The sequence below is a fragment of the Olivibacter domesticus genome, assembly GCF_900109575.1.
Taxonomy (GTDB): Bacteria; Bacteroidota; Bacteroidia; order Sphingobacteriales; family Sphingobacteriaceae; genus Olivibacter; species Olivibacter domesticus.
This window is the reverse complement of record NZ_FOAF01000010.1, coordinates 1-57,671: the sequence shown is the minus strand read 5'-3', so window position 1 is coordinate 57,671 and position 57,671 is coordinate 1. Positions and strand designations below refer to the sequence as shown.

The window sequence follows — 57,671 nt, the reverse complement described above, 5'->3', positions numbered from 1 at the left end:
CGAAAAAGTGTTATAAAAACGTTCCACTTCTTGCTGGGTTACCCCTTCGTAAAAATTATTAGATGAATGAGCCACGTGGTCTATACCTTCCCTGAGGTTCACCATTTTCGGTTCAAATGATTGATCGAAAACAGCCTGTTTCATTCGCTTAAGAAAAGATGCTACAGTTTCTCCTCTTTCTAAGGGTAAGGCCTTTTCATCACAGGCTTCTATTAAACTTGTAAAATATTCAAAAGAACATTCGGGAATGAATTTGTCGTTTGAATAATGGTGATAATTACCATTACTGAACCAAAATTGACCGCAATAGACTTTAAACTTATCCCAATCTGACCCCGATTGGGTAATTTTTGGATTATTCCATATCGTCTCTAATGTCTTCCGAATAAGCAAATTGTATTTACCTCGTTGATCGTAAATTATATCGCGTCCTGAGAGTGCTGCCTGATAAAGATAATACGCTAATGTCTTTTGTTCTAAACTTAATTGGTTCCAGCCCGAAACCTCATAGCGTAAAACCTCCAGATCTGCAAAAGAATCAACTGATACCTTAAAAGTCTCTGTTTGCTTTGATTGATTATCCGGTGATGTACAGGAGCAGATGGCACATAAAAACAGTACACCTGAGAATAAGATCATTCCATTTTTTTTATTCATAATAGATCGGTTAGTAATATTAGGTCGTAAAGGTAATTATTTTTGATAGGACGCGCTAACAAGTAGTTTAAGCCCTTAAATATTTTGCGGATAAACAACAGGTAATTTTAACTACGCTATTTCTTTCATTAAGGTGCGTTTGGCCATCGGTAAAAGGGTTTGATCAAGAGGAAATGTTATATCACTCTCTACCTGATATACAGCAGGATTAGGGAGAGACCTCCGCTGATGGATAAGATCTTTCCTGATTGATTCTGGAGTTCCGAAAATAAAATGACTATCATAGCTGGTTACAAAATCAGTATGCACGCCACGATACTTATCATCTTTACCTTCAAAAAGCGTTACTTGATATTGATATACCAATGTTCCTTTTTGGTTCCCATTTCGGAGCAGCATGTAACCGCTATAGGGGTTTAACGGCATCATACCAATTGCTTCTATTGTAAGACGGCTTTCAACAAAATCGTATATTTCTTTTCCTTCTTTCACGGCATTGCCCAATTTATTTAAAGCAAAAGCAATGATATGCTCAATCTCTACCATCATCGCATCATCATGAATGAGCTTCTCATATGTCAACTTTACCGCTTCGGTATCAGCATTAGTGAGACGTACCGGAAAAGAATCTTGCAGCGTAGTTTTATCTTTTTTAAATTTTTGAAGATTATTGTAATGAAAAACTAAATCGTTTAGATTGGGATAAAGCCTTGTGTTATTAAAATGATGGTTAATATCTGTTAAATATCCCAATAACTGATATTTTTTGTACTCAAAATCTAAAGGAATTTCGATAAACCAATCGGCATTTAGTCTTGACATAAAAACCTCCAACTTTATAGGTTTAAGTTAAGAAAAATATATTGGATCAACAAACATTCTAATTTTAATTAAGTTATTATCCATGACTACAATAAAAGAATAATTCATGGATTTGCATTCAGGGTCACCCTATTGGGCAATCAAAAACTCACTTTATCAAGGAGCTCATCCTCTTCAAGAAAACATATCAACCGATGTTACCATCATTGGAACGGGTATTACAGGGGCATTAGTAGCACATGAGCTTTGTGAAGCTGGAATAACCTGCACAATGGTCGACAAGCGTGCTATAGCAGGAGGTAGTACAGTAGCAAGTACTGCTCAGCTACAATACGAAATTGATGTGTCATTATATAAACTTTCAAACGAAATAGGAAATAAAAATGCAACTGTTGCCTACCGCGCTAGTTTAAAATCGATTAATGACCTAGAAGCATTATTCAATAAAGCGCAGATAGACGCAGAATTCGTAAGGGTTCCAACATTATTGCTAGCAAGTAATAGAGCAGGCCTCCGTAAGTTAAAAGATGAATACCAAATACGAAAGGAAAGCAAGCTTCCAGTTGATTTTCTAGAATCTATTGATCTTCAGAACAAATATCAAATTGATCGTTTGGGAGCACTTTGGAATGACACTTCGGCTCAGATAGACTGTTACAAAGCTGCAGTAGGTTTAATACAGCACCATCAGAAAAAGCATGATCTCAAAGTGTACCCATATACCGAAATTATAGGATATAAACGGGAAAGATCGCAATTTGTACTCCAAACGCTTAAAGGGCAAACCATAACATGTAAATATGTGATAATCGCTGCAGGATTTGAGGCAGGCAGATTTCTACCAAAAAAAATTATGGACCTACTTTCTACCTATGCATTAGTTTCAGAACCTATGCGTCCGGAGCAGCTATGGCCTGAACGTTGCCTAATCTGGGAAACCCGTCACCCATACTTTTACATGCGCACAACTGCAGACAACCGGATTATGATGGGTGGGGAAGACATTCCCTATAAAAATGCTAAATTAAGAGATGCGAAGCTGCTACAGAAAACGAAGGCATTAGAACGCAAATTCCACAAACTATTCAAACATATTCCAATGATTACCGATTTCTCTTGGTGTGGTACTTTTAGTTCAACCCATGATGGGTTACCTTATATAGGTGAGTATAAAGATAAAAAGAATATGTTTTTTGCGCTGGGGTACGGCGGCAATGGTATTACTTTCAGTATGATCGCCGCACAAATTATATGTAATAAGATCAAAGGAAAAAAAGATCCACGAGAAAGTGTTTTTAGTTTTGACAGATAATAAAGTCTAGGTGATAGGTTATACGTTCTAAGTACTCTTAAAACGTATAACTTAAATCTGCAATTAATCAATCCACTCAAAGCCTGTATAGGGTACTAGTACCTCAGGCACTTTAATTCCATTTTCTGCTTGATTCTCTTCTAAAATGCACGCTACTATACGCGGAAGTGCCAAGGCGCTTCCATTTAATGTGTGTACTAAATGCATCTTGCCATCCATCCCTTTAAAGCGCGTCTTTAAGCGGTTACTTTGGTAAGTTTCAAAATTAGATACGGAAGAAACTTCCAACCAACGTTTTTGAGCACCACTCCAAACCTCCATATCGTAAGTCATTGCTGATGTAAAACCCATATCTCCTCCACATAAACGTAGTACGCGATAAGGTAGTTTTAATTTCTGAAGCAACGATTGTACATAAGTACTCATCTCTTCGAGCACCTCATAGGAGTTATCTGGATGAACAATTTGAACAAGCTCAACTTTATCAAACTGATGCAACCTATTTAATCCGCGTACGTGAGCACCATAAGAACCCGCCTCTCGTCTAAAGCATGGTGTGTATGCGGTGTTTTTAATAGGAAAATCTTCTTCCTTTAAAATTTCTCCCCGGTACATATTCGTAACCGGCACTTCAGCTGTAGGTATCAAATAGAGATCATCCGCTCCTACATAATACATCTGCCCTTCTTTATCAGGTAACTGTCCTGTACCAAAACCTGACTCTCCATTAATTAAAATAGGAACCTGTACTTCTCGGTAACCATTATCGGTTGCCTGATCTAAAAAAAAGTTAATAAGCGCTCGCTGGAGTCGTGCGCCTTTACCTTTATATACAGGAAAACCTGCACCGCTTACTTTTACACCTAATTCGAAATCAATGATATCATACTTGGCTGCTAATTCCCAATGAGGCAACGCATCATCCGGAAGCATCAGTTTATGCCCGTGTTCTAATACAACCTGATTATCATCAGCCGTCCTACCTGCTGGGACATCTTTGTACGGGAGGTTAGGAAGCTGTACAATCTTCTGAAAAAATTCTTCTTCCAGTCCTCCTAATTTCTCGAGCAACAACTTTACCTCTTCTTTGTATTCGCCAGACCTGGCCTTAATCTCTTCGGCTTCCTCACGTTTACCCTGCCTCATTAAATCGCCTATCTGTTTTGCTGCAGCATTGGCCTCCGCAGAAATGGACTCAGATGCAGATTTGGTAGATCTTATTTGTTCATCAAGACCAATAATTTCATCAACCAATTCAATCTGTGTAAAGTTACGCACAGCTAAGCGCTCTATAACTTTATCCCTGTTTTCGCGGATATAACTAATTTGCAACATATATTTTTATTTTTGCAACAAAGATATTAAAATTAGAAAGTAAAACTTAAAAATTAAAAAGTCATCAAAAGCAAATCACAAATATCTTGCTACTTGATACTTATGTCTTGCTACTTAATAACACACAAATGCTTTACCTCGTTCCAACACCCGTAGGCAATCTAGAAGATATTACTTTCAGGGCTATACGTGTTCTGAAAGAAGCGGATATTATTCTCGCTGAAGATACACGTACAAGCGCACCCTTGCTGAAGCATTTCGGTATAGATAAGAAAGTGTATGCGCACCATCAACATAATGAGCATAAAGCCCTCCACGAAATAATTCGCTTTCTAAAAGAAGGCAAAACAGTGGCATTAATATCTGACGCCGGTACACCGGCAATTTCAGACCCGGGTTTCTTGTTGGTTCGAGAAGCGATAAGACAGCACCTCGAAGTTAGTTGCCTCCCAGGCCCCACAGCCTTTGTCCCAGCCTTGGTAAACTCAGGTCTACCCACAGATAGCTTTGTGTTTGAAGGCTTTTTACCTGTTAAAAAAGGACGCCAGACTAAATTAAAATCGTTATCTAACGAAAATAGAACGATGATATTCTATGAATCACCACATCGGTTAATCAAAACATTGGAAGAGTTTAGCATATATTTAGGAGCAGAAAGACAAGTTTCAATATCTCGTGAAATAAGTAAAATATATGAAGAAACTATACGGGGCAGTGTCTTAGATGTTATCGAACATTTTAAAAACAATCTAATAAAAGGAGAGTTTGTAATTTGTGTGCAGGGAAAATCGTAAATTAGCCTTGGATAGTTGTGAGTTGCCGGATGCGAGTTATGAGTGGTACAAGGAGTAGAAACAGCTTTATTTTTTACTTTTGAATTTTTACTTGAAAATGTATATCGAACAATATTTAAACGAAGAGCAAGATCCTAAAGTGGTTGAAAAGTTGGTGGGAAAGTTAAAAGATATGCTCACTTCGGGTGAGGCAATTACTTACATTGCCGTACAAAAGAAACCTGCTGTCACCTTATTTCCTGATTGTTTGGTAATTACCAATAAGCGCATTTTTTTATGTGAAGCTACCAAACTAGGGCTGACAACTAATTTCGAAATTTTCACTTGGCAAGACATTAAAGATGTGTCCTTTAAGGAAGAATTTTTTGGAGCGAAATTTACTGTAATTCCTCAGAGCGGTGAAAATCTGACAGTAGAGTATATACCGAAAGTACAAGCACGTAAACTTTACCAATTGGCCAGTGAAGCACTAGAAAAAAAACAAGAAGAGCTTCGACTGAGAGATTTAGAGCTGAAAAAGGCAAGCACCCCACCTGTGATGCTTAAGCCTCTACACGACGAACGGCATATAGACGAGCGTCCACTTAAGCCAGAGGAAGAACCGATTTTAAAACCTTCGTCAGAACCAGAAGATGAAGTAACTGTGAAGCTCAAAAAACTTAAAATCTTGTTTGAAAAGCAGCTCATAACACAATCTGAATACGAAAACAAGAAGAACGAAATCCTATCGCAATTGTAAAGTGAGAAACAATCTTAAATTGTCGTTACTAAGCGCTATCTTATTATGGATAGCATGGCCCCCCATCCCCTATACAGGTCCGATATTGCTGATCGCTTTCGTACCGTTGTTACTCTGTATAGAAAATATTCTTTTGTCATCCATAAAAAAAAAGGGTCGAAAAGTTTTTTTGTTAGCCGGGTTAACCGGCTTACTCTGGAATACGGCATCCATCTATTGGGTATATAACGCAATAAGTGCCGTCATGCCTTCCTATATTGCTATATTTATTTCCCTCATACCTTTTGCGCTAGCGGCCCTACTCATTGCAATAGTCTTTAGGCTCTATTATCAATTAAGAAAGCGGTACAGTACCATAGCTAGTTTAATAGGCTTGGTATGCTTTTGGATGGCTTATGAATACATCCATCAAAGTTGGGACCTTGCTTTTCCATGGATGACGTTGGGAAACGGCTTTGCTAGTACCCATCAATTAATTCAATGGTATGAATACACGGGTGTCTATGGAGGAACGGTGTGGATTTGGCTCTGTAATATCGCATTATTCTTGATAATTTGTAAACAAATTATTTACAAAGACCGCTCCGTTAGGCGGCAGCACGTGTTTGCATTTGTTGCATTGCTCGTAATCCCTTCCGGTATTTCACTTTTCCAATATTTTAGTTATGAAGAGAATGAAAATCCTTCTAACATCGTAGTTGTGCAACCCAATATAGATCCTTATGCAAAATGGAGTATGCCGGTAACACAACAGGTAGAAAACTTAATTCAACTATCGCGTTCGACCGCACAAACCAATACAGAATTCTTCATTTGGCCGGAATCCGCAATACCGGAAAGACCTCCAGGAGTGAACGAAGAAGAAATAAGAAGTAATAACAGTTATTTACAGATCCGAGACTTTTTAAAAGATTACAAAAATGGAAACGTACTATCGGGCATTGAATCGATGGTTATATATGATTCATTAGAGAGCCCTTCGGCGCGTAAATTTATAGATGTCGAGAAATACTACGACGTATTTAATGCAGCAGTTCTCATTGATAACTCTTCACGCGTTCAATTTTATCACAAGTCTAAATTAGTTCCTGGAGTAGAGCAGCTTCCCTTCGCTTCACTGTCTTTCTTGAAACCACTATTCGCCGCTTTTGGTGGAAGCACAGGTAGTTATGGAAAACAGGAAGAACCATCCGTATTTTATGCACAGAGTGGTATCGGAGCGGCCCCTGTAATATGTTACGAATCTATATGGGGTGACTATGTATCTAAATACGTTAGAGAAGGTGCTCAGTTTATTGCTATAGTTACAAATGATGGCTGGTGGGGAAACACTTCCGGTAAAAGTCAACATCTTGATTATGCAAAGCTCAGAGCAATTGAAACACGCCGTTGGGTAGTCCGATCAGCCAATACCGGTATCTCTGCTTTTATTAACCAACGTGGCGACATCGTGAGACAAAGCGAGTGGTGGAAACCTGCCGCATTAAAAACTGACATTAATTTAAATGATAGCATCACCTTTTACACAAATACGGGAGATTACTTAGCTTATGCCGGGTGTTTTGGTGCAATAATTTATTGTGTCTTGCTAATTGGTACATTATTGAAGCCAAAAACTCATATTGCATAGAAAAAGGGCCCTGCAATGTGCTAGCGCCCTTTTACTTACTGATTATCACTTAAATTCAAACTATTTTTGTGCCATTATAGGGTATTGCTTCATAATATTCTGAACAACCACAGGTAGATCGTTCACAGCTTTTTCTGGATTTCTTACTTCACCGCTTCCTCTTGCTTGCCAAACAACCTTATTAGTTTTGGCATCAATTGCTTCAATTATGATATGGCCGGCACGATAACGCTCTCTACCAACAGCACCTCCCATACCCATTCCCCAATAAGGATTCCAACCCCATCCCCAGCCCCAGCCACCCCAAGTTGGCGCATAGACTGTTCTACTGGTATTATTCACGATCGCCTTATATCGAAACAACAAGTCAGGATTTGATTTATCATAAGTCAATCCCTTCGCTTTTAATGCGGCGTCTGCTGTTTCATATATATTTTCCTCTGCGATAGCATTATTATAATACGACTTAGACAGTGAATCTAATCCAGGCAACCAAGCATAGGTTCTGTAATTAGAAAAATCACTGTTTTTACTCTGCGCATTATAATATCTATATGGTGAACAGGCAGCTACAATGACAATGGCAAATGCCATAAACAACCATTTCGTTTTCATATTTTTACCTCCCAATTATGATATAAATTTAACGAATTTAGTGCCAATATGCTACATATTAGAAAAATTTAATCTGTTGTAACATTATTTAACAGTTATAAGCGTTAAAAGGGGTACTTCGCAACGAGAGGCATTGACCTTCCTGCACCAAAAGCTTTCCGTGTAATGCGTAATATTGGCGGAGACTGGAACCGTTTAAACTCAGCTCCATTAACTAGTTTAATCACGCTAAATACTAGTTCCTTTTCATAGCCTTTCGATATGATTTCTGCTGCGCTCCACTCCTGCTCAATATAAAGATCTAAGATTGCATCTAATATGTCATACTCAGGCAGTGAGTCAGAATCCTTTTGGTCGGGGCGTAATTCTGCAGATGGTGCCTTGGTAATGGTATTTTCGGGTATAATAACACCATTACGATTAATAAATCTTGCTAATTCATAAACTTTCGTTTTGAAAACATCGCCGATTACGCCCAAGGCGCCCGCCATATCACCATAAAGCGTACCATACCCTACCGCCGCTTCGCTTTTATTAGAGGTATTTAGTAATATATAGCCATGCTTATTCGATATAGCCATTAGGATAATTGATCGCACCCTTGCCTGAATGTTTTCTTCTGTGATATCACTTTCTTTACCCTTAAACGCAGGGGCAAGCATGCTGTCTAACGCCTCTGTAGCCTCTTTAATAGCAATAATTTCGTGCTCACAGCCTGTGTTTTTCACCAAATCTAAGGCATCCTTCAATGAATGCTCGGACGAGTAAACAGAAGGCATCAATACCCCCATCACATTTGCCGATCCCAATGCTTCACACGCTAAAGCCGCTACTACCGCGGAGTCAATGCCACCCGAAAGCCCTAAAATTGCTTTCTTGAATCCTGATTTCTGAAAAAAGTCCCTTATTCCCAAAACAAGCGCTTGGTGAATATTCGCTATATTTGATAATTCCTCATACGAGGTAGTAACTTCCACTGAAGTAATTTCTTTATCTGTTACCTCATATAAACGCAGATCCTCTTCAAAACCCTTTAAAACATCCACAATTTTAGCATCTTTATTGTATACCAGTGATCGTCCGTCAAAAATAATGTCAGTATGAGCACCGAATGTATTCACATAAAACGCGGGTAACTTATATTTGCGTATATGAGAGGTCATAACCGCTTGCCGAGTGTTGAAATGTGTCTCTGAAAAGGGAGAAGCTGCAATATTTATCATCACATCTGGCGCATCCTGGAATAATTTAGCCATTGGATCTTCTTTATAGAGAGAAGGAAAATTTTCATTCCATAAATCTTCACAAATAGTCAGCGCAATCTTAACACCCCTATAATCTATACATTTGAACACATCATTTGGCTCAAAATAACGATATTCATCAAATACATCGTAGTCGGGCAACAGCGTTTTATGTACAACCTCCTGTACCTTTCCATCAGCTAGAAAAAGAGCTGAATTATATAGAGCCTTCGCACGCGTTAACTGTGTTCTTACAGGCGCGCCAATGATACAAGCAATCCCTTCACATGCTATAGCTATTTCGTTAATACTTGCGTCACAAGCATCTAAAAATGATTTATATCTAAACAAATCTTTGGCAAGATAACCCCCTACTGTAATTTCAGGGAATACAACTAAGTCTGCACCCCTATTTTTTGCTTTATTTAAATTATCTAGAATTTTTTTCGTGTTTTCTTCGAAATTACCGATGTGATAATTTAGCTGTACAATAGCTATAACCATATTATATTTCTAAATTTTCTTGTAGTTAAAACAAAATGCCAAAGTTAAAGGCTACATAAGAATTATTTGCACTTCCATGTTTGATGACACGGGTAAAACCGTTATTAAAACTAAGCCCGGTCATTAATCGCAAGTTATGATCCAATAGCCATTCAACACCCCCTCCAATTTGAAGCCCTAATCTTAGGAGATTTGCATCTCCCTTCATGTTGTTTGATTCCTGTACAACTACTCTATTCTCGTTTAATATCTCCTGCTTAGCACTTAATTTAACTCCCATTGTAAACCCGAACTGACCATAATAACTCCTATAATAACGCTGTGTACTTTTTAGCTTTATGCCAAATGGAATCTCTGCATATTGAAGCCGGTAATTATTCGTCAACGTATTTGTGCTTCCATCGGCTTGCGAATGATATGTTTGAGATTGTGATCTCAAATTATCGATGAATAAACCACTTGAGAAATAGTAATTCTCAGAAAAAGCGAAATCAGCTATTAATCCATAATTATAACCAACTTTAGCTGAACTGGACTTTACATCAAAGTCGCCATACCTTAACCAACTCAAATTAGGAGAAATCGCAATTCCCATACTAACTCTTTTGTTATCATAAGTAGAACTATTATAATCCTGAGCTTTTGCGGAAATAGAAAGAAAGGAAAGAATACTGATAAATAAAGATAAATTTTTAAATGGCATAGTCATTTTTTTATATGTTCTTGAGCGCTTTGTCTTTTGTTAATAGCGGGACTCAATTTTGTTCTTTTTCTAGAACGGGTAATTTATATCTAGTGTTTAAATCATTACTTTCGCAAGTATTATAACATTTAGCATGGCTCCATATACAACTAAAAACGCACAAATCTACCTCTTTTTTTTGATTATTAGTTTAGTCTCCTGTCGCCAAAAGGATCCAGATCTAAGTGCCATTCATCTACAAATTAAAATAGAACGTTTTGACAAGGCTCTAGACAGTTTAACTTTAGCTAACATCCCACCCAAACACCATTTATGGCAAAAAAAATACGGCCAATTTTATAGCGATTTTACCTCCAAAATACTTCAGGCAGGCAATGTACAAGACACAGCAGTACTTTTCAAAAATTACCAGCAAATATTACAGAATCGTGATTTTGTCGAATTAAAAAAGAGCACACTTCAAACTTATCCTGATTTAACACCATATGAGAAAGCATTAAGCATGGCCTTTAAGCATGTGAAATATTATTTCCCTAAGGCTGAAATACCTCGGTTTATATCCTTTTTCTCTGGCTTCACTGTTCAAACACCGCTTAACAACGAATATATAGGGATTGGTTTAGATATGTTTTTAGGAAAAAAATCAAAATTCTATCCGGCCTTGATAAAGAGTATTCCTTATTATATTTCAAGAAGGTTTACCCCTGAGAATATCGTTCCTCGCACAGTAGAAACTTATTTAAGAGAGACTTTATATACTGAACCAACTTTCAAGAAACCAGACTTATTATCGTATATGATTTATAACGGAAAAATCATGTACCTCATGGATCGTACAATGCCTAAACTACCGGATAGCTTAAAAATTGGTTACTCGAAAGAGCAAATGACATGGGCTACGAATTATCAGCCTGATATATGGGCTTGGTTTCTAGAAGAAGATTTACTATTTGATACCGACTATCAAAGAATCCAAAAACATTTAGGAGATGCACCTTTTACTCCCGATCTTGGAAACCAACACGAATCTGCACCCAAGCTAGGTATATTTTTAGGATGGCAGATAGTTAAAAAATATATGGAGAACCATCCGTCAGTTCAGCTTGATCAGCTGCTGCACATGACAGATGCCCAGCAACTGCTGAAAGATTCAAAATATAAGGGATTAAAATGACAATGGCTTTTAAATTAATATCCAACAACTTCGCTTTTACCGTCTTTTCCAGGAGATCCCGAATATATTTGACCTTGAGGAACTCCCCCCAGACGTCCGCCACCGGATCGAATTCCCATGCCTATCTGGCTGTAAATATTATATAAATCTGATTGTGGATTTACACGATAACCACCAGCCTTCGTATCAATACGCAAATACCCCGGCTGATCCTTCTTCTCTTGTTGAGGGACAATACCCCTTTTATCGTAATGTAGTGTGACATTACCACCATTGCCATTTGGAAATGTGCGCGAACCATTATTAGCATCACGCCCTCCAGCTAATACATATAATGATCCCAATTTGCCAAAGTGAATAGTTATATTTATTTCACTGCCGTTATTTTTGCTGTCAGTTCCAACGATATAAGCCTGTTTTGGTATCTCCGCATATTTGACTTGTAAATCCACCTTTTTTTTACCAAAAAACTCTAAAGTAGCTTTATCATTTAATATCAATGTATCTATTTTTAAAACCAAAGTAGAATCTTGCTGTCTAACTGAAAATGTCTTTTTCTTCTTTTTACTTATTTCTAGCTTTTGGATATATTGTACACTATCTTGCTCTACGCAAAAACTTTGCAATCCATACCCCATTAAGAGTAGCATTACAACTATCATTCTTACTTTCATCGTTTTATATTTTTTGCATAACAAACCGAAACTGCAAAGAGTTTTAGTAGCTTCTATATACTTTGACAGCGCCGATCAACAATAGTTTAATTGTCTTTAAACCTGAATTCGATTTATCTTTATCAGTGCGGAAATTCAATAACAAAGCCCACTATTCTTTCGTCCTTTGCTTTAAACCTAACCATTTCAAAGCGTTCTGAATCGAAAACAGTAATCGGATTTAGGTTTTAAACAAAAAAAGCGTGGAGAATCTCCACGCTGCCTATAAAATATTTTTCTTTCACTTATTTCATAATCTTGAATACAGTACGGAAAGCAATAAAGCTGCCGATAATCAATAATATATTCGAGATAGAAGTAAATAGAAATGAGTCTTGAATAAAACGAAAAAAGGTACCTGCCAAGCCAAAAGCTATAGCGATAAGTAAAGTTACATAATAATGCGTTTGATTGGCGTTATTGTCTGTACTAACGTGAGGTCTTTGCTCTGTTGAATTTGCCATAGTAATTTGTTTGTGTACAAAAATAAACTTATTATCGAAGAACAAAAATATTAATATGCAATTATTTTTTCTTTTCTAATTTCGGCCTTCTCATTTTCGGTGAGATTCTTTTTTTTCTCATATAACGATTGCTCCCAATCGCCGTACATTGGATTTGGCAACATAATATACACTGTTCCAAACAAGGTAGCCAGTTTATCAACCTCTATTTTTACATCTTTATCATCTTGATAGAAAACTGTTGAGAAATCACTCAAATTATCTCCTACAAGCATGATAATGTGATGTGTTTCCGCTATCAGATCCCGTCTATGTTGTTTATTAGAGGTATCATCTCTAAAAAGCATATGCGTTGTATCAACATAGGGAAAGCCAAAACGATTCAAATTATTCATGGTAGGTATGAGCTCACTTTGATCCCTATTGCTTACATAAAATACCTCTACCTTTTTGGATGCAGCATATTTCAAAAAAGAACATGCTCCTGGCACGGTATCTGCGCCCTCTAAAGCAGTCCATTGTTTCCATTCTGCCAAATCAAAGCTTTTTCCCATTAACAGTAATTTCCCGCTTTGAGGGGAATTATCTAATACTGTTTCGTCTATGTCTACAATAATACACTTAGGTTTCTTAGTTCTTCTTTTCATCTGTTTATCTAAGCTTACACGTGCATAATTGTAAGCTTGAAAACACAAAGCACGGTATTCACCAGACCGTTGCTGCCACAATACGGCATTGGTATTATCGCGTGCATGCTCTTGCCCACTTGCAAAAGTCAATATAAAAAAGACAAGCAAAAAAGAAAAAACTCTCATTATGATAATGATATTAAATGCAAAAGGCCTTCGTGTTTACGAAGGCCCTCTTATTTTATACTAAAATACTATCCATTAGACAATGCTGCAGCACCGCTTACAATTTCTGTAAGCTCTGTTGTAATAGCAGCTTGCCGTGCCTGATTGTAAGACAGTTTCAGTGCCTTTAACAATTCACCAGCATTATCCGTGGCCTTGTCCATAGCTGTCATACGCGCCCCATGTTCTGAAGCATGCGAATCAAGAATGGCCTTATATAACTGAATCTTTATTGACTTAGGAATTAACTCTTCGATAATTTCTTCTTTTGAAGGCTCCAGAATGTAGTCAATAGCCAGTTGTGCTTCCTCTTTCTTCGATTCGTTCTCCAAAGGAGACAAGGGAAGAAGCTGTTCTACCTTTAAGAACTGAACGGCAGCATTTTTGAATTGATTATAAAGTACTTCAACCTTGTCATACTCCCCATCCAAAAAGCCTTTCATAACAAATTCTGTAATTTCAGACGCATTCTCAAAATTTAATTTCGCAAATAACTCTGAATGATTACCGAGCACTTCATATTTTCTCTTCTTATAATAATCTTGCCCCTTTTTCCCTATAGCAATTATTTTTACGTTACCCTTCTTATGCTGTTCGCTATATTTTTCAGAAATTAAAAGGTTAGTAGCCTTGATAACATTTGCATTAAAAGCACCCGCTAAACCTCTATTAGAAGTTACTACTATAAGTAAAATTTTGCGCGGCTTACGTTCTATCGTGTAAGGAGACGCTCCTCCTTCTACAGAAGCAGATAAATTAGCCAATATCTCTTTTAGCTTTTCTGCATACGGCCGCAATTGAACGATTGCATTCGTCGCCCGTTTTAGCTTTGCAGCCGAAACCATCTTCATGGCACGTGTAATCTGCTGAGTAGAGGATACAGATGTTATACGATTTCTTACTTCTTTTAAATTAGCCATATTTATATAGTAGCAAGTATCAGGTAACAAGTACCGAGACTATATTTCAAATCTCCATACTTTAGTCTTTCATCTTGATACTTATATCTTGATACCAAAAATTAATAACTCGCAGCTATTTCTTTAGCTACTTTATCTAGCACCGCGGTAATATCGTCAGTGAATTTACCTGCTTTTAGATCTCTTAAGACCTCAGGATGACGTAGCTCTAACTGTTGTAAATAATTAGCTTCGAACTCTTTCACTTTGTTTACAGGAACACTTCTAAATAATCCCTTTACCCCTGCATAAATAATTGCCACCTGTTTTTCAACCGCTACCGGAGCAAATTGTCCTTGTTTTAAAATTTCAACGTTACGTACGCCTTTGTCAAGTACACCTTTCGTCGCTGCATCTAAATCAGAACCAAATTTTGCAAAAGCTTCCAATTCACGATATTGTGCCTGATCCAACTTTAATGTACCAGCCACTTTCTTCATCGATTTAATCTGCGCGCTACCTCCTACCCTCGATACAGAGATACCCACATTAATTGCCGGCCTCACACCCGCATTAAATAAATTCGACTCAAGGAAAATCTGGCCATCTGTAATAGAAATTACATTTGTTGGAATATAAGCAGACACGTCACCAGCCTGCGTTTCAATGATAGGCAAGGCTGTTAATGAGCCACCACCCTTAACGATATCCTTAATAGATGCGGGAAGGTCATTCATACCATGGGCAATCTCATCCGATGCATTTATCTTAGCGGCACGCTCTAATAAACGGCTATGAAGATAGAAAACATCACCTGGATATGCTTCACGCCCTGGCGGACGACGCAATAATAAAGATACCTCACGATATGCGACAGCTTGTTTAGACAAGTCATCATAAACAATTAGTGCAGGACGACCGGTGTCGCGGAAAAACTCGCCTATAGCAGCGCCAGCCATCGGAGCATAAAATTGCATTGGAGCAGGATCCGCAGCAGATGCACAAACGATTACAGTATAAGCTAAAGCACCTTTTTCTTCTAATGTTCGAACGATCCCTGCAATAGTAGAATTCTTCTGACCGATCGCTACGTAAATACAGAAAACAGGCTGTCCGGCATCATAAAACTCCTTTTGATTAATGATAGTATCAATACATACAGCAGTTTTACCAACTTGGCGATCACCAATAACTAATTCACGTTGACCACGGCCAATAGGAATCATTGCATCGATTGCCTTGATACCTGTTTGTAATGGTTCGTTTACCGGCTGACGATAAATAACACCAGGAGCCTTACGCTCTATAGGCATTTCATATGTTTTGCCAGTTATTGGTCCTTTGCCATCGATAGGTTGTCCTAATGTATTAACAACCCGACCTAACATACCTTCACCTACATTGATAGAGGCAATTTTATCAGTACGTTTTATAGTGTCTCCCTCTTTAATCTCATCAGATGGGCCTAATAATACAATACCGACATTATCTTCCTCAAGGTTTAATACAATTCCCTGCAATCCATTATCAAATTCAACCAGCTCTCCTGATTGAACCTTGGTTAAGCCATAAACGCGCGCAATACCGTCACCCACCTGGAGTACAGTACCTACTTCTTCAAGCTCGGCTTCTGATTTAAAGTTCGACAATTGCTCCCTTAAGATTGCCGATACCTCGTCTGGTCTTACCTCTACCATTGTTTTATCTTCGTTTTAATATTTTAATAATATGTTATCTTGCTTTTTGCAGATTAAGCATGGAAAGCACGATCTAATTTGTTTAATCTGCCTAATAAACTCACGTCTACTTGCCTATCGCCAACAGTTACAACGAAACCACCTATCAATTCAGGATCTACCGTATTTTCTAATAGCACTTCATGCCCAGTGGACGTTTTTATTAATTGCTTCAATGCATGGAGATTTTCGTCAGATAATGCTACTGCTGAAACAACTTTTGCATGAACAATCCCCTTATATTCATTGTAAACGCTGATAAATTCCTGGGCCGTACCAAATAAGATATCTGCACGTCCCTTATTCACCATTATATTAAAGAAGCCAATTACAGTTTTATCGAATTTATCTTTAAATAAAATAGAAAGAATATTATTCTTTTTATCTTGGTTAATTATAGGGTTCTTTAAAACAGCTTGTAATTGTGCATTACCTTTCAGCACTGCTATAAATTGCTCTATATTTTGCTTAACCTGATCCGTTGAATGCTGTTCAATTGATAGATCTAAAAGAGCTTTAGCGTACCGTGATGCAACCTTAAATTCTGACATATCTTCTAAATTAGCTTAAAAGCTGATTAGTTTAATTTCATATCTTTTAATAGCGTTCCAACTAAAGCTTCTTGTTTACTTTTGTCGGCAAGTTCTTGATTCAAAACTTTGCGGGCTATTTCTAACGAAAGTTTTGAAACCTGATTTTTGACGTCAGTCATTGCAATGGCTTTTTGATTATTGATTTCAATACGCGCTTTCTCGATCATACGGTTACCTTCCACCTGTGCTTGATCTTTCGCATCTTTCAATAATTGTTCCTTAATTTCTTTTGCTTCTTTTAAAATTAGGTCGCGTTCCGCTCTTGCCTCTTTTAGAAGCTGCTCATTCTCGCTTGTTAAACGAGCCATTTCTTGTTTTGCTTTTTCTGCGGCATCCAAAGCATTCTCTATTGAGCGCTCGCGCTCGCCGATAGCCTTCATGACAGGTTTCCAAGCAAATTTTGCTAAAAGGAAAAGTAAGAGCAAAAATGAAATGGTATGCCAAAACACTAAACCAATTTCAGGAATAAGTAAATCCATATTAATGTATTGATTAAAATTCTTTTGTTATCCTAAATGTTTTACAGTAAACACCATAAAAAGAACCTATAGGCGGCAATCCCGGAAATAGGTTCTTTTAATAGTTTTTATGCTTCTTTTTACTCAGCGATCAAAGAAACAACAACAGCGAATAAAGCAACCGCCTCAATAAAGGCAGCAGCGATTAACATCGCAGTTTGAATTTTTGAAGCAGCTTCTGGTTGGCGGGCAATACTTTCCATTGCAGATCCACCAATTTTACCAATACCTAATCCAGCGCCGATAGCAGCTAGACCTGCTCCAATTGCAGCTAATGTTCCAGTCATTTTAATTTATATATTTAGTTTAACAATAATGTTTATGTATACTTAATGATCAGCATGCTCTTCTATCGCCATTCCTATAAAAAGAGCAGATAAAATAGTAAATATAAAAGCTTGTATAAAGGCCACTAATAATTCAATTGCGCCAATAAATACCACAAAGAAAACAGAGACAGGCGCTACAGCCAATGAACTAAAAATAAACACCAAACAAAGTAGTGATAGCACCAGAATGTGTCCGGCAGTGATATTCGCAAACAAACGAATCATCAATGCAAAAGGTTTTGTGAAAATACCGAAAATCTCCACGGGGATCATTAAAGGTTTTAACCACCAAGGCACCGGCGGATTAAAAATATGCCCCCAATAATATTTATTTCCATTAAATAAGATAATAATCAGTGTAAATACCGCCAGTACCATTGTAATGGCAATATTCCCAGTTACGTTTGCTCCTCCCGGAAAGAAAGGAACCAATCCCAACATATTATTTATCCAGATAAAGAAGAATACCGTTAATAAATACGGCATGAACCTTTCGTATTTATGCCCTAAGTTTGGCTTAGCGATATCATCTCTTACAAAGATGATGATAGGCTCCAAAACGGACTGCAGACCTTTAGGTGCTTTCCCCTCGCGCTTTTTATAACCGCTGGCAACTGTTAAGAAGATAACGAGTAATAAGGCCACCGAAAAGAAGATCGTAAACACGTTTTTAGTAATAGAAAAATCTAGTGGACGCGTATTCGTTACGACTTCTTTGCCCTTATCATTTTTTTCATGATGAACATAGCTTCCATGAACAGCCTCTTCAGCAGCATAGTAAATCTTGCCGTGTGCTTTTGCGAAACGCATGCCGGCTTTCTCTACTACTACACTTCCATCATCATTCAAATGAAATTCTTTAGAGCTGAAGCAAACCAGACCATTAGGTGTGTACAGAATTACTGGTAAATATAAGCCCGTCCAGTTTTCACCATGCCCCCAGAAATGAAATTCATACGAATCACCAATATGGTGAAAAATAAACGTATTGATGTCGAATTTTTTTTCCTCATGGCTATCATGATGGCCGGTTTCTACCTGTTCAACTACCGCTGAATCTGTAGCATGCTCCTGACCATGATTTTGGGCATTAACATTCAAAAAAGTGAAGAAAACGGCAAGAAACGCAAGAATTCCGATTTTTTTTGAAGTCAAAAAGTGGCTAAATTTCATCTATTCCGTGATTTTTACTTATTATTTTGGTGGCGCAAGTTACGTAACAAACACATAACTTCAAAGAGTGTAAATAAGAAATATAAAGAAAAATAATTTAAAGCAAAAACTAGCTGGTTTACAGAAAGTTTCATAATAACAATCAATGCAAATGATAAAGCAAAAAGCAACTTTAAAATAACCCCCCCCATCATAGCAAAAACTCCTGTTTGGGGTGTTTTTTTCACGCCTACGTAAGACACCACGTATGCAATATAGGTTAGTGTAAATAAAAAAATAAAAGAGATCCAAAAAATATCTGTAAGTATTTCTTGCTTTACAAACAAGCGCTCCAACCCCCAAGCCACCAAGGCTAATAATATGCCATAAAGGACGTAAAGGGTTGTAAATCGCGCTATTGTCATTTCTTCTTTTAACATAGCTGGCACGAAGATAATATTTACCTGCCAAATCATTAGAATTGTGGAAAATTAGAGGCAAAAATCGAAATCAACACAACGCTGATATTGCACAAGAAAAACAGCTCATTTCTTTTTTATTACAGACCAGATCGTCCCTACCAAACTTACACATACGCCGATTAAGGAAAGTATAGCAGTGTAAATACCTACTTCCCCCTTTTTAGCCAGATCTATCTTATAGCCTATAAATGCAAAAATGCCAATGGTGGCAATCATCTGAAAACCTAATCCAGTGTAATAAACATAGGCATTCCGCTCCTTTTTTAAGGGAGCACTTTCTTTATCAAAATCTTGTTTAGCCATATACCTAAAAGTTTGTTAAAGTTACAGCTTGTTTAGAAGATCACAAAAAAACGCAAAACAGCTTTTGGGAAACCACTTATTTAACCAAAAATAATCTTTATAATGAAGAAATTTTATTTATGTTTATAAACCATTTGGTTCTTAAACTGCGAATCAAGGCGCCTTTTTTGAACCTGCTTAGATTTATATTATTAACATTTATATACTCTTTTAAAAGAAAAAGAGAAAAACTTAGTAAACAAATTAGGGAGCTCTTATATTTTAAGCCTGAAGAGGTTTAACTTTGTACATATTTTTAAAACCGATGTATCGTCAACAAAAACTTATAAACGGCCAGTCAAATACCAATTGGTTTATGTTAAAACCTTTATTCAAAGATTCGAGCGGATTCTCTTTTTTATTTTTGTTTTTTTTTACGGTGTTGATTTCTAGTTGTTTTACTAAGAAAGAGAAAGCTGAGAAAACTAATTTTGGTCAGAATATAACGACAAAGTTTAACATTCTTTATAATGCCAATAAGCTACTTGACGAGGCAGAAGAAACCAGGATAAATAGTACAAAACCTAATTTTCAGCATGCATTACCTGTATTTATTGAACCAAACGAAGCAAGTATTGCAAGCAACACTAAACTTATGGATTCCATTATCCAGAAATCAATTACTATCATAAATGATAAAAGTGAAAGTAAATATATAAACAATGCTTATTTTCTAATGGCCAAAGCCAATTATGAAAAAGGGAATTATTATAATGCAGCCGAATTTTTTTCTTATGTGATCAATACCATTACCGTTACTAATCAAAAACTGTTAGAGCCTGCACTTGCATGGAAGGCTCGATCACTCATGCAAATAGGGTATTTAGATCAAGCTTCAAAGGTATTAGACTCAGCATTTATTGCCGCCGGGAATAATAAACACCCGTCAGCCATAACATATGCCAGCCAAGCGCGTTACTATCTAGAAGTAAATAAAAAAGATGGGGCGATTCAAATGCTAGATCTGGCGATTAATACGAGCAGTAACAAGAAAGAAAAATTGCGCTGGCACTACATCTTAGGTCAACTCTTATACGATACTGGAGATTATTTGATGGCTAATAAGCATTTTGATAAAGTTGTTAAAAGCAATGCCTCTTATGAAATGGCATTCAATGCGGAACTGAATCAGGTATTTATGCAGAAAGACTATGGTGATTCTTCTCTTGTTGGTACCGTTTCAAGGCTAAAAAGAATGCTTAAAGATGATAAGAACAAAGGTTTTACAGATCAGATATATTATATAATCGGCGAATCGTATTTAAATCACAATCAGGAAGACGAGGCAATCAAAAATTATAAATTATCGCTCAGGGAGCCGAGTAATAATAATTTTCAACGTGCTTCAACGTACCTTAAAATGGCCGATATCTATTTTGATAAAGCTACATATGACACCTCAAAACACTATTACGACAGCACAGCTACCCTAATAGATGCTAGTTTTCCCCAATACACTATTATTCAGGCTAAGATAGCGAACTTGGATGATCTCGTTAAGCACTTAAACATTATTACAGAACAAGACCAGCTGCAGTATCTAGCTAAACTCCCTGAAAAAGAAAGGTTGGAAACAATTGACAGTATTTTTGAACGTAAAGAAAAAGTGGCTATCTCCCTTAAAAAAGAAAAAGAGAATAACAAACAAAAGGAGGTAACAAATCCTGAATACGCAACAAATTTTTCGAATAAGCAGTCAACAGATAAGCGTTTTTATTTCAATAACCCGAATGCTATTAGTAATGGACTTACAGAATTCAAAAGACGTTGGGGCAACAGATCATTGGAAGATAACTGGCGAATCCGCAACAAGCAAGCTTCTCTTGCAGCCGGAAATAACACAAAGATTCCGCTAGCCAATTCTGAAGATAAGGCTAACCAGCCTGATTCCGCTGCTATCGTAACAAAAGAAGATTTTGTAAAGGCCGTTCCGCTAACCGAAATTGCTTTAAGGGAATCAAATAATAAAATCATAGCATCATATTTAAAATTAGCAGAAATTTATCGTGACAATCTAAAAGACAAAGAAGCAACAGCAAAAATATATACAAGCTTGCTAGAACGTTTTCCTTCCATTGAAGAAAAAGACTTTGTGCTATACAACCTATATAGATTGTATACTGAGTTAGGCGACCAACGAAAAAATATGTATAAAAATCAACTGCTGACCACTTCACCGGAATCGATCTATTCCAAAATTATAAACGACCCCAACTATTTAAGCAAATTGGGAGAAGAATCACAGACGCTCAATAATATCTATATTGACGCATATAATATGTATGCTGATAAAGATTATGAGCAAGTCATAGCAATTGCCGACAGTTTGAATATCGTATTCGGTAAAGACAACCACCTTGATATTGCTGCACAAATGGCTTATTTAAAAGCATTGGCTATAGGAAGGACTAGCTCTTTACAAAGCTTTGAGCAAGAATTGAAAAAAATTCAAAGTGATTACGCTGATAATAAGCTTATTTCGCCTTTACTAACGCAACACCTAAGCTATATTGATTCTAATAGAGTATCTTTGCAGGACAGAAAAATTGCAATAATGGATATTGAAGACGGTAGAGAGCAATTTGTAGATGAACCGGTTTTAACCAAATGGCCGGAGCTTACATTTAATCGCGCGGAAACACCGCCGCCGCCCCGGAGGTCTTTGGCAGGAAATTTGAGCAATCAGCAAAACATACAAGTAACACCATTTAATAGTACAGTCAATTTGCAAGGCAAAGTCAAAATTGCATCCTATAAACAAGGCCAACAGATTAACAGTTTTAGGGACCTAGAACTCTTACCAGACTCTGCTATCTATTACTTTGTTATTAATGTGGATAATGCAAAGGTAAATTTAAGTCCCTCAAGATACGGCATTGGCCAATTTAACAGAGGTCAATACTTAGATAAAAATCTCACACATCAACTTAAAAAGGTCGATGATGAGCTGCAGTTGATTTACATAGGAAAATTTTTCTCTTATGAAGACGCCAAAATCTACCTTGATAGAATTACACCGCAGCTAAAGACGATCATGAAAATACCGGCTGAAAATTATCAACCCTTTATTATAACTGAAAAATATTTAGAGGAAATTACTGATTTTGATAAAGTTAGCGACTACCTTATCAAATACAAAGAGCAACTCTAAGTCATAAGAATAAAAATGCAACGTAATACCAAAAAACAAAACAACAAGCTAACGAACGAAGATATAAAGCGCTACACCCTTTCCTTTTGGAAATTTTTTGTTGGGCTTATTATTTTAGGCTTTCTATTTTTAATAAGTATTGGGCTTGGATTATTTGGAGAACTACCTTCCTTCAGAGATTTAGAGAATCCGAAAAGTAATCTTTCTTCTGAAATAATTTCCGCTGATGGTGCTGTGTTAGGTACTTATTATATTCAAAACAGATCAAATGTTACCTATAAGGAATTATCACCCGCTTTAATAAAAGCGCTTATTGCAACAGAAGATATCCGATTCAACTCACATTCCGGCATTGATTTTAAGCGTACATTTACCATTATATTTTATAATTTAATAGGAAAAAAGCAAGGCGCTAGTACAATCACGCAGCAGTTAGCTTTAAACCTTTTCCAAGAAGAAGGTCGAGCAAGATCGTTTTCTAAAAGATTCATCCAAAAATTGCAAGAATGGATCATTGCAGTTCGCCTAGAGCAAAACTACACCAAAGAGGAAATACTTACTATGTACTTGAATACGGTAGACTTTGGTGCCTATAACACCTATGGTATCAAATCGGCCGCAAGAACTTATTTTAATACTACGCCCGGCGAACTCAACCCAGGACAAGCGGCTGTTTTAGTAGGTATGTTAAAAGGCCCTGGTATCTACTCCCCTATCCGTTATCCTAAGAATTCCATCAACAGACGAAATACCGTATTAGACAATATGCGCAAATCAGGCTTTCTGACGGCAGCCGAAGCTGCTTCTTTTAAGGAAAAACCATTAGGGCTTACTTTCAGACCAAACGTTTATGGTGATGGGATAGCGCCTTATTTAAGAGCTGTTTTGAAAACCGACATCAAAAACATTTTCAACCAACTTTCTATCACAAAGGCAGATGGAACACCGTATGACTTAGATAGAGATGGATTGAAGATTTATACCACCATTGATTCTAGAATGCAGTTATACGCCGAAGAGGCGCAAAAAACAATGATGAAAGAATTACAGGTGACCTTCAATAACCAGTATAAAGGAAGAGATCCTTTCAAGGGTTTAGAGGTACTGCTGGATAGGGCGGTGAAACAATCTGATCGCTACCGTTGGCTAAAAAACGCAGACCAGTCTGATGAGGAAATTAAGAAGAATTTTAACAGCCCCACCAAGATGAGTATATTCAGTTGGAAAGGTGAATTAGATACAACAATGACACCTATGGATTCCATCAAGTACAATAAACTTATGCTTAGGAATGCTATGATGTCTATGGAGCCTCAAACCGGCTATGTGAAGGCATGGGTAGGAGGTATTAACTTTACGCATTATAAATACGATCAGGTTAAAATGGGGGCGCGACAGCCTGGCTCCACCGCAAAACCTTTCACCTACGCAGTTGCTATTGATAACGGTTATTCTCCTTGTTTTAAAGTACCTAATGCCCCTATCAATGTAGACGGATGGGCTCCTAAAAGTGAAAGTACGGTTGCAGGCCCTATTACCTTAAAAACTGCATTAGCGCATTCACAGAACTGGGCCACTGCAGATGTAATTCAACGAGTTGGAGCGCAAAATGTTGCCAATCTGATTAAGAATATGGGCATAACGACGGATGTTCCTGCTTACCCATCAATCGCTTTAGGAACCTTTGATGCTTCCGTGTATGATATGGTTGGGGCTTACTCTACCTTTGTGAATCATGGGGTGTGGACACAGCCTATCTACCTGTTACGCATTGAGGATAAAAACGGTGCCTTAATTTATGAACATACAAAAAAAGTGAAAGTGGTCATGAATGATCAATCTGCCTATGTGATGGTTGATATGTTAAAGGGTGTAGTAGAAAAAGGCTCCGGTCAGCGTGTTCGTTGGAAATATAAATTAATGAATCCAATCGGTGGTAAAACCGGTACTTCTCAAAGTAACTCGGATGCTTGGTTTATTGGAGTTACGCCACAATTAGTGAGTGGTGTATGGACAGGTGCCGAGGAAAGAGCAATTCACTTTAGTACAACCGCACTTGGGCAAGGAGCTAATGCAGCGCTCCCCATGTTTGCACTCTTCATGCAGAAGGTGTACGCCGATAAAGAGTTGAAATATTCGCAGGGAGATTTTGAACTCCCGCCGGGAGGTTTGCAACGCGAATTGGATTGTAGCAAATATCAATATGATTATCCTTCAGAAGATGAGCGGAAGATAGATGATCGATTGGATTTTTAAGCATGGATATTTTTGATTATCGGGAAGCATTAAAAAAAATACCGCACAGGCCCGGTGTTTATCAGTACTATGATAAACAGGGAATACTTATATATATCGGTAAGGCAAAAGACTTAAAGAACCGTGTAAGCTCCTATTTTCTAAAGGATGAGTATTTACATAATGCTAAAACTAGGGTACTGGTACGGAAAATCAACAAAATTACTTTTACTATTGTTGATACCGAAACCGATGCCTGGCTACTTGAAAATAGTCTTATAAAAAAACATCAACCTCGATATAATGTGCTACTCAAGGATGATAAGACTTATCCTTGGATAGTTATTAAAAACGAACGTTTTCCACGAATATTCTGGACGCGAAAAATCATAAAAGACGGATCAAAATATTTTGGCCCTTATGCATCTGTGGGGATGATGCATGCCATCCTAGGTGTTATAAAAGAATTATTTCCTTTGCGAACTTGTAATCTTCCCTTAACTCCAACAAATATTGAACAGGGAAAATTCAGAGTTTGCCTTGAATATCAAATAGGAAATTGCAAGGGGCCTTGTCAAGCTTTTCAACATGAACATGATTATAATGCCAATATCGATAACATAAAAGATATTCTTAATGGAAAAACGGGTATCGTATTCAAGCAATTAAAGGCAAATCTTGATTCGGCAATAGCTCATCTAGATTTTGAAGGCGCACACGCACTTAAACAAAAACTGGACTTACTGAGTAATTACCAAAGCAAGTCAACCATCGTTAGCAATACAATAAACGACGTTGACATATTCAATATTGCTTCTGAGGAGGGCTACGCATTTGTAAACTTCTTGAAGGTAATGAATGGAACGGTCATACAGACGCAAACAATCGAGTTAAAAAAACGTCTTGATGAAAGTGATCAGGAATTGTTGAGCTTAGCTGTCCAAGAACTTAGAACGCGTTTTAATAGTACTTCAAATGAAATCATTGTACCGTTTGCGTTAGATGTAGAAAGTCCAAATTTCAAACAAACCATTCCGCAGTTAGGCGATAAAAAAAAATTATTAGACCTTTCCTATAAAAATGTAAGTTTCTTTAAGCGGGAACGTCTCGACCAGTACGAAAAATTGAATCCGGAGATCAAAACGGAAAGGCTTCTTAATAAAATGAAGGATGACCTGCGATTGAATGTATTACCAAAACATATTGAATGCTTTGATAATTCTAATTTTCAGGGTAAATATCCTGTATCGGCAATTGTTGTATTCAAAGATGCAAAACCATCTAAAAAAGATTATCGACACTTTAATGTTAAAACGGTGGAAGGACCTAATGATTTCGCTACGATGGAGGAAGCCGTTTATCGCCGATATAAACGAATGTTAGAGGAAGAAAAATCATTACCACAACTGATTATCATAGATGGTGGTAAAGGTCAATTATCTTCGGCATTAAAGAGTTTAAAAAAATTAGGGATCGATAGGAAGGTAACCGTTATAGGGATTGCCAAACGATTAGAGGAGCTTTATTATCCGGGGGATCAGTACCCACTTTACTTAGACAAAAGATCTGAAACACTGAAAGTTATCCAACACCTTCGTGATGAAGCGCACCGCTTTGGAATTACTTTCCATAGAAACCAGCGAAGCAGAAAGACATTTCAAACAGAGCTCGAACAGATTGCCGGCATTGGTAAAACAAGCGCTGAAAAACTATTGCTGACCTTTAAATCTGTCAAGAAAATAAAAGAAGCCTCTAAAGAGCAATTGATGCAGATAATCAGCACAAAACAAGCAGATGCCGTGTTAGAATACTTCAATGAACACGTAGCAGAAAATCAAATAGAACCCAAATAATTTTTCTGCTAACGAAGAACCAACTATGAATAACGAAGAACTAACAACTAATAACTCCACAAATCGTGTTCATAGTTTAGTAACGTCTGTTTAATCTTTTCAGATTCGTATAACCTATCCACCCCTTCTTTATAATCTTTAATACGTAAATCCTCTGGATTTGATTGTTTTACTACATAGCTCGAAAAAATTCTCTTTATAAAAACATCGTCGTAGCTCAAACCTGTTGCATCATTGTTTCTATTAACAACTTCCTTATTAACAAGGATGTGGCGGGCTTCAGGAAAATAAACCCAAAAAGCTGGTTGGGGATCTAAATACACATCTGCCGCCTTAATAGGAATTAATGGTGCGATTCCAATAATGCGCGGTTCAAATACCGAACGTTGTTTGTCGAAAATCCAATCTTCCTTAATTCTAAATTTAAAGATACTATCCGTATTGAATTCACCAGATTGAAACTGTCCGCCTATTTGATTACCTTCATTATCAAACTCCGGCACAAACACACTATCAGCAATATTACTCATTAATTTTGATGGATCTAAAGGTGTTTTAAAGCTATCTCCATTTGGATCTTCTTTCGTTGGAATAGGGTCATACGCTGTTAATTCTCCTGCCATTATCGCCTTCATGAGAATATCTATTAATCTGGATTTTGGAGAGGCGAAACTTGCATTTAACCTATCTCTCAAATCGATTTCTCGCCAAACACGTTTGCTATACATCACATCCACACTTCTAATATGCGAATAAGGAATTACCTTGCGATTTTCTATATCAGACTTCTCATAATAACCATCTACCGGTGGACCATCTTGAATGGGTGTAACACTATTCGATAGATTTTCCTGCTGCCCATATGTTTTACATACAAACGCCATACAAGCCAAAATAAAAAACAATCTCTTCATTTCTATCATTCTATAAATCACGTCCTGCATAAGAGGTTACACATCTAAAACCGATATATGACTTAGCAGTATCCTGATATTCATAAGTGCGCGTGGAGTTTTGTAAAAAATAGCCTATATCTTTCCACGAGCCTCCTCGAACTACTTTACGTTTCAATATTTCAGCATCGTTTGCTTTTGCTTCATAAGAATACGTTGGGTTCATATCGTGTACAAATGAAGAAGAGGATTCTTCAAAAGAGGACGCTGTCCATTCCGCTACATTACCGGCCATATTGTATAAACCATAATCATTCGGAAAATATGAATGAACGGGAACAGTATACGCTCCACCATCGTCTGCATAATTACCTCGTCCTGGTTTAAAATTTGCCATTAAACATCCCTTTGCATTTCGAATGGTCGGCCCTCCCCAAGGATAAGGGGCTCCGTTCAATCCGCCTCTTGCGGCATATTCCCACTGATGCTCCGAAGGTAGTTCATAGGATAATCTAGATAAACGTGGTAGTCCTACCTTTTGAGCATAATTCTCGTATAACCGGGTGCGCCAAACAGCAAAGGCTCTTGCTTGGCGCCAGTTAACTCCTACTACGGGATAGTCTTGAAAAGCCGGATGAGAAAAATACCCCTCAACGAGTGGCTCATTTTGAGCATAGGAGAAATCAGCTAACCATACTAATGTATCGGGATAAATACCTATCGTATCACGAATGATGAAATCAGATCTCCGCATCGATTTGTTATTTTTGTTAGCGGCAGCCATTCGATGGTTATAGATTTCATAGTGATATTTAAGTAATCGGACATCCAACTCATCTCTACCGAATATACGGTCATCTCCCTGATAATACATTTGGTTTAATGCGTCTTTATTATCATTCTTTTTGCCCCATACGCCAGTGCCATCTCCTACTTTAGACCAATCTATAAATCGTTGCCCACCATTATCTCCTTCAGCATTTTGTACAAAAAAAGAGGGATCATTTAAGTATTGCGTGATTGCAATTGAATCACGTACCCAATTAACAAACTGTCTATATTGACTATTGGAGATTTCTGTTTCATCCATAAAAAATGCAGATTGCGTAAATTGCCTGTTTTGCGCAATTTGGGCACTGGTAATGTCTTCATCAGATAACCCAGCTATAAATGAACCGGCAGGAATGAGAACCATACCTTTGGGCGCCTTGTTTGCTTTTATTCCTTTTAACCTAACCCCTGTAAGTTCGCCGCCTGCTTTTCGATTCCCACATCCTAAAACAAGCACTAACGACACTAAAACGAAGTAACAGTAGTAAATTTTCCTCATATTTAATTGATAACAACCTCAAAACCAACCACATATTTTAACAAAATATGACATTTCAAACTTAGCGGTCTCCTAACAAATATAAATTGACTTAAGAGGTGATACTTTGTTCATTTTGTTCATTATTTATATTTTATTTTTGGTTTTTTGTACCATTTGAGCAAAAAAAATCCAGAACCTTTTAGAAGTTCTGGACACAAAAATTAATATTATTTGCGTTTTACTACTTATTAACTTTCTTAATATACTGTTCAACAGCCATGGTCATACTGGGAGATTCTGGTGTAGGCGCAGCGATATCTAAAGTTAAATTACGATCTGCAATCGCTTGGTGTGTGGTTGGCCCAAAAGCAGCAATACGTGTATCATTTTGCTTAAAATCCGGGAAATTTTCATACAACGATTGTATGCTTGACGGACTAAAGAAGACGATTAGATCATAAAAAACATCGGCCAGATCAGTAAGGTCACTTACCACCGTCCTAAATAAAACAGCCGGCGTAAAGTTATATCCATTTTCCTGCAACCAATTTTGCGTCTCTTCACTGGCAACATCAGAGCATGGGTAAAGAAATTTTTCTTTCGCATGCTTCTTTAATACCTCTTCTAAATCTTGAGCCGTTTGCTTTCCAAAGAAGATTTTACGCTTCCTGTATTGAATGTATTTCTGCAAATACAATGCTATGGTTTCTGATAAACAAAAATACTTCAAATCGGCAGGGACCTCATAACGCATTTCTTCGCATATTCTAAAAAAATGGTCTGCCGCATTTCTACTAGTAAAGATTACTGCTGTAAAATCTGCCAGGTTAATCTTTTCTTTTCTAAAATCCCTTGCCGGAACACCTTCAACGTGAATAAATGCTCTAAAATCTATTTTTAGATTGTATTTATTTGCTAAAGCAAAGTAAGGTGATTTATCGTTTTCAGGTCTTGGTAAAGTTACTAAGATACTTTTTACTTTTTTTTCTCTGTCTTCTGCTGCCACGTGTGTTTATTTTAGTTCGGTTAAATGCCTAACAACTTAATCAAAATAAGTATTGGACCAACTTCGAGGGTGCAAAGATAAATAAATAAATAAAACTTTGAAAATTGATAGCTTTTTAACACAGTACCTGAAGCCCTTATGAACTGCATCGCAAACACTAACAGAACAAACACACAAGAAATTATAATCCAAGCATTTATAAGGGAAGCTGGCACTAAACTTAGCACCAAAAGTAAAGGAATAAAAATTAGAGCAGCATTAAAATAACTTAAATATAATATAGATATATAATCTCTTACGAGCCTTTGAACACCAAAAACAAAGCCTATTCCTCTTGTAATAACGATTTTTAGCACAAACAAAATCAATACAATGCCAGAAATTGTAAAGAACAGACCTACATTATTATATCCCGTCCTAAAGTGATAGTAACTAACATATAAGTAGAGAAATAATCCGGTCGTAAATCCAAAAAGCAAATATAAAAACACAAAGGGCCACGAAGTGATTAAATTATCTTCTTTACTTATCTGCAATAAAACGCGATTACTATAAAAGGATGTTGCTATCGCCTGCAAATCTTTTATAAAAGAAATTCGAATAAGCGCCAAAAATAACACAAGAGAAAATACAGCTATCAAAATCCACGGTTCACGATACACCTTTGCTGTTCCTAATTTTTTTGTGCTCGCATAAATGATATCCTTTCCCCAGTTTAACGAATTAGCATCACGTATGATATAAACCTTTTTTAAGCTGTCCAAAAAATAATTTTTCCGCTTATCAGAAAGGGGTTTTATATATTGCAGCATCAAAGAATCTCGAACGGCTGCTAAGGAATCTTCTCTCCGCTCTAAAGAGTCCTTTATTCGCTGTTTCTCCAGTGCTCTGGCAAATCGTGCGGAATCTTGAACCAAACGTTTCAACGACAAGGAAGAAGATATTTTCTTTTGCGGACGATAGGTGCTATCCTGCGACTTATTGGTAGAACTATCTTGGACAGCAAATGCATGGCAAAACGCCATGAGTAATACTATTATAGAAATCAATCGTAATTTCAGCATTTACCTTTACAGCTATCAAAATGCAATTCCATGCTTTTGCTTAAACGGATACAAAGATAAGGACTTTAGTTCTATAATTTTCGCAAAGTTTTATTATCTGTAATACCATATACAGGTGTTTTTGTTAATTTGAATTCGAAAACCATACGATTGTACAACTGTTACTTTTTATGTTGCCTTACAAAAAGGAATCAGACATATAAGAAATACACAGGCAACGATCAGTCGGTGGTACATGCACATCGACATGGAGAAATTTAATTTTATCACGGATGAAAACAAAAAACAAATTGATTAAAGGCACTGCTTTCATTAATGGAAAAGAGGTAAAGGGCAGAAAGACTTTCGATGTTATTAATCCGGCAACAGGAGAATGTGTCATCGCCGTAACAGACCTCAGTGTAAAAGAAGCAGAAAAGGCAATAAACGTTGCGAATGGCGCATGGTCGACTTGGCGTTCTAAAGATGTACTTGAAAGAAGTGAAATACTGAGAAAATGGTATAACCTCATCGTTAAACATAGCACGGAAATTGCAGAAATAATGACGATGGAATCCGGAAAGCCATTAAATGAAAGCAAAATAGAGGTGGAATATGGTGGCTCTTTTATTACCTGGTTTGCGGAAGAAGCCTTTCGGATGTATGGTGATCAAATTATCGCGCCAAATAAAGGAAAACAAATTGTCACCATGAAACAGGCTGTAGGGGTAGTTGCCGCGATTACTCCATGGAATTTTCCTTTAGCAATGGTAACCCGTAAAGTTGCGCCGGCCTTAGCAGCAGGTTGTACCGTAGTCTTAAAACCTGCCTCTCAAACTCCTTTAACGGCAATTGCCATCGCCCACTTAGCGAAGGAAGCAGGCTTACCGGACGGTGTTTTCAATGTCATTACTTCTAAAGATTCTAAAGGAATTGGTGAGTTATTAAGTACAAACGAGAAAGTACGCAAACTCTCCTTTACCGGATCAACCGCCGTGGGTAAAGTATTAATGGCAAACGCTTCTTCAACCGTAAAAAAAATCTCACTTGAACTCGGTGGCAATGCACCATTTCTCGTATTTGATGACGCAGATATCGAAGCAGCCGTTGAAGGTGCTATTGCCTCAAAATTCAGAAATTCCGGACAGACCTGTGTTGCTGTTAACAGATTTTTAGTACAGGATAAGATATATGATGCTTTTGCCGAAAAAATTACCCAAGCAGTGTCTAAACTTAAGATCGGTAATGGCTTAAAAAAAGATGTAAAAGTGGGGCCTCTTATTAATAAGGAGGGGCTGGAGAAGGTGATTGAACATGTAGATGACGCCATCGGGAAGGGAGCGAAGGCAACCACTGGGGCAAAATCACTTGACGGTTTATTCTACGAACCTACCGTTTTAATTGATGTGCCTTTAAATGCAAAAATAGCGAAGGAAGAAACATTTGGACCAGTAGTAGCATTATTCAGGTTCAATACAGAAGCAGAGGGCATCAATATGGCCAATGATACAGAATATGGACTCGCGGCTTACTTCTACAGCGAAAACATAAAACGTTGCTGGCGGGTGGCTGAACTGCTAGAATCAGGTATGGTGGGTATTAACGAAGGAGCGATATCTACGGCTGTTGCGCCTTTCGGTGGCATTAAACAATCCGGCTTAGGTCGCGAAGGATCCAAATATGGCATTGATGAGTATGTGGAGGTAAAGTACCTCTGTTTTGGACTAGGGTAAAAAGATAAGAGGTATTGTGCTAAGGATGAAACGATAAATTCCAATACCTCTTATCTCTTCTGCTACATCTTTAACCCTATTTCTCGTAGCCGTTCATCTAAGTATTCACCGGCCGTGCAATCAGGATATATTTTAGGATGTATTTCGTCTACACAGCTTTCTAACGCAGCTAAATTCATATCTGCTTTTGGATGTAAGAAAAACGGCACCGAATAACGCGAAGTCTTCATCAATTCTCTTGGAGGATTAACTACTCGATGGGTGGTTGACTTTAGCTTGTTATTGGTAAGACGCTGTAACATGTCTCCTACATTTACCACAATATCTTCGCCGTAAGCCTTAACCGGGAACCAATCGCCGCTTCGTGTCAGCACTTCCAATCCGTCAGCACTTGCCCCAATTAACAACGTAATAAGATTTATATCTTCGTGCGCACCAGCACGCACTGCATCGGGAGAAATCGCTTCAGGATTTTCAATGGGAAAATAGTGAATAGCACGTAATATTGAATTGCCGTTTTTTACCTTATCTTCAAAATAATCTTCATCAAGCCCCAGATATAACGAAATTGCTTTAAGTAAGGATCTACCGGCTATTTCCAAGCGCCGATAAACTTCCCCCGTCACCGCATCAAATCTTGGCAGCTCCTGTACCTTTACATTTTCCGGATAAGATTTTTCAAGTTCATCATCCCCTATAACCGTTTGCCCTCTTTGCCAAAATTCTTTTAAATCGGGTGTGTGGGCATCTTTTGCTTTTTCTTTCCCTTTAGAAGTGTAGCCTCTTTGGCCCGCCAAGCCGGGCACTTCATACGCACTCTTTTTTTCCACAGGTAACGCAAAAAATTGCTGAACAGTTGCGTAAAGTTCTTCTATTAAGGCTTTATCCATTCCATGGTTAGTGATGGTTACGAAACCGGTCTCCGTGAATGCTTTTCCTATATCATTAGAAAATTGCTCTCTCTGCGCTGGTGTTCCCTCAACAAAATCTAATAAATCTAATCGAGGAATATTAACATTGCTTGTCATATAAAGGATTCTTTTGTGGGTAAAGTTACAAAGCTTTTTTAAATGTTGGCCGATCCAGACAACTACCAAAGTTAATACTTATTTTCAGTCTTTAGTTTTTCAACATTTAATAACCCACCATATCCTATTTGCCAGCCTCTCCAACAAATTACATTCTCAACATTAAACTACTTAGTGCGTATCTTAAATCTTCGTAAGTTTTTTTTGTACTTTTGCTTACTCAAATGTTTTTATGTATCCCTTGCATAAAGCAGAAAAGCATAGATATTATTATGGCAAAAACAAAAACGACTACTGTAGAAAAGAAACATACGCCTATTGTTTTGAAAAAAGGCTTAAATTTTTTTGAAAAATACATTAACAATGCTTCACCAACCGGCTACGAATGGGAAGGACAACGCCTCTGGCTGGATTATATTAAACCTTATGTAGATGAAACATTTATTGATAATTATGGAACTGCTGTAGGTGTAATCAATCCCAAAGCATCTTATAAAGTAGTTATAGAAGCTCATTCAGATGAGATATCATGGTTTGTGAATTATATCACTAATGATGGTTTGCTCTATGTTATTAGAAATGGTGGTTCTGATCATCAAATCGCCCCCTCTAAACGCGTAAATATTCATGGAGACAAAGGCGTTGTAAAAGCTGTTTTTGGCTGGCCGGCAATCCATACCAGAAGTGGTGAAAAAGAGGAAGCTCCTACCTTGAAAAATATTTTTCTGGATTGTGGATGTACCAGCAAAGAGGAGGTGGAAGAGCTTGGTATACATGTAGGATCCGTTATCACCTATGAAGACGAATTTATGATGCTTAATAATAGGTATTATGTGGGAAGAGCATTGGACAATAGGGCTGGAGGCTTCATGATTGCAGAAGTTGCGCGATTATTAAAAGAAAACAAAAAAGAACTTCCTTTCGGTTTGTATATTGTTAATGCAGTACAAGAAGAGGTTGGCTTGCGCGGGGCAGAAATGATTACACAAAAGATAAAGCCAAATGTAGCTATTGTAACAGATGTTACACATGACACACAGACACCAATGATAAATAAAATTACACAAGGTGATCTTGCTTGCGGAAAAGGTCCGGTTATATCTTATGCACCCTCTGTTCAGATAAATCTAAATAGATTATTAATAGAAACTGCAACTGAAAGAGAAATACCTTTTCAAAGACAAGCTTCATCTCGTATTACAGGAACAGATACAGACGCTTTTGCTTATTCAAATGGAGGCGTTCCTTCTGCATTGATATCTCTACCACTACGTTATATGCATACCACTGTTGAAATGATCCACAAAGAAGATGTTGATAATGTAATCAGCTTAATTTATGAGGTGTTGCTAAAAATCGAAGATGGTCAGGATTTTAGAACATTTATAAAATAATGATCATTTTTCAGTCTTTTTCAGCGCTAGATTGACAGAGCTATTTATACCAATCTTATGAAACACCTTACGCTGTTTATGGCCGCGTGCTGCGGCCTGATCGTAGCTAATTTGTATTACTGTCAACCTCTTCTTCCGCTTATAGCCCGTGATTTTTCCATCAGCGAAACGGAAGCCGGTAGCATAACCTATATTACACAGCTGGGTTATGCCGCCGGGCTACTGCTCTTTGTTCCCTTGGGAGATCTTTTAGAAAAGAGACAGCAAATTATTATTACAACAACCATTTCGGTAGTTGCGTTATTAGGTGCTGCTTTTACCAAGTCGTTCTTACTTATGCAAATATTGTGTTTTTTAATAGGGCTTTTCTCCATCGTTCCGCAGTTGATTATTCCTTTAGCAGCAGGACTGGCTTCTGATGAAAGAAGAGGTAATGTAATTGGGATAGTTATGGGTGGTTTACTGATCGGGATTGTTTCTTCCAGATCATTGAGCGGTTATATAGGTTATGCATTTGGTTGGAGACAAATGTATTTTACAGCGGCTACCATATGTTTTATTATAGTGTTAATGATACAGCGTATTTTTCCGGAAAGCAAACCCTCTTACAAAGGCAGTTATAAAGATTTAATGTTTTCCGTTCTTCATTATATAAAAAGCTTTCCGCAACTAAGAATGGCTTCTTTAAGTAATGCGTTATCATTTGCTACTATAAGCGCCTTTTGGGTAACAATGGTACTTTTCTTGTCATCTCCCCCCTTTGAATATAATACGGTACAGATTGGCTTATTCGGTATCATTGGTGCCTCGGGAGCGCTTGCTGCACCCCTTGTGGGAAAGAATAGTAGTGGAAGTCTTGCGGTAGTAAAGAAAATTTCATTAGTAGGATTATTCCTACAATTACTAGGATATATTGGTTTTTACTTTACCGGCAGCAGCATTTTTTTATTAATTATCGGCATTATATTAATTGATATAGGCCATCAGGCTTTACAAATCAGTAATCAAACGCTTATTTATTCGTTAAAACCAGAAGCTAGAAATCGTTTTAATACCGTTTTCATGACATCCACATTCATCGGAGGAGCCATCGGCTCAGCAATTGGCATTCTTCTATTCCACTTAGGCGGCTGGTCTTTCGTATGTCTTGGTGCCAGCATATTAATAGTAATAAATGCACTCGTTAACGCCAAGCGATAGTTTACTTACTTTTTAAGCAACCTGTAGATTTCCCCTTTTTCACCTGCAAAGAGCACCAGTTTACCTGTTTCTGAAGCCCTTACAACATTAAAGCCCTTTTCTGCGAGCGCTTTCCAAGTTTGCCCGCCATCAAGCGAAATGTCGGTGCCCGACGTTCCCGTAGCTATCACTGTATTGTTGGTAATATATTCAACACATGATTTAAACCCTGAAAGTCGTGTTTTAGGCACTGTCCAATTTGTTCCATTTCCGGAAAGATGGATTACATTATTATTGTTTTTAAAATTTTTATAATCCCCTCCAACTGCTATCAATTGCTTTTCGGAATTAATAGCAATAGAAAAAACTCCCTGAGATGCTTCCCCCTGTTCAATAGGAACCTTGTAGCCATTCCAGGTCTGTCCATAGTTATAGGAAAATAAAAGACGCGCCTGTGTTCCGCCGGTCCCAATCCATACAAGCCCATCTCCTTCTGTTCGTATACTGGTGCCACTTGCCGCAAAACCCGCCTCCCCACCTTTCAGCTGAACATTTGCTTGGTCACTTAAGTCGTGCCAGTTTTCACCTCCATCTTCGGTAACAAGTAATTGGAGTTTACCTCCTATTGGATCTCCAAATATAATTCCGTTCTTATCATCCCAAAAACTTATTCCATCGTAAAAAATTTCTTTTATATCATAACTATGTACTTTCTGCCAAGATTCACCGCCATCCACGGTGAGAAGAACAACAGCCGGACTTCCAGCGTTTACAATAATTGCCCTTTTCTCTGAAAACGCAGCAATAGATCGAAAGTCAAATGTCTCATAACCTTTCACTTTAATTAATTTCCAATTTTCTCCCCCATCTGATGTTACAGCGATATTGCCATGGTTTCCGGAAATCCAGGCGACAGAATCGTTTAGTAGAGACATTCCCCTGAAGCTCACTTCTCCTTCTGTCTGCAATTTCACTAATGTAAAATCCTGTGCTTTTAAAGGTGACGCTAGATATAATAAGAACAAACTAAGCAAATAAATTTTCATATATTACTAAATTCAATCATTGTTGTTTTTTGCACTAATTTCCTCACTTCATTGGCTGCTTTCACATCGTGTACACGTATAATATTTACGCCTTTCGTTAGCAGTAGTGTATTTAAAACAGTTGTACCATTAAGTGCCTCCATAGGCGAATTTCCTAAGAATTTATAAATCATTGATTTCCTGGAAAGCGCTCCCAAAATAGGTAAGCCCAAAATTTTCAATTCTTCAATTCTATTTAATAATTCATAATTTTGATCCAACGTTTTAGCAAAGCCAAATCCCGGATCAATAATAATGTCTTTTACATCTAATGCTCTTAAAAGCGTAACCTTTTCTATTAAATCAACTAAAATTTCTTTAATCAAATCCCTGTAATCCGTTTGCCGCTGCATCGTTTTTGGTGTTCCACGACTATGCATCAAGATGTACGGGACTTTTAATTTCGCCACCGTGGCAAACATTTGCTCATCGAGATTACCACCTCCAATGTCATTAATTATATGCGCTCCAGATCGAATGGCTTCCTCCGCCACCCGAGCCCTGAATGTGTCTACTGAAATGACAGCTTCAGGAAAATTGCCAGCTATTTGTTCTATCAGCGGCAAAAGCCGATCTAATTCTTCTTGAGCACTCACTTCTGCCGCCCCAGGCCTAGATGAATACCCACCTATATCAATGATATCTGCACCTTCTTCCATCATTGTGCCCACCTGCTTAAGCGCTCCTTTTATCTCCGAATACTTTCCTCCATCGTAGAAAGAGTCGGGAGTGACATTCAAAATACCCATTATCTTAGGCATATCAAAACCCAACAGGTCACCTTTTATATTTTGCAACATAGTCAAAATTATACCCCCTTAGGGATGAGAGCTTAAAATCAATGTTATTTTCCTCACAAACTTAGAAAAAATGCCTTTATCATGCAATTTACATAAATACCATGTTTTTTAACTTTCAACTGTATAAATAATTCGAAATAGGAAAATTTTATATTAGGTTTGCACTAGCTCTTGCCCATAACTATGAAGACAAATGGAGAAAATATGATAAATACCGCTGAAGAATACGATACAATTATTACGCAATGTCAAAATCTATTTTTAAAAAAGGCAGCTGATTATGGCACAGCATGGCGCATTATGCGTTTACCATCTATCACTGATCAAATTTTCATTAAAGCCCAACGTATAAGAACAATTGAGGAAAATAAAATTTCGCTAGTAGCAGATGATATCCCTTCCGAATATATTGGAATCATCAACTACTGTATCATTGCAATGATTCAACTTGAGCTACCCGCAGATGCCAGTGAAAACTTACCGATTAATACCGTAAAGGCTTTATATGACCAATATGTTAAAGAAACAAAAGAGCTGATGCTTTCAAAAAATCATGACTATGGAGAGGCATGGAGAGATTTGCGTATAAATTCTTTAACGGATCTCATATTGATGAAAATTTTTAGAGTAAAACAGATAGAAGATAATAGCGGCAAAACGTTGGCATCTGAAGGAGTAAAGGCAAATTATCAAGATATGCTAAACTATGCAGTATTCGCGCTCATTAAATTGACCTACCCTATTAGTGAAGAAGCTGAAAACAGTTAATTATGCAAATAGACAAGTTAAAATCTGATAAGAGGAATTATTTGTTGCATATCGCTCGCATTTTTGTGGGTATTCTTTTTATTTTTTCTGGCCTTATAAAAGCTAATGACCCGATGGGCTTTGGGTATAAGCTACAGGAGTATTTTGATGTATTTCATCTACCTTTCCTCCATAACTATGCTGTTGCAATCGCTGTAATATTATGTAGCTTGGAGATAGTACTCGGAATCCTTCTATTACTCGGTCTATATGGCAGGAAGGTGGCAGCGGGGCTTCTGATACTTATTGTATTTTTCACCTTTTTAACTTTTTATTCTGCTTTTTTCAACGTTGTTACTTCTTGTGGTTGTTTCGGTGACGCCATTCCGCTTACACCCTGGCAATCCTTCAGTAAAGATGTTTTCTTACTTCTTTTAATCGGCGTTATATTCTTTTACAGAAAGGACATATATCCGCTTTTCACTAATGAGATTAACCAAATACTAACCCTTGCTGCTACTATCGTGCTAAGTTTGGGAATTGGTATCTATACCTATAACTTCTCTCCTTTCGTTGATTTTCTTCCATATAAAATAGGTAATAACCTCCCCTCTTTGATGCATGTTCCAAAAGGGGCTCCTTTAGACGAATATGAGATTACTTACACATTAAAAAATAAAAAGACCGGGAAATCAGAAAAAGTAACAGATAAAGAGTATCTAGCAAAGGAACTGTGGAAAGATGAGCAGATGGAAATTGTAGGAGATCCTGAAAGCAGGCTTGTTAAGGCAGGCTACAACGCCCCTATCAAAGACCTACATATAACTGATGCACAAGGAGTTGAACAGACAAAAGAAATAATAGAAAATCCTTATTTCAATTTGATCTTTGTAGCTTACGACCTGAACAGCACAAATATAACTGCTTTAGAGAAGTTAAATAATATCGCGAAGCAGGCAACGGAAGAATATAATATTCGTGTGGTATTGCTTACAGCAAGTGCAGCACAAACTGTTGAAGAAATAAATAACCAAATGACTTTATACGCAGAAGTATTTTACACAGATGCTGTTCCTCTAAAAAGCATGGTAAGGGCAAACCCAGGTATTTTGCTGTTAAAAAACGGAACTGTTATAAATAAATGGCACTACCACACCTTCCCTAAATTTGAAGTGCTTGCCCGCGATTATTTCAACCAATTAGACTAAAACTATCCATAAAGTAAGACAAACATGTTAACTAGACATATTTTTTTGATAGGATTTATGGGTGTAGGGAAAACTACCAATGGAAAGAAATTAGCTGATTTGCTTAACAGTAATTTTATTGACTTAGATGATCTATTTGTAACGCAAGAAGGTATTTCAATCTCGGAATATTTTGGTACGCACGGTGAAGAAAATTTCCGACAGAAGGAAAAAGAGATTCTCCAGAATTTGCACAAAATAGCTCCTGCTGTAATTGCAACGGGGGGAGGAGCTCCATGTTTTTTTGACAACATGGAATGGATGAATCAAAATGGCATTACCATCTACCTGCAAATACCGCCAAAAGCATTGGCTAAGAGATTGGCAAATAGCAAAAAAAGTAAAAGACCATTGATACAGCACTTAAATGAAGATGAAATATTGACTTTCATAAACGATAAAATGATGTATAGACACCCGTTTTATGCAAAGGCACATCACCACGTCAATGTTATTGATTTAGATTTACAGCAGCTTGTATTGACGTTAGGACTATAGCATTTATAATATTACAATATCTTCTATTACAACGCGACCTACAAATTCATTCATTTTCCCAATAATCTGTGTTCTCATTAGTAATAGTTCATTTTTAATAACGGCCGATTCAACACGAACAAATAATTTTTTATCCCTTATAAATAGTTGCTTCGTTCGATTGGAAATTGCCTGCCCCATTAATTCTGGCCAGGCGGCTAACAATGCCGTTTCATCAAATTTACGTCGTAACTTTAAAGCATCCAAATATTGATTAATGGCTTCCTTTAATGTTTTATCATTTGTCCTGCCCATGATACATCAGTGGTGATATTATTTCTCCGTTTGAAACTTCAAAGATACGTACATCTATCTGAATACTTTTAAAAGTGTTTTCAACACGCTGCAAATTAGTGTCGGTAATAAAAATTTGGCCAAAATCCTCTCTGGAAACCATCTGCATTAACTTAGTAGTTCGCTTATCATCTAATTTATCAAAAATATCATCTAATAAAAGCAAAGGTTTAAACCCTTTTTCTAAAGACAGGAAACTATATTGCGCTAATTTCAATGCGATTAAAAAGGATTTTTGCTGCCCCTGCGAACCAAATTTTTTTAAAGGCATGTCATGGATAGAAAAAAGCAGATCATCTTTATGTATACCTACAGTTGTTCTTTCAAGTATCTTGTCCTTTGCTAGGGAGTCTTTCAAAAGTTGAATAAAACTGTTATTTAATAATTGGGACTCATAAGTTAAGGTCACAAATTCCTTATCATCGGTTAAATACTGATAATGTTGATTAAATATTTCAACAAATTTCTTCATGAAAACTTTCCGTTTTTCAAATATTTTTTCCCCGATCGTTACAAGTTGTTCATTATATATATTCAAAAGATCATCATCCAATTTACTACTATGCCCATATTGCTTTAGTAGGCTATTTCTACTTTGCAGACATTTATTATATGAAATAAGATCATCAAGATAATGATTGTCTGTTTGTGAAATGACGTTATCAACAAATCGGCGCCTTTCTTCACTTCCATCTGTCACAATTACGGAGTCATTTGGAGAAATCATAACTAAAGGATAAGCACCAATATGATCTGCTAATCGCTGATAATCTTTCTTATTCTTCTTGAATTGTTTTTTTTGATTTCGTTTTAAGCCACAGGCAAGAAGATCATCCTGATTATTTTTTTCAAAAACACCTTGCACCATAAAAAATTCAGCGCCGTGCTTTATTTGCTGGGAATCAACAGGGTTAAAATAGCTCTTACATAATGACAGGTAATGCAAGGCATCTAATATATTTGTTTTTCCAGCACCATTATCGCCCGTAAATGCGTTAACACCCGAATCAAAAGAGATGGATGCTTCATCATAATTTTTGAAATTTATAACTGTCAATTCTTTAACCCACATAGATCACAAAGGTAAAGAAAGCTTTCCGCTATTCGAAGAGATATAGATTGACATCTATAGTTAAGTAGTTAAATGGTGAAGTAGTTAAGTGGTTGCAGCGACAACTGCAAGAGCAAAGATGTTCTGACAGCCTGTCATATTGAGCAGGATGATTCATCACGCTGTCGGCAGACTCACAACTGACAACTCGCAATTCACAACTAAATAACTAAAATCAACTTATAACTATTACATAAATCTTTTACCTTTCTCTCTTGTATGTAAACATTAAAACTGTATTTTTGCAATCTTAAATAAAAACTGGAAAATTCAAATTAACCAAAAGGTAACGTGAGCGTTAATAACACTAAAAGCAGCGGAACAGGTAGTTTCATCCGCGACAATCAAAAAAGCCTTGCATTTATTGCAATAGGTATCGTAGTTTTAATTTTATTATACGTTGGATACCAACGCTTCTATCTCGCCCCAAGAGCAGAAAGAGCCTCAAATGAAATGTTTAAGGCAGAAGAATATATTATGATTGATTCTCTTCAAAAACGTGCAGTTGATGGAGATGGATCTTATCCTGGGTTCAAAGAAATAGCGCAGGAATACTCCAATACCAAATCAGCTAATATAGCAAATGCTTATTTAGGAGGACTTTATTTACGTCAAGGCAAATTTCAAGAAGCAGTTGATGCATTATCTAAATACAGTGACACTGGAAGTCCGGTTATAGACCCTTTAGTGATCGGATTGTTAGGAGATGCTTATTCTGAATTAAAAGACTACAAAAAAGCAGCAGATCAATATAAGAAAGCTGCCAGCAAAAGTGACAATTCATTTACTGCCCCTCTATTTCTAAAAAAATTAGGGCTCGTTTATGAAGCACAGAATGATTACAAATCAGCGAATGAAAATTATCAAAAAATCAAAAAAGACTATCCTCAAAGCTATGAGGCCTCTATTATTGATGGATATATTGCGCGCACAGACGCACGCTAATCGCTCTTAAAATATGGCTACTAATCTTAAAAATCTTTCTGATTTTTCCCATATCACAGTTGGCTCCGCTGTTGACTTACATATTACAATTGTTGTAGCTCAATGGAATGCCCAGGTGACAGCCCCCCTTCTTGAAGGTGCCTATAACTATCTTCTAAAACAAGGAGCTTTAGAAGAGAATATCCAAGTAGTTCAAGTTCCCGGAAGTTATGAGTTGAGTTCTGGGGCAGACATTGTTTTACGGAATAAACAGATAGATGCTGTTATCTGCATAGGCTGTGTTATCCAAGGCGATACACCACACTTCACATTCATCTGCGATGCAGTAGCCAATGGAGTAACGAATGTGTCGTTAAAATATAATAAGCCCGTAATTTTTGGTGTATTGACTACCAATACACTTGAACAAGCATTGGAAAGAGCTGGAGGCAAACATGGCAACAAGGGGGAAGAGGCCGCGGTAACGGCTATTCAAATGGCACATATCAGCAATAGTATAAAGGCTTAGCTAGGTTTAGTTATTATATAATTTGGTATTTACTGTTTTTTAGGGTATGTTTACTTTGCCTTATGTTTTCTTAGGACCGCGTAAGACAGACGAATGAAGTTAATAAGGCACAGTCCTTAAAAACAAATTATACGCTAATGAAAAATTTGTCAATATATTTTATAGCAGCAATTATAAGTTTATTTCTGCTTCAAAGTTGCTCACGGAAAACCTGCCCTGCGTACAACTCTTATCCAAAAGCTAAGAGGCTCCGATAGCTAAATCCGAAATTTTAAAGACTGACATAAAAAACAATTAATTGTATTAGTTGTTTTCCTGTAGCGCGTTAAAACTTAACATTCAATCATGTCGCTACATTAATCATAACGCGATATACAATATGAAGAATTAAGCGTATTTAATAACAAGAAAAATGTTTATCCAAAATATAAAAAAATCTAGTTATTTACTCTTCTTTTTATTTTCCACTCTTTTTACTAATCCAGTGTTCTCTCAAGATAAAGCTGAGGTGGTGAGCTTAATTTGGCAAGGTATAGGCGGAAAACAAAGCTGGGATGAAGCTCGTTACTTTATGTTTAGTTGTAAGACAGGCATACATCAAATAATTCCAGGAGAACATTCCTATATTTGGGATAGAGTCAATGGTAATTGCAGATTTGAAGGAACAAACGGTTTGCAAGGAAAGGTGCTAGCACTTTTTAACACGGAGAGCAGAGAAGGAAAAATATTTGTAAATAACAAAGCTATTACAGACCGAGACTCTGCAAAGACATTATTAGAACCCATTATTAACTCTTTTTATAGTGATTCCTTCTGGCTATTTCCATCAAAAAATCTTGCTGATCCATCGCAATTGGTTTTAAGAGACCAAGAACTTATAGGAAATGCACGCTATTATGTGGTAGAAATTCAATTAAGGAACAAAAAATATGGGGAGTATTCCTCAAAACTGTTTATAGATACGAATACAGGTCGCGTTTATCAGTGGCAAGCATTATCTGATGATGGGAACATCCTGTATAATTTTTTAACATCAGGCTTCAAGGATGTCGGAGGTGGCCTTATGCTCGCAACTGCTTTAGTGGATCAGAAAACAGGGACAACAATAAACTACCCCATAGTTTCAGCACTTATTAATGTAGAAGAAGATAAATTTATTAAACCGTAGTTTTAGAATGAAGTGGTTAGAACTTAAAACCCTTGAAGACTTGGAATCTATTTCCAATTCGATTGATTATACCGTAATATTTAAACACAGCACTCGTTGTCCTGTAAGTAGCATGGCAAAAAAGCAGTTTGAATTTGAATCAACCTTAATTCCTCGAGATACACCTGTTTACCTGTTAGACTTAATTAAGCATCGGGAAATATCCAATAAGATTGCGGATAAATGGCAAATACGACATGAATCTCCTCAAGTATTACTAATAAAAGGATCAGCATGCGTTTATCATGAATCACATAACGAAATCGAAGTAGCCAAGGTGGTCACTAGGATGACCAGTTAAAAACAATTACTTTTTTAATATCGGGATGTAGGCTTAAATATACTGGACAAGTTTCTGCTGCCGTTTGTAACAGCCTCTTTTCTTGGTCTGTATAAGCTGTTCCCTTTGGAAAATAGAACTGCACGTGGATTTCTGCAATTTTACGCGGGTTAGATTGCATGATCTTCGTTGTGTCAACGCGAACACCTTCTAAAATAATATGATGTGCGTTAGCTGAAATCCCCATAATGGTAAGCATACAACTCGTTAGAGAGCTTGCCAATAAGTCTGTTGGTGAAAAGGCTTCCCCCTTCCCTTGATTGTCCAAAGGTGCATCTGTAATTATTCTTGTTTGAGACTGGATATGTTTCGCCTCCGTACGTAAATCGCCCAAGTAGTGGGTTTCAATGGTAGTCATATATGAATTATAATAAAAGTGTAATAAGTGCTCTTCAAATTCGCTGTCTAAAAAACAAAGAAGTCCTTCTTTTCGGCTAAATTAAGAAATTGGAACACAATTTTCGTTAATCCGCGATTTTTTAAGATCGTTGGGAAGCGCTACAGCATTGCAGATCAACACAATTTTATCTAAGTTTGTATTATGATTGAATTACCTGTTATTCCTGCTAATCAAATGCAACGCAAACCCGATTGGTTACGTGTTAAGTTACCTGTTGGCAAAGAATATAAACATGTTCGGGGTTTAGTTGATGAACATAAACTTCATACTATCTGTGAGAGCGGGAATTGCCCAAATATGGGTGAGTGCTGGGGAGCGGGAACTGCCACTTTCATGATTCTTGGTAATATCTGCACGCGATCGTGTTCTTTTTGTGCTGTTGCAACGGGTAGGCCAAAAGCTGTAGAAGTAGACGAGCCGATGCGTGTTGCTACATCTGTGAAGCTCATGCAAGTAAAACATTGTGTTATTACCTCTGTGGATAGAGATGATCTGAAAGATGGTGGTTCTACAATATGGGCAGAAACAATAAATGCCATTCGGAAAGAGAGTCCGGAAACAACGCTTGAGACCCTTATTCCTGATTTTAAAGGCAATTGGGAGAACCTAGATCGCGTATTAGCCGTTAAACCAGAAGTGGTTTCACATAATTTAGAAACGGTAAGAAGGCTTACTAAAGAAGTGCGTATACAAGCTAAATATGACAGAAGCTTGGAGTGTTTGCGTAGAATATCGGCGGCCGGACTTAGAACGAAATCGGGCATCATGCTTGGCTTCGGTGAGACGGAGGCAGATGTCATTGAAGCAATGCAAGACCTTTATAATGTAGGCGTTCATATTCTTACACTCGGTCAATATTTACAGCCCACTAAGGCCCATCACCCTGTAGTTGAATGGATTACACCTGAACAATTTAAGCATTATCAACAAATAGGCTTAAACATGGGTTTTAAATATGTTGAAAGTGGCCCATTAGTGCGGTCATCATATCACGCAGAAAAGCATCTTTTTGATATGCAATAAGTGAAAACAATCTGATTTAAAATATTATAACGTAAAATCCCCGATCACTTTGGGGATTTTCTGTATTAGCATAGTAGGAGGAATCACAGCCATCCCTTCTTCTGCCAATAAATCGCCCGCTTTGCCATGTAAAAAGCAAGCAAGCATAGCTGCTTCTTCAGCTGCATAACCTTGAGCTAATAAAGATCCTATCATTCCACACAACACGTCCCCCATACCACCACTTGCCATCCCAGGATTACCTGTCGGATTAATGATAACTTTTCCATTTGGCATGGCTATAAATGTATATCTATTTTTAAGAACAATAATAATCTGCCTCTTCACGGCATTTTCTCTTGCTTTTGCCGTTCTTTCCCACCAGTTTTTACTGCTTCCAAACAACCGATCAAACTCTTTCATATGTGGAGTAATAATTGTTCCCGGTTTTAATTGCTCAAATAGTTCTCCCTCTTGAGCAAGTATGTTCAATGCATCAGCATCTATTACCGTCGAGGTAATCTTACTATTAAGTAATAATCTCAGATATTTTTTTTCATCTTCTCCTACACCTAAACCCGGACCTACAGCTAACGCAGCATATTTTTCTAAATTCCGTATGCTAGGTAATTGCTCCCTTTCTAATGCCATAGCTTCTGGTAGTCTTGTATTTAAAGCACTCAAACCGCTAGGAGGTATACAAAGTGATGTTAAACCGGAGCCGGTATATAAACTTGCCTCAGCACTTAACAACGCAGCTCCCATGGTGTTAATATTTCCTGCGAATATTAGGCAATGTCCAAAAGTACCTTTATGATTAAATGGGCTCCTTTTTATAAGCGCTGACCTAATATCATCTTCGGTAATTTCAAAAAAGTCAGTTTTAAGTGCTGATATATACGTTTCGTCCAAGCCAATATCAACCGTATGGAAATACCTTAAAGATTTTGCGGACTCAGGAAAAAAAAAGCTCAGCTTCGGCCTTTGAAAACTAATTACGTCTCTTGCAAAGATGGATTCCGTTTCTACCATGATATTTCCGTCTGCAGGCATACCCGAAGGAATATCAACAGATATTACTTGTTTACCAGAAGCATTTATATGTCTCACAAGATTCAATAGAGCACCTTCTAACGGTTTATTAAGCCCAGATCCTAAAAGTGCATCGATGACAATAGCTGCTTCAATAGCCTCGAAATTATCCGTATTAGCTAATTCATTCACATGAATCGGGATTTCCGACAGTCGTTGAAAATTTACCTTAAAATCATCAGTTCTACTTCCGTTGAAGTCAGCTATCCAAACCCTTATATTGGAATAACCGTACTCATAAAGTAGTCGACTTATAGCTAAGCCATCCCCACCGTTATTCCCCGGTCCACAGCAGATCAAAACACTTATGCGCTGATCAGAAAATAAAGAGATAAACTTTTGCACAAAGGCTTGTGATGCTCTTTCCATCAAATCAATAGTCGAAACGGGTTCATTTGCTATTGTAAAACGATCTGCCTCCCGTGTTTGGCTTACGGTCATTATGTTTCTCATGATGAAAGTTAAAAAGAAAAAGGGCAAGGTGCAAATGCACCTCACCCTTGTAACAAATGTTAGACAAATTAGTTCTTAAACCGGCTTTGCTACCCCTCTTAATGCCTTGGCAGCTTCTACCATGGCTTCCAACGCCGCCTTTGTTTCTAGCCATGCTCTCGTTTTTAAACCACAATCTGGATTAACCCATAATTGCTTGTAATCAAGTACCGATTTGGCTTTTTCAATTAAGTTGACCATTTCGTCCTTGCTTGGAACACGCGGAGAATGTATATCATATACGCCAGGACCAATGTCATTCGGATATGATAGGAAAATGTTTACAGTTGCGCGACAGCCCGTGATTTACACACGGTTCCTTATTAATTCTCGTTAAGAGAAACCTTTATGCGCTCAATCTGAGTAATTGTTATTAACAAGTGACCCCAAACCTAAGATAATTTTAGTAACTTTGCAATTCATTTGTAAAAGTATTTCATTAACTAATTAAGTTAGTTAATGCACCAAAAACTTATCGGGCAAATACTTCTACGTCATAAAAAGTTCAAAAATATAAGGCAAATGCCTATTTATAAATTAAATCAGGATTAAAATGTCTATCGTTAGGGAAAGTGATTTACCTGGTATAGGTAAAAAATACCAAATTGAAACTGGTGCTGGTGACAATATGGTAGTGGTCATCCATGATGACGGTAACCGTGAATTGTACCGTTTAGATGAAGAGGAAAATGAATCGAAATGTGTGATGACCTTAAACGACGAAGAATCGCGCCAAATAGCTGGTATCATTGGCGGTCTATCCTATAAGCCAAAGGCCTTGGAAACTATGGAACTTGCCGTTAATGATTTAGTTATCGAATGGTACAAAGTGGAAGACAAAACTGTTATCAACCAGCAAACAATCGGTCAACTAGGTGTAAGACAAAAGACAGGTGCTTCTATCATTGCAGCTATTAAAGACGACGATAGTGTCATCAATCCAGGCCCTGAATACCTCATCACACCTGGCACAACACTGGTAGTTGCCGGTAAACGCAGCAATATAAAATCGCTTAAAGAACTATTAAGGAGTTATCAAACTGTTTAAGTAAAGCTAAACTTAAAACCAATGTGAATATATGCATACAGAAACCCTCATTTTAGAAATCGGAATTGCTGTTGGACTCGTTGCTTTAGTAGGGATAATAGCCAATAAACTCCGTTTTTCTGTTATACCTTTTTTTATTCTAATTGGTATGGCGCTGGGGGATCATGCACCACAAATAGGGATAATAGACTTACAATTCACTGAAAGCAAACCCTTTATAGATTTCATGGGCAGACTAGGTGTGCTCTTTCTACTTTTCTATCTTGGTTTGGAGTTTTCAGTCGGGCGCCTCATCAAATCAGGTAAATCTATTGTATCTGGTGGCTCTATTTACGTCATATTAAATTTTGTTTCAGGCTTACTTATAGGGTGGCTTATGAATCTGCCTTTTGCGGAAATGATGATTCTTTGCGGGATTATGACCAGCTCTTCCACAGCTATTGTTGCAAAAGTCTTAACTGATTTAAAAAGAACGGCTAATCCGGAAACAGAAGTAATTATGGGCATGATTATGTTTGATGATTTATTTATCGCCATGCATATTTCTTTCTTGTCAGGTTTAGTACTAACTGGTGGAGGCTCCTTTTGGACGGTAGCAGGTACTTCTCTCCTGGCTTTAGGTTTTATACTCATATTTCTAATTTTAGGAAGAAAACTAGTTCCTTTTATCGACAAAATATTAAGTGTAAAATCTTCTGAAATCTTCATATTAATCATTTTTGGCTTATTATTTCTGGTGGCTGGATTTTCGGAAACTATTCACGTTGCGGAGGCGATTGGTGCTTTAATGGCCGGCTTAGTCTTAGCAGATTCGCAATATATTAAACGAATTGAGCAAATAGTTTCACCTTATAAAGATTATTTCGGAGCAATGTTCTTCTTCAGTTTTGGTCTTTCTATTGACCCCTTTTCACTCAGCGGAGCAATAATGTGGGGCGCTATTGCGGCATTAGTAACTATTATAGGAAATCTTGCTTCTGGTTATTTTGCTTCGAGATTTGCAGGTTTAAAGAAAAAAACATCTTTTGATATAGGATTTACATTATCAGCACGCGGAGAATTCTCTATCATCATGGCAAATATAGGTAAGGCCGGCGGATTAAATCCTATTATCCAATCTTTTGTTGTTGTATATGTTTTAATTTTAGCTATTATAGCCCCTATACTGACAAAAGAATCCAGAAATATTTGGCATGGAATATTCGGTGGAGGCTTGTATGCTAAAGATAAACAACCAGTAAAAACCTTGGAAGCCTTGGAGGCCAATAGTAAAAATTCTTCGAAGGTTGATGTTGATGGTAATAATTAATTGAATATTATTTCGTGATTTATTTACTACTTACTCCAAGAAATATCTTTAATAGCCGAGTGGTTTTTAATCTTCTCCAATACTTGCATAATATTATCGGCATCTTTGCCGTCAAATTTCAATTCAACTGTCGTTTCATTAGAAGCTTTATGATAGCTAAAATTAGCTAATTTTATTTCTGCCATGTTAAACCATTCGTCTAATAAGGACATTGGATTTACCTTATCTTCAAGAGTCAATTTTAATGTTCGCTGGGTATATCTTTGTACAAATCTCTTTTCGATTGGCTGCAATGCCCACAAAATAATCAATGCAAAAGCTGTGGTTATAGACGCCGCAAAATACATTCCACCACCACAAGCCAACCCCACACCCGCAACTGTCCACAGACCTGATGCTGTAGTTAAACCACGCACAATACCTTGTCGTAACAATATGATTGTCCCAGCACCTAAAAAGCCTATTCCACTTACTACTTGAGCTGCAATTCGAGAAGGATCTAAGGTTACGTGGTCCATATTTAAAACATCCGCAAAACCAAATGAAGAAACCATCATCATTAAGGAAGATCCTAAACATACCATCATATGCGTACGCATCCCCGCTGTCCAATTTTTACGCTCGCGTTCTATCCCCACTATCGCACCCAGAATAGCTGCGAGTATCAATCTTAAAACAATCTCTTTGTGAGAAAGCATAATTAAAGACAATTACATAAAACCCAATTCCAATCGCGCTTCATCGGTCATCATGCTTTTATCCCATTTTGGGTCAAATGTTAATTCAACTAGCGCATTTTTCACACCATCCACTTCTGCTACTTTTCGTTGCACTTCATCCAATAACTCTCCCGCGACAGGACACGCTGGGGCCGTTAGTGTCATAATAACTTTTGCAGTACCATCCTCTTTCGTAATAATTTCATATATCAACCCCAATTCACAGATGTTAACAGGAATTTCCGGATCGAAAACCGTTTCCAATTTCTCTTTAATTTTATCTGCTATACCTAATTTATCTAGTACGATCATTTTCTTCTATTTTAGATTAAACAAACAATAGCTATGCACTTAACTCTTCCTTCAAAAATCTAACTGTTTCCCCCTTCTTAGTTTTTATCATCTCTTCCGGAGTTCCGCTAAATAATACCTGCCCACCTGCTGCACCACCTTCAGGTCCAAGGTCGATAATCCAATCCGCAACCTTAATGACATCCAGATTATGTTCTATTACCAACACCGTATTTCCTCTATCCACCAGTCTATTTAATACCCCTAAAAGAACATGTACATCTTCAAAATGAAGGCCTGTAGTGGGCTCATCTAAAATATAAAAGGTGTTTCCAGTATCTTTTTTCGAAAGCTCTGTCGCTAATTTAACTCGTTGCGCTTCTCCACCCGACAGTGTGACAGACGACTGCCCCAACGTAATATACCCTAAACCAACGTCTTGCAGGGTTTTAATTTTTCTGTAGATGGCTGGAATTGATTCAAAAAAGGGAACTGCCTCATCTATACTCATATCCAGTACATCACTGATAGACTTTCCCTTGTATCTAACTTCCAGCGTTTCTCTATTATATCGTTTTCCATTACATGCTTCGCAAGGCACCTGTACATCGGGCAAAAAATTCATTTCAATTACTTTCATACCCGCTCCTTGACAAACTTCACATCTACCACCTTTTACATTAAAAGAAAACCTTCCAGGCTTATACCCTCTTATCTTAGCCTCAGGTAATTGAACGTATAACGTTCTGATATCAGAAAATACTCCCGTATAAGTAGAAGGGTTGGATCGAGGCGTTCTGCCAATAGGTGTTTGATCAATTTCTATAACCTTATCAATATGCTCTAATCCTTCCATCTTTCTATAAGGCATAGGTGTTTTCTTTGCTCTAAAAAAATGATGATTTAATATCGGATATAATGTCTCCGTGATTAAGGTAGACTTCCCACTACCAGATACCCCCGTAACAGTAATAAGCTTGCCCAATGGAAATTCAACAGAAACATTTTTCAGATTGTTGCCCGTTGCTTTGTCTAGCTTTAACTTTAAGCCATTTCCATCTCTTCTGATTTTAGGAATAGCAATTTCCTTTTGACCATTTAGATAGGCGGCAGTCAATGTTTGAGATTTTTTTATTTGAGAAGGTGTTCCATGTGCCACTATCGTACCGCCATTTAACCCAGCCGCTGGTCCCATGTCTATTACATAATCTGCTTCTAGAATCATGTCTTTATCATGTTCTACTACCAAGACGGAGTTGCCAATGTCCCTCAAATGTTTCAATGCATTAATTAAACGTTCATTATCTCGTTGATGAAGGCCAATACTGGGTTCATCCAAAATATACAATACATTTACTAATTGTGATCCAATTTGTGTGGCTAGCCTAATGCGCTGTGCTTCGCCACCGGAGAGCGTTTTCGCTGTTCTATCTAATGTAAGGTACCCTAAACCCACATTAAGTAAAAAGCTCAAACGATTTCTAATTTCTTTAAGAATTTCTTCAGCTATAATATTCTGACGTTCGTTTAGCTTTTCCTGCAGATTTTCGAACCAAGCAGTCAGGGCTACAATATCCATTGAAGAAAGATCAAAAATATTCCTGTCCGCCAGTTTAAAATGTAAGGATTCTTTCTTTAATCTGGCACCACCACAACTTGGACATGTTTTCATGGCTCGGAATAGCTCCATATCATCGCCTTTTCTCTCGGATTGTTCCTCTAGCAGTTTAAATAAACCATCAAAGGTTATCTTATACTCTTTCACATTCCACTTATTGTAAGCAACAGGAACCGTAATGAGGTCGGGTGCACCATTAAGTAAGATATCCAGCTGCTCTTCTGAAAGAGCTTCTAAAGGTGATGATAGGGAAAAATCGTATTTTTTGGCAATAGCCTTTAATTGTTGAAATGTCCAATTATCTTTATATTCACCTAATGGCGCCAATCCGCCTTTTAACACGCTTAGCGTTGGATCCGGTATAACTGACTTCTTATCTATTTCATACACATAGCCTAAACCGTCGCACTTTTCGCAGGCTCCATAAGGCGAGTTAAAGGAGAATGTGTTTGGTTGAGGTTCGTCATAGGATATTCCACTTTCCGGGTCCATTAAATATCGACTAAAAAAATATTCATTGTTATCCTTGTCACTAATCTTTATTATCCCTTTAGCAGCTTTCATTGCTTGCTGTACAGAAGTCTGCAATCGTTTCTTATCTTTATCTGAAACCAATATACGATCTATCACCACTTCAATATCGTGAATCTTATAGCGGTCTACCTGCATTTTAGGTGTCAGATCTAAAATCTCCCCGTCTACCCTTACTTTGACATATCCTTGTTTTCGAACCTGCTCAAAAAGTTCTCTATAATGTCCTTTACGGCCTTTAATTAAAGGAGCTAAGATATTTATAGGTTGGTTTACAAACTGCATGATGATACGGTCTATTATTTGATCCTCCGACATTCGTTCCATTCTCTTACCATTGACGTAGGAAAAGGCCTCTCCTACACGTGCATAAAGTAAGCGCATAAAATCGTAAATCTCTGTAATAGTACCAACAGTTGATCGTGGATTTTTACTAGTTGTTTTTTGTTCAATTGCAATAACCGGACTCAAACCCGCGATCTTATCTACATCTGGGCGTTCCATTCCGCCCATAAACTGCCTGCTATAAGCACTGAATGTTTCCATGTAACGCCTTTGCCCTTCAGCATAAATGGTATCAAATGCTAAAGAAGATTTTCCACTTCCACTTAAACCAGTTATAACAACCAATTCATTCCTTGGAATGATAACATCTATATTTCTAAGGTTATGTACCCTAGCTCCATATACTTCAAGTTCGTTTTGCTCTCCTAAATCTGGTGTATTACTGCTCTTCATGTACACAAATGAAATAATGACTATATTGGTTGTAAAATTTGCATCCAATAAGGATATACAAAATTACATATATTTATGGTATAATGGCTGTTAGTTGTCAAAACAAAGCAATCATTATATTACAAATAACGGGGGCCGCATACTATGCGGCCCCCGTTATTTGTAATATCAAAGCTACCAAATGACTACATTCTACTCAGTTCTTCCGTATCATCATTCTTTAATGCTAGTTTACGATCTGGAACGTTTTTAAGTTTGTAGCCATATTGCTTAGGATTTTCAATAATTTCTTTTGTCGAAATAAGTTTATAAACGTAATTTCCTGTTTCCTTATTAAGCTTGAGTTTATAATAATCGCCCTGTTTTTGATTTCGGATAGTTTTTCTTAAGCTTCCACCGCCAACATTATAGGCCGCGGCAACTAAAGTCCAGTTACCAAAATCTTTGTACAATACTTTCAAGTATTTACAAGCGGCTATTGTCGACTTTATCACATCTTGACGCTCATCGATAGATCCGTTGACCTTTAATCCAAAAGCACGAGCTGTTGAAGGCATAAATTGCCACATCCCCGAGGCGCCTCTATGTGAAGTACCTTCTATTAACCCACTCTCTACAAGTGGCAAATATTTAAAATCATCCGGGATACCATACTGCTCTAGAATCGGTTCAATTTTCGGGAACCAAGAGGTAGCATTCTTATGTAATTTGTGTGTTTTAAGCCCTGCAAATGAATACGCTTTTAATGACCGTCTAATCTTCTTCTTTACACTTTCATCCTCACTTGGGAGATATTCATCGGCAAAATTTAAAGTTGAAAATATTGTCTTTTTCTTTGCAATATTGTCAACACTTAGTGCATTGGTTGGAATGGCATTTTTAATATTCCTCTCAATTGGAGTACTGTATAAAAACATCTTTGATAAAACCAAAGTTACCAAAACTACCATGCACATGCATAGGTGTTTTTTTATCATTCGTTACCTTTCTGTTTTGGTCATGCAAAAAAGCGATTGCAAATATAGAAATTATTTCCTTACATTCCAAACACTTACAAAAAGACACTTGTAAAATTCAATTTTTATTAGTAATATATATGTCTCATTTTTTGTTAAAATTCACTTCGTTTATACTTAAATACACATTATTTTAAGTAACTTTGCATAATATTTACGCACTAAAAAAATTATGCCATTTAGCAACAAAAGGAACAGTCGAGACGACAAATCCGGCAAGTCAAAACAGTCGTTTTCGGCTAAAAGTTTTGATAAAAAAAATCAAAAATTTGACAAAAAAGAAGGCACGGCGTTCGGTCATAAAAGACGGGATAATAATGTAGATCAAGACAAACCCTACAATAAATTCGGGAAGAAAAGTTGGACCAATAAAGGGAATGAAATATCCGATTCTACAGATAACAAGTATCAAACGAAGGAAGACGGTAAAGCTTTTGGCCAAAGAAGTCGAAATAATCAAGGTGAAAATAAACCATACGATAGATCGAAAAGAGTTTGGGAAGAAAGAGATAATAAAAAACCTACTTTTAAAAATAGCAAATACCAAGGAAAAGAAGACGACAAGTCATTCGGTCAAAAGAGATGGAATAACGAAGAGCGAGAACGATCTTTTGACAGGCCAAAGAAGACCTGGAACGATAAAGAAAATAAACCCTCTGATTTCAGGCCTAATAAATACAAGACACAAGAAGGGGGGCTATCATTTGACCGAAAAAGACGGAGTGACAGTGTCAATACAGACAAACCCTACGGCAGACCATTAACAAAGAGCTGGAAAGAGAAGGATAGCGAGAAAAAAGGGACTGGCGATCGTTTTAAAACTAACACACAACGTTTTTCTAAGGAACGCGAAGACAATGGTTTAGTACGCTTAAATAGATACATAGCTAATTCAGGTATATGCTCTCGTCGTAAGGCTGATGAACTCATTCAAGCGGGTGTTGTTACCGTCAACGGAATTGTTGTTACAGAGCTTGGAGTGAAAGTGGACACCACAAAGGACGAAATTCGTTATAATGGCGAGAAACTTAAACGAGAAAAAATGGTTTATGTATTATTAAATAAACCAAAAGATTATATCACAACCACGGATGATCCTCAAGAAAGACGTACTGTCATGCATCTTGTGGAGAAAGCATCAAAGGAAAGAATTTATCCAGTAGGTCGCCTAGATCGCAATACAACGGGCCTTTTACTCCTTACTAATGATGGCAACCTGGCAGAGAAACTCTCTCATCCCAGAAACAGCATAATGAAAATTTATCAAATTGAGTTAAATAAAAACTTAACTCAAGGAGATCTAAATAAAATATCTTATGGCTTAGAATTAGAGGACGGATTCATTAAGCCCGATGAAGTTACCTATGTACAAGGAGCAAGTAAACGTGAAATAGGTATACAGATACATAGTGGAAAGAATAGGATTGTACGTCGTATATTTGAATCACTAGGATATGATGTAGTAAAACTTGATCGTGTTATATATGCTAATCTAACTAAAAAGGATCTTCCTAGAGGCCGTTGGAGGTATTTAGAAGAGAAGGAAATTGTTCAATTAAAACATTTCATCAAATAGAAGCAAACATTATTAAATAAATTACATTAAAAAAAATGCCTCCAAAAGTAAATGCTATTGGGGGCATTTTTATATCAGAAAAGTTAATTATATTACGATATGCTAGTTAGCTATAAAAGATCGTCGAGAAACCAGCTTTAAATCGTATAACCATTCTAGTGCAAGAAAGAACTCAAGATAGCTTTAAATGATATTTTAAATAGAATATTTTTCTATATAAGGAGTATGTCTTCTTTCGAACTAATTCATAGCAATATACCCGAGGAAGAATATGCCGGTATTGCTGAAGGCTGGGACGGGGTATACCTGGCTTCCCTGACCGATTTCTTTAAAGAAGATTAAGACAGCAGCATCTTTCCCTTCCCTGTTCCACCACTCCCTTTTGTTTTAGTGCCGGGACCGCTCTCTGCGTGCACATCCCCGTCGGGATCTCCTCACTTATTTAAGATAGCACAGATTATCCAGTAGCGGCCGGGAAAGCATATGTGCAGGGATATTTTTACAGAAGAAGGGAAGGTGTTCCGCACCGGTTATAACAAAAAAAGGGCCGCACAGCAGTGCTGTACGGCCCAGTAAAAGG

At 37.3% G+C, this 57,671-nt stretch carries 54 protein-coding genes and 1 pseudogene (1 of these 55 running past the window's edge); 22 read left to right on the top strand and 33 right to left on the bottom strand.

The window, feature by feature from the left end:
- Together BMY50_RS23735 and BMY50_RS23730 are read right to left on the bottom strand one after the other, a co-directional pair.
- On the bottom strand, positions 1-657 hold the 5' end (the start) of the coding sequence (locus BMY50_RS23735; RefSeq protein WP_093330228.1) for a dipeptidyl-peptidase 3 family protein. Its footprint begins 1,398 nt before the window's first position; the window shows 657 of its 2,055 coding nt (coding positions 1-657); it begins with the start codon at positions 655-657; the stop codon falls past the left edge of the window.
- Positions 658-768: 111 nt separating this feature from the next.
- Positions 769-1,479: a hypothetical protein gene (locus BMY50_RS23730; RefSeq protein ID WP_093330223.1), complete on the bottom strand. Its 711-nt coding sequence runs from the start codon at positions 1,477-1,479 to the stop codon at positions 769-771.
- A 106-nt stretch (positions 1,480-1,585) separates the two neighbouring features.
- Between BMY50_RS23730 and BMY50_RS23725 the strand changes: the two genes are divergently transcribed.
- Entirely contained in the window at positions 1,586-2,791 is a 1,206-nt protein-coding gene (locus tag BMY50_RS23725) for an NAD(P)/FAD-dependent oxidoreductase (RefSeq protein WP_093330219.1), read from the top strand.
- 63 nt (positions 2,792-2,854) lie between these two features.
- Here the strand turns inward: BMY50_RS23725 and serS are convergent, their stop codons facing one another.
- Entirely contained in the window at positions 2,855-4,126 is a 1,272-nt protein-coding gene (gene serS / locus BMY50_RS23720; protein WP_093330215.1) for a serine--tRNA ligase, read from the bottom strand.
- A gap of 128 nt (positions 4,127-4,254) precedes the next feature.
- On the opposite strand from serS, the gene rsmI reads away from it, so the two are divergent.
- From rsmI to lnt, 3 genes are all read left to right on the top strand, one after another.
- A complete protein-coding gene (rsmI, locus tag BMY50_RS23715) occupies positions 4,255-4,920 on the top strand; it encodes a 16S rRNA (cytidine(1402)-2'-O)-methyltransferase (protein ID WP_093330210.1) in 666 nt (221 codons plus the stop codon).
- A gap of 97 nt (positions 4,921-5,017) precedes the next feature.
- Entirely contained in the window at positions 5,018-5,659 is a 642-nt protein-coding gene (locus tag BMY50_RS23710) for a PH domain-containing protein (protein ID WP_093330207.1), read from the top strand.
- A gap of 1 nt (position 5,660) precedes the next feature.
- Positions 5,661-7,289 (top strand): apolipoprotein N-acyltransferase, encoded by a 1,629-nt coding sequence (gene lnt / locus BMY50_RS23705; RefSeq protein ID WP_093330204.1) that lies wholly within the window; start codon positions 5,661-5,663, stop codon positions 7,287-7,289.
- Between the two features lie 60 nt (positions 7,290-7,349).
- Here the strand turns inward: lnt and BMY50_RS23700 are convergent, their stop codons facing one another.
- The 3 genes from BMY50_RS23700 to BMY50_RS23690 form a co-directional block, all read right to left on the bottom strand.
- Positions 7,350-7,904, bottom strand: coding sequence for a DUF4136 domain-containing protein (locus BMY50_RS23700; protein ID WP_093330200.1), 555 nt, complete (start codon positions 7,902-7,904; stop codon positions 7,350-7,352).
- 104 nt (positions 7,905-8,008) lie between these two features.
- Positions 8,009-9,652: an NAD+ synthase gene (locus BMY50_RS23695; RefSeq protein ID WP_093330195.1), complete on the bottom strand. Its 1,644-nt coding sequence runs from the start codon at positions 9,650-9,652 to the stop codon at positions 8,009-8,011.
- Positions 9,653-9,677: 25 nt separating this feature from the next.
- Positions 9,678-10,355 carry an outer membrane beta-barrel protein gene (locus BMY50_RS23690; protein ID WP_162276665.1) on the bottom strand — a complete coding sequence of 226 codons (678 nt, stop codon included), beginning with the start codon at positions 10,353-10,355 and terminating at the stop codon, positions 9,678-9,680.
- A gap of 133 nt (positions 10,356-10,488) precedes the next feature.
- On the opposite strand from BMY50_RS23690, the gene gldB reads away from it, so the two are divergent.
- Positions 10,489-11,529, top strand: coding sequence for a gliding motility lipoprotein GldB (gene gldB, locus BMY50_RS23685; RefSeq protein ID WP_093330187.1), 1,041 nt, complete (start codon positions 10,489-10,491; stop codon positions 11,527-11,529).
- A 14-nt stretch (positions 11,530-11,543) separates the two neighbouring features.
- Here the strand turns inward: gldB and BMY50_RS23680 are convergent, their stop codons facing one another.
- The 11 genes from BMY50_RS23680 to BMY50_RS23630 all read right to left on the bottom strand — a co-directional run bounded on the left by BMY50_RS23680 (position 11,544) and on the right by BMY50_RS23630 (position 19,572).
- Positions 11,544-12,203 (bottom strand): hypothetical protein, encoded by a 660-nt coding sequence (locus BMY50_RS23680; RefSeq protein ID WP_093330183.1) that lies wholly within the window; start codon positions 12,201-12,203, stop codon positions 11,544-11,546.
- 284 nt (positions 12,204-12,487) lie between these two features.
- The gene (locus BMY50_RS23675) at positions 12,488-12,706 is read right to left on the bottom strand and encodes a hypothetical protein (protein WP_093330179.1); all 219 of its coding nucleotides are present in this window, start codon (positions 12,704-12,706) and stop codon (positions 12,488-12,490) included.
- 50 nt (positions 12,707-12,756) lie between these two features.
- Positions 12,757-13,521 (bottom strand): 5'-nucleotidase, lipoprotein e(P4) family, encoded by a 765-nt coding sequence (locus BMY50_RS23670; protein WP_093330176.1) that lies wholly within the window; start codon positions 13,519-13,521, stop codon positions 12,757-12,759.
- A gap of 68 nt (positions 13,522-13,589) precedes the next feature.
- Positions 13,590-14,480: an ATP synthase F1 subunit gamma gene (gene atpG / locus BMY50_RS23665; protein WP_093330171.1), complete on the bottom strand. Its 891-nt coding sequence runs from the start codon at positions 14,478-14,480 to the stop codon at positions 13,590-13,592.
- A gap of 101 nt (positions 14,481-14,581) precedes the next feature.
- A complete protein-coding gene (gene atpA, locus BMY50_RS23660) occupies positions 14,582-16,156 on the bottom strand; it encodes a F0F1 ATP synthase subunit alpha (protein WP_093330167.1) in 1,575 nt (524 codons plus the stop codon).
- A 53-nt stretch (positions 16,157-16,209) separates the two neighbouring features.
- Positions 16,210-16,746 (bottom strand): ATP synthase F1 subunit delta, encoded by a 537-nt coding sequence (gene atpH, locus BMY50_RS23655; RefSeq protein ID WP_093330162.1) that lies wholly within the window; start codon positions 16,744-16,746, stop codon positions 16,210-16,212.
- Between the two features lie 26 nt (positions 16,747-16,772).
- A complete protein-coding gene (locus BMY50_RS23650; protein ID WP_093330157.1) occupies positions 16,773-17,267 on the bottom strand; it encodes a F0F1 ATP synthase subunit B in 495 nt (164 codons plus the stop codon).
- 119 nt (positions 17,268-17,386) lie between these two features.
- Positions 17,387-17,593, bottom strand: coding sequence for an ATP synthase F0 subunit C (atpE, locus tag BMY50_RS23645; RefSeq protein WP_093330152.1), 207 nt, complete (start codon positions 17,591-17,593; stop codon positions 17,387-17,389).
- A gap of 42 nt (positions 17,594-17,635) precedes the next feature.
- Positions 17,636-18,808 (bottom strand): F0F1 ATP synthase subunit A, encoded by a 1,173-nt coding sequence (gene atpB / locus BMY50_RS23640; protein ID WP_093330149.1) that lies wholly within the window; start codon positions 18,806-18,808, stop codon positions 17,636-17,638.
- A 14-nt stretch (positions 18,809-18,822) separates the two neighbouring features.
- Positions 18,823-19,227 (bottom strand): hypothetical protein, encoded by a 405-nt coding sequence (locus tag BMY50_RS23635; protein ID WP_238383869.1) that lies wholly within the window; start codon positions 19,225-19,227, stop codon positions 18,823-18,825.
- Between the two features lie 105 nt (positions 19,228-19,332).
- Positions 19,333-19,572, bottom strand: a complete 240-nt coding sequence (locus BMY50_RS23630; RefSeq protein WP_093330146.1) for an AtpZ/AtpI family protein — start codon at positions 19,570-19,572, stop codon at positions 19,333-19,335.
- A 355-nt stretch (positions 19,573-19,927) separates the two neighbouring features.
- Between BMY50_RS23630 and porW the strand changes: the two genes are divergently transcribed.
- The 3 genes from porW to uvrC are packed head-to-tail and all read left to right on the top strand — an operon-like array spanning position 19,928 to position 26,850.
- A complete protein-coding gene (gene porW, locus BMY50_RS23625) occupies positions 19,928-22,762 on the top strand; it encodes a type IX secretion system periplasmic lipoprotein PorW/SprE (protein WP_162276664.1) in 2,835 nt (944 codons plus the stop codon).
- A 15-nt stretch (positions 22,763-22,777) separates the two neighbouring features.
- On the top strand, positions 22,778-25,018 hold the full coding sequence (locus BMY50_RS23620; RefSeq protein WP_093330136.1) for a penicillin-binding protein 1A: 2,241 nt from the start codon (positions 22,778-22,780) through the stop codon (positions 25,016-25,018).
- A 2-nt stretch (positions 25,019-25,020) separates the two neighbouring features.
- The gene (uvrC, locus tag BMY50_RS23615) at positions 25,021-26,850 is read left to right on the top strand and encodes an excinuclease ABC subunit UvrC (RefSeq protein ID WP_093330131.1); all 1,830 of its coding nucleotides are present in this window, start codon (positions 25,021-25,023) and stop codon (positions 26,848-26,850) included.
- 47 nt (positions 26,851-26,897) lie between these two features.
- On the opposite strand, the gene porN is transcribed toward uvrC, so the two are convergent.
- From porN to BMY50_RS23595, 4 genes are all read right to left on the bottom strand, one after another.
- Positions 26,898-27,764 carry a type IX secretion system ring subunit PorN/GldN gene (gene porN / locus BMY50_RS23610; RefSeq protein ID WP_093330728.1) on the bottom strand — a complete coding sequence of 289 codons (867 nt, stop codon included), beginning with the start codon at positions 27,762-27,764 and terminating at the stop codon, positions 26,898-26,900.
- A 10-nt stretch (positions 27,765-27,774) separates the two neighbouring features.
- Positions 27,775-29,073 (bottom strand): T9SS ring complex lipoprotein PorK/GldK, encoded by a 1,299-nt coding sequence (gene porK / locus BMY50_RS23605; RefSeq protein WP_093330126.1) that lies wholly within the window; start codon positions 29,071-29,073, stop codon positions 27,775-27,777.
- A gap of 223 nt (positions 29,074-29,296) precedes the next feature.
- Entirely contained in the window at positions 29,297-30,061 is a 765-nt protein-coding gene (locus BMY50_RS23600; protein WP_093330123.1) for a uroporphyrinogen-III synthase, read from the bottom strand.
- Between the two features lie 20 nt (positions 30,062-30,081).
- Positions 30,082-31,086 carry a DUF4271 domain-containing protein gene (locus tag BMY50_RS23595; protein ID WP_162276663.1) on the bottom strand — a complete coding sequence of 335 codons (1,005 nt, stop codon included), beginning with the start codon at positions 31,084-31,086 and terminating at the stop codon, positions 30,082-30,084.
- Between the two features lie 311 nt (positions 31,087-31,397).
- Here BMY50_RS23595 and BMY50_RS23590 point away from each other — a divergent pair, with 311 nt between their 5' ends.
- The gene (locus BMY50_RS23590) at positions 31,398-32,837 is read left to right on the top strand and encodes an NAD-dependent succinate-semialdehyde dehydrogenase (protein WP_093330115.1); all 1,440 of its coding nucleotides are present in this window, start codon (positions 31,398-31,400) and stop codon (positions 32,835-32,837) included.
- A gap of 62 nt (positions 32,838-32,899) precedes the next feature.
- Here BMY50_RS23590 and BMY50_RS23585 read toward each other — a convergent pair whose 3' ends face one another.
- On the bottom strand, positions 32,900-33,865 hold the full coding sequence (locus BMY50_RS23585; protein WP_093330111.1) for an isopenicillin N synthase family dioxygenase: 966 nt from the start codon (positions 33,863-33,865) through the stop codon (positions 32,900-32,902).
- 272 nt (positions 33,866-34,137) lie between these two features.
- On the opposite strand from BMY50_RS23585, the gene BMY50_RS23580 reads away from it, so the two are divergent.
- Entirely contained in the window at positions 34,138-35,259 is a 1,122-nt protein-coding gene (locus BMY50_RS23580; protein WP_093330723.1) for a M42 family metallopeptidase, read from the top strand.
- A 57-nt stretch (positions 35,260-35,316) separates the two neighbouring features.
- Complete coding sequence (locus BMY50_RS23575) at positions 35,317-36,459, top strand: MFS transporter (protein WP_093330106.1); 1,143 nt, start codon at positions 35,317-35,319, stop codon at positions 36,457-36,459.
- A gap of 5 nt (positions 36,460-36,464) precedes the next feature.
- Here the strand turns inward: BMY50_RS23575 and BMY50_RS23570 are convergent, their stop codons facing one another.
- Entirely contained in the window at positions 36,465-37,484 is a 1,020-nt protein-coding gene (locus BMY50_RS23570; protein WP_093330100.1) for a WD40/YVTN/BNR-like repeat-containing protein, read from the bottom strand.
- Positions 37,481-38,323: a dihydropteroate synthase gene (folP, locus tag BMY50_RS23565; protein ID WP_093330097.1), complete on the bottom strand. Its 843-nt coding sequence runs from the start codon at positions 38,321-38,323 to the stop codon at positions 37,481-37,483. Before folP ends, BMY50_RS23570 begins: the two co-directional genes overlap by 4 nt.
- 183 nt (positions 38,324-38,506) lie before the next feature.
- Between folP and BMY50_RS23560 the strand changes: the two genes are divergently transcribed.
- Genes BMY50_RS23560 through BMY50_RS23550 form a run of 3 tightly spaced genes read left to right on the top strand, consistent with a single transcriptional unit; the run spans position 38,507 to position 40,815 of the window.
- On the top strand, positions 38,507-39,091 hold the full coding sequence (locus BMY50_RS23560) for a DUF1599 domain-containing protein (RefSeq protein ID WP_238383868.1): 585 nt from the start codon (positions 38,507-38,509) through the stop codon (positions 39,089-39,091).
- Positions 39,092-39,093: 2 nt separating this feature from the next.
- Positions 39,094-40,278 (top strand): BT_3928 family protein, encoded by a 1,185-nt coding sequence (locus tag BMY50_RS23555; protein WP_093330094.1) that lies wholly within the window; start codon positions 39,094-39,096, stop codon positions 40,276-40,278.
- A gap of 24 nt (positions 40,279-40,302) precedes the next feature.
- Positions 40,303-40,815, top strand: coding sequence for a shikimate kinase (locus BMY50_RS23550; RefSeq protein ID WP_093330091.1), 513 nt, complete (start codon positions 40,303-40,305; stop codon positions 40,813-40,815).
- A 3-nt stretch (positions 40,816-40,818) separates the two neighbouring features.
- Here the strand turns inward: BMY50_RS23550 and BMY50_RS23545 are convergent, their stop codons facing one another.
- Both BMY50_RS23545 and recF read right to left on the bottom strand, forming a co-directional pair.
- Complete coding sequence (locus tag BMY50_RS23545; RefSeq protein ID WP_093330087.1) at positions 40,819-41,109, bottom strand: DUF721 domain-containing protein; 291 nt, start codon at positions 41,107-41,109, stop codon at positions 40,819-40,821.
- A complete protein-coding gene (recF, locus tag BMY50_RS23540) occupies positions 41,093-42,220 on the bottom strand; it encodes a DNA replication/repair protein RecF (protein ID WP_093330084.1) in 1,128 nt (375 codons plus the stop codon). Before recF ends, BMY50_RS23545 begins: the two co-directional genes overlap by 17 nt.
- A gap of 330 nt (positions 42,221-42,550) precedes the next feature.
- On the opposite strand from recF, the gene BMY50_RS23535 reads away from it, so the two are divergent.
- From BMY50_RS23535 to ytxJ, 4 genes are all read left to right on the top strand, one after another.
- Complete coding sequence (locus BMY50_RS23535) at positions 42,551-43,204, top strand: tetratricopeptide repeat protein (RefSeq protein ID WP_093330079.1); 654 nt, start codon at positions 42,551-42,553, stop codon at positions 43,202-43,204.
- A 13-nt stretch (positions 43,205-43,217) separates the two neighbouring features.
- Positions 43,218-43,712, top strand: coding sequence for a 6,7-dimethyl-8-ribityllumazine synthase (gene ribH, locus BMY50_RS23530; RefSeq protein ID WP_093330076.1), 495 nt, complete (start codon positions 43,218-43,220; stop codon positions 43,710-43,712).
- Positions 43,713-44,124: 412 nt separating this feature from the next.
- Complete coding sequence (locus BMY50_RS23525; protein ID WP_093330071.1) at positions 44,125-44,880, top strand: hypothetical protein; 756 nt, start codon at positions 44,125-44,127, stop codon at positions 44,878-44,880.
- A gap of 7 nt (positions 44,881-44,887) precedes the next feature.
- Positions 44,888-45,220 (top strand): bacillithiol system redox-active protein YtxJ, encoded by a 333-nt coding sequence (gene ytxJ, locus BMY50_RS23520; RefSeq protein ID WP_093330066.1) that lies wholly within the window; start codon positions 44,888-44,890, stop codon positions 45,218-45,220.
- Here the strand turns inward: ytxJ and BMY50_RS23515 are convergent.
- On the bottom strand, positions 45,204-45,617 hold the full coding sequence (locus BMY50_RS23515) for an OsmC family protein (protein ID WP_093330062.1): 414 nt from the start codon (positions 45,615-45,617) through the stop codon (positions 45,204-45,206). The two genes, ytxJ and BMY50_RS23515, sit on opposite strands and share 17 nt — an antisense overlap.
- Positions 45,618-45,800: 183 nt before the next feature.
- Here BMY50_RS23515 and lipA point away from each other — a divergent pair, with 183 nt between their 5' ends.
- The gene (gene lipA, locus BMY50_RS23510) at positions 45,801-46,682 is read left to right on the top strand and encodes a lipoyl synthase (protein ID WP_093330058.1); all 882 of its coding nucleotides are present in this window, start codon (positions 45,801-45,803) and stop codon (positions 46,680-46,682) included.
- Positions 46,683-46,706: 24 nt separating this feature from the next.
- Here lipA and BMY50_RS23505 read toward each other — a convergent pair whose 3' ends face one another.
- Together BMY50_RS23505 and BMY50_RS23500 are read right to left on the bottom strand one after the other, a co-directional pair.
- Positions 46,707-48,206, bottom strand: a complete 1,500-nt coding sequence (locus BMY50_RS23505) for an NAD(P)H-hydrate dehydratase (protein WP_093330054.1) — start codon at positions 48,204-48,206, stop codon at positions 46,707-46,709.
- A gap of 75 nt (positions 48,207-48,281) precedes the next feature.
- Positions 48,282-48,512 (bottom strand): annotated as a pseudogene (locus BMY50_RS23500) (hypothetical protein); the annotation flags it as partial.
- 286 nt (positions 48,513-48,798) lie between these two features.
- Between BMY50_RS23500 and BMY50_RS23495 the strand changes: the two are divergent.
- Positions 48,799-49,293, top strand: coding sequence for a cation:proton antiporter regulatory subunit (locus BMY50_RS23495; RefSeq protein WP_093330048.1), 495 nt, complete (start codon positions 48,799-48,801; stop codon positions 49,291-49,293).
- Between the two features lie 31 nt (positions 49,294-49,324).
- Positions 49,325-50,602 (top strand): cation:proton antiporter, encoded by a 1,278-nt coding sequence (locus tag BMY50_RS23490; protein WP_093330038.1) that lies wholly within the window; start codon positions 49,325-49,327, stop codon positions 50,600-50,602.
- 26 nt (positions 50,603-50,628) lie between these two features.
- On the opposite strand, the gene BMY50_RS23485 is transcribed toward BMY50_RS23490, so the two are convergent.
- From BMY50_RS23485 to BMY50_RS23470, 4 genes are all read right to left on the bottom strand, one after another.
- Positions 50,629-51,300, bottom strand: a complete 672-nt coding sequence (locus BMY50_RS23485; RefSeq protein ID WP_093330033.1) for an MgtC/SapB family protein — start codon at positions 51,298-51,300, stop codon at positions 50,629-50,631.
- A gap of 12 nt (positions 51,301-51,312) precedes the next feature.
- Entirely contained in the window at positions 51,313-51,633 is a 321-nt protein-coding gene (locus BMY50_RS23480; protein ID WP_093330030.1) for an iron-sulfur cluster assembly protein, read from the bottom strand.
- Between the two features lie 31 nt (positions 51,634-51,664).
- Entirely contained in the window at positions 51,665-54,499 is a 2,835-nt protein-coding gene (gene uvrA, locus BMY50_RS23475; RefSeq protein ID WP_093330026.1) for an excinuclease ABC subunit UvrA, read from the bottom strand.
- 185 nt (positions 54,500-54,684) lie between these two features.
- A complete protein-coding gene (locus tag BMY50_RS23470; RefSeq protein ID WP_238383867.1) occupies positions 54,685-55,455 on the bottom strand; it encodes a lytic transglycosylase domain-containing protein in 771 nt (256 codons plus the stop codon).
- A 232-nt stretch (positions 55,456-55,687) separates the two neighbouring features.
- Here BMY50_RS23470 and BMY50_RS23465 point away from each other — a divergent pair, with 232 nt between their 5' ends.
- Positions 55,688-57,091: a pseudouridine synthase gene (locus tag BMY50_RS23465; RefSeq protein ID WP_093330017.1), complete on the top strand. Its 1,404-nt coding sequence runs from the start codon at positions 55,688-55,690 to the stop codon at positions 57,089-57,091.
- Positions 57,092-57,671 lie beyond the last annotated feature (580 nt).

Bases quoted from the DNA above. Each gene is read 5' to 3' on its own strand.
- BMY50_RS23725 (WP_093330219.1), top strand. From the start codon at position 1,586: ATGGATTTGCATTCAGGGTCACCCTATTGGGCAATCAAAAACTCACTT.
- BMY50_RS23690 (WP_162276665.1), bottom strand. From the start codon at position 10,355: ATGCCATTTAAAAATTTATCTTTATTTATCAGTATTCTTTCCTTTCTT.
- gldB (WP_093330187.1), top strand. From the start codon at position 10,489: ATGGCTCCATATACAACTAAAAACGCACAAATCTACCTCTTTTTTTTG.
- uvrC (WP_093330131.1), top strand. From the start codon at position 25,021: ATGGATATTTTTGATTATCGGGAAGCATTAAAAAAAATACCGCACAGG.
- BMY50_RS23650 (WP_093330157.1), bottom strand. From the start codon at position 17,267: ATGGATTTACTTATTCCTGAAATTGGTTTAGTGTTTTGGCATACCATT.
- BMY50_RS23620 (WP_093330136.1), top strand. From the start codon at position 22,778: ATGCAACGTAATACCAAAAAACAAAACAACAAGCTAACGAACGAAGAT.
- BMY50_RS23525 (WP_093330071.1), top strand. From the start codon at position 44,125: ATGTTTATCCAAAATATAAAAAAATCTAGTTATTTACTCTTCTTTTTA.
- BMY50_RS23515 (WP_093330062.1), bottom strand. From the start codon at position 45,617: ATGACTACCATTGAAACCCACTACTTGGGCGATTTACGTACGGAGGCG.
- BMY50_RS23550 (WP_093330091.1), top strand. From the start codon at position 40,303: ATGTTAACTAGACATATTTTTTTGATAGGATTTATGGGTGTAGGGAAA.
- BMY50_RS23700 (WP_093330200.1), bottom strand. From the start codon at position 7,904: ATGAAAACGAAATGGTTGTTTATGGCATTTGCCATTGTCATTGTAGCT.
- porN (WP_093330728.1), bottom strand. From the start codon at position 27,764: ATGAAGAGATTGTTTTTTATTTTGGCTTGTATGGCGTTTGTATGTAAA.
- BMY50_RS23485 (WP_093330033.1), bottom strand. From the start codon at position 51,300: ATGCTTTCTCACAAAGAGATTGTTTTAAGATTGATACTCGCAGCTATT.
- BMY50_RS23680 (WP_093330183.1), bottom strand. From the start codon at position 12,203: ATGAAAGTAAGAATGATAGTTGTAATGCTACTCTTAATGGGGTATGGA.
- BMY50_RS23595 (WP_162276663.1), bottom strand. From the start codon at position 31,086: ATGGCGTTTTGCCATGCATTTGCTGTCCAAGATAGTTCTACCAATAAG.
- BMY50_RS23495 (WP_093330048.1), top strand. From the start codon at position 48,799: ATGTCTATCGTTAGGGAAAGTGATTTACCTGGTATAGGTAAAAAATAC.
- atpE (WP_093330152.1), bottom strand. From the start codon at position 17,593: ATGACTGGAACATTAGCTGCAATTGGAGCAGGTCTAGCTGCTATCGGC.
- BMY50_RS23490 (WP_093330038.1), top strand. From the start codon at position 49,325: ATGCATACAGAAACCCTCATTTTAGAAATCGGAATTGCTGTTGGACTC.
- BMY50_RS23480 (WP_093330030.1), bottom strand. From the start codon at position 51,633: ATGATCGTACTAGATAAATTAGGTATAGCAGATAAAATTAAAGAGAAA.
- atpB (WP_093330149.1), bottom strand. From the start codon at position 18,808: ATGAAATTTAGCCACTTTTTGACTTCAAAAAAAATCGGAATTCTTGCG.
- folP (WP_093330097.1), bottom strand. From the start codon at position 38,323: ATGTTGCAAAATATAAAAGGTGACCTGTTGGGTTTTGATATGCCTAAG.
- uvrA (WP_093330026.1), bottom strand. From the start codon at position 54,499: ATGAAGAGCAGTAATACACCAGATTTAGGAGAGCAAAACGAACTTGAA.
- lipA (WP_093330058.1), top strand. From the start codon at position 45,801: ATGATTGAATTACCTGTTATTCCTGCTAATCAAATGCAACGCAAACCC.
- BMY50_RS23635 (WP_238383869.1), bottom strand. From the start codon at position 19,227: ATGTTAAAAGAAGAAATGACAATAGCGCGATTTACAACCCTTTACGTC.
- BMY50_RS23730 (WP_093330223.1), bottom strand. From the start codon at position 1,479: ATGTCAAGACTAAATGCCGATTGGTTTATCGAAATTCCTTTAGATTTT.
- serS (WP_093330215.1), bottom strand. From the start codon at position 4,126: ATGTTGCAAATTAGTTATATCCGCGAAAACAGGGATAAAGTTATAGAG.
- atpA (WP_093330167.1), bottom strand. From the start codon at position 16,156: ATGGTAGAGGTAAGACCAGACGAGGTATCGGCAATCTTAAGGGAGCAA.
- ribH (WP_093330076.1), top strand. From the start codon at position 43,218: ATGGCTACTAATCTTAAAAATCTTTCTGATTTTTCCCATATCACAGTT.
- BMY50_RS23675 (WP_093330179.1), bottom strand. From the start codon at position 12,706: ATGGCAAATTCAACAGAGCAAAGACCTCACGTTAGTACAGACAATAAC.
- BMY50_RS23560 (WP_238383868.1), top strand. From the start codon at position 38,507: ATGAAGACAAATGGAGAAAATATGATAAATACCGCTGAAGAATACGAT.
- recF (WP_093330084.1), bottom strand. From the start codon at position 42,220: ATGTGGGTTAAAGAATTGACAGTTATAAATTTCAAAAATTATGATGAA.
- BMY50_RS23710 (WP_093330207.1), top strand. From the start codon at position 5,018: ATGTATATCGAACAATATTTAAACGAAGAGCAAGATCCTAAAGTGGTT.
- atpH (WP_093330162.1), bottom strand. From the start codon at position 16,746: ATGTCAGAATTTAAGGTTGCATCACGGTACGCTAAAGCTCTTTTAGAT.
- atpG (WP_093330171.1), bottom strand. From the start codon at position 14,480: ATGGCTAATTTAAAAGAAGTAAGAAATCGTATAACATCTGTATCCTCT.
- BMY50_RS23670 (WP_093330176.1), bottom strand. From the start codon at position 13,521: ATGAGAGTTTTTTCTTTTTTGCTTGTCTTTTTTATATTGACTTTTGCA.
- BMY50_RS23505 (WP_093330054.1), bottom strand. From the start codon at position 48,206: ATGAGAAACATAATGACCGTAAGCCAAACACGGGAGGCAGATCGTTTT.
- BMY50_RS23585 (WP_093330111.1), bottom strand. From the start codon at position 33,865: ATGACAAGCAATGTTAATATTCCTCGATTAGATTTATTAGATTTTGTT.
- BMY50_RS23465 (WP_093330017.1), top strand. From the start codon at position 55,688: ATGCCATTTAGCAACAAAAGGAACAGTCGAGACGACAAATCCGGCAAG.
- porK (WP_093330126.1), bottom strand. From the start codon at position 29,073: ATGAGGAAAATTTACTACTGTTACTTCGTTTTAGTGTCGTTAGTGCTT.
- BMY50_RS23580 (WP_093330723.1), top strand. From the start codon at position 34,138: ATGGCAAAAACAAAAACGACTACTGTAGAAAAGAAACATACGCCTATT.
- ytxJ (WP_093330066.1), top strand. From the start codon at position 44,888: ATGAAGTGGTTAGAACTTAAAACCCTTGAAGACTTGGAATCTATTTCC.
- BMY50_RS23555 (WP_093330094.1), top strand. From the start codon at position 39,094: ATGCAAATAGACAAGTTAAAATCTGATAAGAGGAATTATTTGTTGCAT.
- BMY50_RS23470 (WP_238383867.1), bottom strand. From the start codon at position 55,455: ATGTGCATGGTAGTTTTGGTAACTTTGGTTTTATCAAAGATGTTTTTA.
- BMY50_RS23695 (WP_093330195.1), bottom strand. From the start codon at position 9,652: ATGGTTATAGCTATTGTACAGCTAAATTATCACATCGGTAATTTCGAA.
- BMY50_RS23575 (WP_093330106.1), top strand. From the start codon at position 35,317: ATGAAACACCTTACGCTGTTTATGGCCGCGTGCTGCGGCCTGATCGTA.
- BMY50_RS23545 (WP_093330087.1), bottom strand. From the start codon at position 41,109: ATGGGCAGGACAAATGATAAAACATTAAAGGAAGCCATTAATCAATAT.
- BMY50_RS23630 (WP_093330146.1), bottom strand. From the start codon at position 19,572: ATGGCTAAACAAGATTTTGATAAAGAAAGTGCTCCCTTAAAAAAGGAG.
- BMY50_RS23570 (WP_093330100.1), bottom strand. From the start codon at position 37,484: ATGAAAATTTATTTGCTTAGTTTGTTCTTATTATATCTAGCGTCACCT.
- BMY50_RS23590 (WP_093330115.1), top strand. From the start codon at position 31,398: ATGAAAACAAAAAACAAATTGATTAAAGGCACTGCTTTCATTAATGGA.
- rsmI (WP_093330210.1), top strand. From the start codon at position 4,255: ATGCTTTACCTCGTTCCAACACCCGTAGGCAATCTAGAAGATATTACT.
- porW (WP_162276664.1), top strand. From the start codon at position 19,928: ATGTTAAAACCTTTATTCAAAGATTCGAGCGGATTCTCTTTTTTATTT.